The sequence below is a fragment of the Campylobacterota bacterium genome (assembly GCA_040752835.1).
In the GTDB taxonomy this organism is placed as follows: Bacteria; Campylobacterota; Campylobacteria; order Campylobacterales; family Sulfurimonadaceae; genus Sulfuricurvum.
This window is the reverse complement of sequence record JBFMGG010000011.1, coordinates 1-49206: the sequence shown is the minus strand read 5'-3', so window position 1 is coordinate 49206 and position 49206 is coordinate 1. Positions and strand designations below refer to the sequence as shown.

48 protein-coding genes are annotated in these 49206 nt (G+C 54.8%); 30 read left to right on the top strand and 18 right to left on the bottom strand.

The window, feature by feature from the left end:
- The first annotated feature begins 306 nt into the window (after positions 1–306).
- On the top strand, positions 307–1014 hold the full coding sequence (locus AB1763_11330) for a Bax inhibitor-1/YccA family protein (protein MEW5833416.1): 708 nt from the start codon (positions 307–309) through the stop codon (positions 1012–1014).
- Positions 1004–1411, top strand: coding sequence for a thiamine-phosphate pyrophosphorylase (locus AB1763_11325; protein MEW5833415.1), 408 nt, complete (start codon positions 1004–1006; stop codon positions 1409–1411). The genes AB1763_11330 and AB1763_11325 overlap by 11 nt, the downstream gene beginning before the upstream one ends.
- Here AB1763_11325 and AB1763_11320 read toward each other — a convergent pair.
- Positions 1405–1779 (bottom strand): hypothetical protein, encoded by a 375-nt coding sequence (locus tag AB1763_11320; protein ID MEW5833414.1) that lies wholly within the window; start codon positions 1777–1779, stop codon positions 1405–1407. The genes AB1763_11325 and AB1763_11320 overlap by 7 nt on opposite strands.
- Positions 1780–1952: 173 nt before the next feature.
- On the opposite strand from AB1763_11320, the gene AB1763_11315 reads away from it, so the two are divergent.
- Positions 1953–3221 carry a leucine-rich repeat-containing protein kinase family protein gene (locus AB1763_11315; GenBank protein MEW5833413.1) on the top strand — a complete coding sequence of 423 codons (1269 nt, stop codon included), beginning with the start codon at positions 1953–1955 and terminating at the stop codon, positions 3219–3221.
- Here AB1763_11315 and AB1763_11310 read toward each other — a convergent pair.
- Genes AB1763_11310 through AB1763_11295 form a run of 4 tightly spaced genes read right to left on the bottom strand, consistent with a single transcriptional unit; the run spans position 3211 to position 6411 of the window.
- Positions 3211–3894, bottom strand: a complete 684-nt coding sequence (locus AB1763_11310) for a methyltransferase domain-containing protein (GenBank protein ID MEW5833412.1) — start codon at positions 3892–3894, stop codon at positions 3211–3213. The two genes, AB1763_11315 and AB1763_11310, sit on opposite strands and share 11 nt — an antisense overlap.
- The gene (locus AB1763_11305; protein ID MEW5833411.1) at positions 3891–4688 is read right to left on the bottom strand and encodes a metal ABC transporter permease; all 798 of its coding nucleotides are present in this window, start codon (positions 4686–4688) and stop codon (positions 3891–3893) included. The genes AB1763_11310 and AB1763_11305 overlap by 4 nt, the downstream gene beginning before the upstream one ends.
- Before the next feature lie 8 nt (positions 4689–4696).
- Positions 4697–5458 (bottom strand): metal ABC transporter ATP-binding protein, encoded by a 762-nt coding sequence (locus AB1763_11300; GenBank protein MEW5833410.1) that lies wholly within the window; start codon positions 5456–5458, stop codon positions 4697–4699.
- Complete coding sequence (locus tag AB1763_11295; protein ID MEW5833409.1) at positions 5449–6411, bottom strand: zinc ABC transporter substrate-binding protein; 963 nt, start codon at positions 6409–6411, stop codon at positions 5449–5451. The genes AB1763_11300 and AB1763_11295 overlap by 10 nt, the downstream gene beginning before the upstream one ends.
- A gap of 134 nt (positions 6412–6545) precedes the next feature.
- On the opposite strand from AB1763_11295, the gene secG reads away from it, so the two are divergent.
- The 4 genes from secG to AB1763_11275 are packed head-to-tail and all read left to right on the top strand — an operon-like array spanning position 6546 to position 8370.
- The gene (gene secG / locus AB1763_11290; GenBank protein ID MEW5833408.1) at positions 6546–6863 is read left to right on the top strand and encodes a preprotein translocase subunit SecG; all 318 of its coding nucleotides are present in this window, start codon (positions 6546–6548) and stop codon (positions 6861–6863) included.
- Positions 6864–6887: 24 nt separating this feature from the next.
- Complete coding sequence (frr, locus tag AB1763_11285) at positions 6888–7445, top strand: ribosome recycling factor (GenBank protein MEW5833407.1); 558 nt, start codon at positions 6888–6890, stop codon at positions 7443–7445.
- A gap of 2 nt (positions 7446–7447) precedes the next feature.
- Positions 7448–8056: an orotate phosphoribosyltransferase gene (pyrE, locus tag AB1763_11280; protein ID MEW5833406.1), complete on the top strand. Its 609-nt coding sequence runs from the start codon at positions 7448–7450 to the stop codon at positions 8054–8056.
- The gene (locus AB1763_11275) at positions 8056–8370 is read left to right on the top strand and encodes a hypothetical protein (protein MEW5833405.1); all 315 of its coding nucleotides are present in this window, start codon (positions 8056–8058) and stop codon (positions 8368–8370) included. The genes pyrE and AB1763_11275 overlap by 1 nt, the downstream gene beginning before the upstream one ends.
- A gap of 13 nt (positions 8371–8383) precedes the next feature.
- Here AB1763_11275 and AB1763_11270 read toward each other — a convergent pair whose 3' ends face one another.
- Positions 8384–10000: a cation:proton antiporter gene (locus AB1763_11270; protein MEW5833404.1), complete on the bottom strand. Its 1617-nt coding sequence runs from the start codon at positions 9998–10000 to the stop codon at positions 8384–8386.
- Between the two features lie 128 nt (positions 10001–10128).
- Here AB1763_11270 and AB1763_11265 point away from each other — a divergent pair, with 128 nt between their 5' ends.
- From AB1763_11265 to AB1763_11230, 8 genes are read left to right on the top strand one after another with little or no spacing between them, the layout of a single operon-like run.
- On the top strand, positions 10129–11757 hold the full coding sequence (locus tag AB1763_11265; protein ID MEW5833403.1) for a CTP synthase: 1629 nt from the start codon (positions 10129–10131) through the stop codon (positions 11755–11757).
- On the top strand, positions 11741–13336 hold the full coding sequence (recJ, locus tag AB1763_11260; GenBank protein ID MEW5833402.1) for a single-stranded-DNA-specific exonuclease RecJ: 1596 nt from the start codon (positions 11741–11743) through the stop codon (positions 13334–13336). The genes AB1763_11265 and recJ overlap by 17 nt, the downstream gene beginning before the upstream one ends.
- On the top strand, positions 13336–13800 hold the full coding sequence (locus AB1763_11255) for a hypothetical protein (protein ID MEW5833401.1): 465 nt from the start codon (positions 13336–13338) through the stop codon (positions 13798–13800). Before recJ ends, AB1763_11255 begins: the two co-directional genes overlap by 1 nt.
- Positions 13801–13806: 6 nt before the next feature.
- Positions 13807–14850: a tetratricopeptide repeat protein gene (locus AB1763_11250; GenBank protein ID MEW5833400.1), complete on the top strand. Its 1044-nt coding sequence runs from the start codon at positions 13807–13809 to the stop codon at positions 14848–14850.
- Entirely contained in the window at positions 14825–15259 is a 435-nt protein-coding gene (gene rnhA, locus AB1763_11245; GenBank protein MEW5833399.1) for a ribonuclease HI, read from the top strand. Before AB1763_11250 ends, rnhA begins: the two co-directional genes overlap by 26 nt.
- Positions 15259–15939 carry a ribonuclease III gene (gene rnc / locus AB1763_11240; protein MEW5833398.1) on the top strand — a complete coding sequence of 227 codons (681 nt, stop codon included), beginning with the start codon at positions 15259–15261 and terminating at the stop codon, positions 15937–15939. Before rnhA ends, rnc begins: the two co-directional genes overlap by 1 nt.
- The gene (gene aroC / locus AB1763_11235; protein MEW5833397.1) at positions 15936–17009 is read left to right on the top strand and encodes a chorismate synthase; all 1074 of its coding nucleotides are present in this window, start codon (positions 15936–15938) and stop codon (positions 17007–17009) included. Before rnc ends, aroC begins: the two co-directional genes overlap by 4 nt.
- 50 nt (positions 17010–17059) lie before the next feature.
- Positions 17060–18520 carry a PhoH family protein gene (locus AB1763_11230; GenBank protein MEW5833396.1) on the top strand — a complete coding sequence of 487 codons (1461 nt, stop codon included), beginning with the start codon at positions 17060–17062 and terminating at the stop codon, positions 18518–18520.
- A 105-nt stretch (positions 18521–18625) separates the two neighbouring features.
- On the opposite strand, the gene AB1763_11225 is transcribed toward AB1763_11230, so the two are convergent.
- The 4 genes from AB1763_11225 to folE all read right to left on the bottom strand — a co-directional run bounded on the left by AB1763_11225 (position 18626) and on the right by folE (position 22859).
- Positions 18626–19600 (bottom strand): iron-sulfur cluster assembly scaffold protein, encoded by a 975-nt coding sequence (locus AB1763_11225; protein MEW5833395.1) that lies wholly within the window; start codon positions 19598–19600, stop codon positions 18626–18628.
- A gap of 13 nt (positions 19601–19613) precedes the next feature.
- A complete protein-coding gene (locus AB1763_11220) occupies positions 19614–20828 on the bottom strand; it encodes a NifS family cysteine desulfurase (GenBank protein MEW5833394.1) in 1215 nt (404 codons plus the stop codon).
- Between the two features lie 132 nt (positions 20829–20960).
- Positions 20961–22268 (bottom strand): flagellar protein export ATPase FliI, encoded by a 1308-nt coding sequence (fliI, locus tag AB1763_11215; GenBank protein ID MEW5833393.1) that lies wholly within the window; start codon positions 22266–22268, stop codon positions 20961–20963.
- Positions 22269–22271: 3 nt separating this feature from the next.
- Positions 22272–22859: a GTP cyclohydrolase I FolE gene (gene folE / locus AB1763_11210; GenBank protein ID MEW5833392.1), complete on the bottom strand. Its 588-nt coding sequence runs from the start codon at positions 22857–22859 to the stop codon at positions 22272–22274.
- 150 nt (positions 22860–23009) lie between these two features.
- On the opposite strand from folE, the gene tig reads away from it, so the two are divergent.
- From tig to AB1763_11180, 6 genes are all read left to right on the top strand, one after another.
- A complete protein-coding gene (tig, locus tag AB1763_11205) occupies positions 23010–24311 on the top strand; it encodes a trigger factor (GenBank protein MEW5833391.1) in 1302 nt (433 codons plus the stop codon).
- Positions 24311–24907 carry an ATP-dependent Clp endopeptidase proteolytic subunit ClpP gene (gene clpP, locus AB1763_11200; protein ID MEW5833390.1) on the top strand — a complete coding sequence of 199 codons (597 nt, stop codon included), beginning with the start codon at positions 24311–24313 and terminating at the stop codon, positions 24905–24907. The genes tig and clpP overlap by 1 nt, the downstream gene beginning before the upstream one ends.
- Positions 24908–24920: 13 nt before the next feature.
- Positions 24921–25985, top strand: coding sequence for a diguanylate cyclase (locus AB1763_11195; GenBank protein ID MEW5833389.1), 1065 nt, complete (start codon positions 24921–24923; stop codon positions 25983–25985).
- A 7-nt stretch (positions 25986–25992) separates the two neighbouring features.
- Entirely contained in the window at positions 25993–26508 is a 516-nt protein-coding gene (gene def, locus AB1763_11190; GenBank protein ID MEW5833388.1) for a peptide deformylase, read from the top strand.
- Positions 26509–26608: 100 nt separating this feature from the next.
- Positions 26609–28117 carry a YifB family Mg chelatase-like AAA ATPase gene (locus AB1763_11185; protein ID MEW5833387.1) on the top strand — a complete coding sequence of 503 codons (1509 nt, stop codon included), beginning with the start codon at positions 26609–26611 and terminating at the stop codon, positions 28115–28117.
- Positions 28114–28740, top strand: coding sequence for an arylesterase (locus AB1763_11180; GenBank protein MEW5833386.1), 627 nt, complete (start codon positions 28114–28116; stop codon positions 28738–28740). The genes AB1763_11185 and AB1763_11180 overlap by 4 nt, the downstream gene beginning before the upstream one ends.
- Before the next feature lie 131 nt (positions 28741–28871).
- Here the strand turns inward: AB1763_11180 and AB1763_11175 are convergent, their stop codons facing one another.
- A complete protein-coding gene (locus AB1763_11175; protein MEW5833385.1) occupies positions 28872–29951 on the bottom strand; it encodes a YeiH family protein in 1080 nt (359 codons plus the stop codon).
- Between the two features lie 85 nt (positions 29952–30036).
- Positions 30037–33309 carry a DUF748 domain-containing protein gene (locus AB1763_11170; GenBank protein MEW5833384.1) on the bottom strand — a complete coding sequence of 1091 codons (3273 nt, stop codon included), beginning with the start codon at positions 33307–33309 and terminating at the stop codon, positions 30037–30039.
- Positions 33310–33403: 94 nt separating this feature from the next.
- On the opposite strand from AB1763_11170, the gene AB1763_11165 reads away from it, so the two are divergent.
- Genes AB1763_11165 through AB1763_11140 form a run of 6 tightly spaced genes read left to right on the top strand, consistent with a single transcriptional unit; the run spans position 33404 to position 37768 of the window.
- Entirely contained in the window at positions 33404–34423 is a 1020-nt protein-coding gene (locus tag AB1763_11165) for a ribonucleotide-diphosphate reductase subunit beta (GenBank protein MEW5833383.1), read from the top strand.
- Positions 34410–35144: a carbon-nitrogen hydrolase family protein gene (locus AB1763_11160; protein MEW5833382.1), complete on the top strand. Its 735-nt coding sequence runs from the start codon at positions 34410–34412 to the stop codon at positions 35142–35144. The genes AB1763_11165 and AB1763_11160 overlap by 14 nt, the downstream gene beginning before the upstream one ends.
- Positions 35141–35788, top strand: coding sequence for a protein-L-isoaspartate(D-aspartate) O-methyltransferase (locus AB1763_11155; GenBank protein ID MEW5833381.1), 648 nt, complete (start codon positions 35141–35143; stop codon positions 35786–35788). The genes AB1763_11160 and AB1763_11155 overlap by 4 nt, the downstream gene beginning before the upstream one ends.
- Positions 35785–36396, top strand: a complete 612-nt coding sequence (locus AB1763_11150; protein MEW5833380.1) for a class I SAM-dependent methyltransferase — start codon at positions 35785–35787, stop codon at positions 36394–36396. The genes AB1763_11155 and AB1763_11150 overlap by 4 nt, the downstream gene beginning before the upstream one ends.
- The gene (locus AB1763_11145; protein ID MEW5833379.1) at positions 36393–37331 is read left to right on the top strand and encodes an RsmB/NOP family class I SAM-dependent RNA methyltransferase; all 939 of its coding nucleotides are present in this window, start codon (positions 36393–36395) and stop codon (positions 37329–37331) included. The genes AB1763_11150 and AB1763_11145 overlap by 4 nt, the downstream gene beginning before the upstream one ends.
- Entirely contained in the window at positions 37328–37768 is a 441-nt protein-coding gene (locus AB1763_11140; GenBank protein ID MEW5833378.1) for a low molecular weight protein-tyrosine-phosphatase, read from the top strand. Before AB1763_11145 ends, AB1763_11140 begins: the two co-directional genes overlap by 4 nt.
- A gap of 3 nt (positions 37769–37771) precedes the next feature.
- On the opposite strand, the gene AB1763_11135 is transcribed toward AB1763_11140, so the two are convergent.
- From AB1763_11135 to purB, 4 genes are all read right to left on the bottom strand, one after another.
- Positions 37772–38389 (bottom strand): hypothetical protein, encoded by a 618-nt coding sequence (locus AB1763_11135; GenBank protein ID MEW5833377.1) that lies wholly within the window; start codon positions 38387–38389, stop codon positions 37772–37774.
- 4 nt (positions 38390–38393) lie between these two features.
- On the bottom strand, positions 38394–38765 hold the full coding sequence (locus tag AB1763_11130) for a hypothetical protein (protein ID MEW5833376.1): 372 nt from the start codon (positions 38763–38765) through the stop codon (positions 38394–38396).
- Entirely contained in the window at positions 38756–41122 is a 2367-nt protein-coding gene (locus AB1763_11125; GenBank protein ID MEW5833375.1) for a ribonucleoside-diphosphate reductase subunit alpha, read from the bottom strand. The genes AB1763_11130 and AB1763_11125 overlap by 10 nt, the downstream gene beginning before the upstream one ends.
- Positions 41123–41210: 88 nt before the next feature.
- The gene (gene purB / locus AB1763_11120; GenBank protein MEW5833374.1) at positions 41211–42539 is read right to left on the bottom strand and encodes an adenylosuccinate lyase; all 1329 of its coding nucleotides are present in this window, start codon (positions 42537–42539) and stop codon (positions 41211–41213) included.
- A gap of 184 nt (positions 42540–42723) precedes the next feature.
- On the opposite strand from purB, the gene AB1763_11115 reads away from it, so the two are divergent.
- Complete coding sequence (locus AB1763_11115) at positions 42724–43647, top strand: RluA family pseudouridine synthase (protein ID MEW5833373.1); 924 nt, start codon at positions 42724–42726, stop codon at positions 43645–43647.
- Here the strand turns inward: AB1763_11115 and AB1763_11110 are convergent.
- Together AB1763_11110 and ruvC are read right to left on the bottom strand one after the other, a co-directional pair.
- Positions 43631–45337, bottom strand: coding sequence for a lysophospholipid acyltransferase family protein (locus AB1763_11110; GenBank protein ID MEW5833372.1), 1707 nt, complete (start codon positions 45335–45337; stop codon positions 43631–43633). The two genes, AB1763_11115 and AB1763_11110, sit on opposite strands and share 17 nt — an antisense overlap.
- A 551-nt stretch (positions 45338–45888) precedes the next feature.
- The gene (ruvC, locus tag AB1763_11105) at positions 45889–46377 is read right to left on the bottom strand and encodes a crossover junction endodeoxyribonuclease RuvC (GenBank protein MEW5833371.1); all 489 of its coding nucleotides are present in this window, start codon (positions 46375–46377) and stop codon (positions 45889–45891) included.
- Between the two features lie 108 nt (positions 46378–46485).
- Here ruvC and dnaA point away from each other — a divergent pair, with 108 nt between their 5' ends.
- Both dnaA and dnaN read left to right on the top strand, forming a co-directional pair.
- Complete coding sequence (gene dnaA / locus AB1763_11100; GenBank protein ID MEW5833370.1) at positions 46486–47814, top strand: chromosomal replication initiator protein DnaA; 1329 nt, start codon at positions 46486–46488, stop codon at positions 47812–47814.
- A 189-nt stretch (positions 47815–48003) separates the two neighbouring features.
- The gene (gene dnaN, locus AB1763_11095) at positions 48004–49071 is read left to right on the top strand and encodes a DNA polymerase III subunit beta (protein ID MEW5833369.1); all 1068 of its coding nucleotides are present in this window, start codon (positions 48004–48006) and stop codon (positions 49069–49071) included.
- Positions 49072–49206 lie beyond the last annotated feature (135 nt).

Here is a 49206-nt window from a genome sequence, read left to right as displayed (position 1 = left end):
GCTCAACCGCCATCCCTGCTTAGTTTTCAATGATCTCAAACCCAAAACTCAAAGCCTTAACTCAAGGCCTCTCAGCGTTTGTGGACGGGAATTATAGGAAAAATACCGACGAATGTCAAGAGGTTTTTGCGCAAACATCCGAAATATGGCAAAAAAAATTTATTTTCCGCTTCACGTCCCATTTTTTGTAACCATTTTACCCATTTTCACCCCGAATCCTTCTTCTTCTCTTTTCTTTGACAAACGAACGGTTAATCAAAATTCTGTATAATCCCTTTTATAAAATACCTTATAAAGGAAAAAGCAATGGCTTTATATGATCGCGAATACGCACGTGAAGGTGCTTTTGGCTACGAGAGCGCTCACCGCAGTGAAGCGCAGATCGTTTCGTTTGTAAAAGATACCTACAAACTTTTCGCCGCTTCGATGCTGGCGGGAGGCGTAGGTGCCTACGTCGGTATCCCGTATGCGGGAATCGTCGCGGCCAACTACTGGTGGATCGCTATCCCCTGGATGCTCTTTGGGATGTTCGGACTGCAGTTCATCAAGAACAAACCCGGAGTAAACATGGTCGGGCTGTTTGCCTTTACCTTTGCCAGCGGCGTCATCATCACGCCTCTCCTCAGCCATATCCTCGGAATGGCCGGCGGGGCGACGATCGTCGGAAACGCGTTTTTCATGACGGCGGCACTGTTCGGCGGACTCAGTTTCTTTGCGATTAAAAGCACGAAAGACTTTACCAGCTGGTCCAAACCGATCATGATCGCTTTCTTTATTATATTGGCGGTTTCACTGATCAACGTCTTTTTCCTGAAAAGCCCGATCCTGTACGTGGCGATTCAGGCGATTTTTCTCCTCGTGATCAGCGTGATGGTTCTCATCGATACCCAAAACGTGATTCGCGGAGCGTATGAGACGCCGATGGACGGAGCCGTTGCGCTCTACCTCGACTTCTTCAACCTCTTCGTGACGCTGCTCCAGCTGTTCGGCATTTTCGGAAACAATGACGAATAACTCCCTCCCCCCCGAACTCCTTCGGGTGGCGGACGCCAACCTGAACCGTCTCAAAGAAGGGATCCGTGTGATTGAGGACATAGCGCGCTATGTTCACAATGACAAGGAACTCTCCACGGCTTTGAAGAATCTGCGTCATCTATGCCGGATCGAACCGCTCGAAGAGCTGCTCGCTTCGCGCGACAGCGAGAACGATGTACTGCGTCCCACAATGCCCAGTGAGATGAATCGGACCGACCTGCGTTCCATATTAATTGCGAATTACAAACGGGCACAGGAGTCGTCCCGGGTTTTGGAAGAGCTGTATAAAATCGCAGACCCCGCATCGAGCGAGCGTTTCAAGCATATCCGCTACGAACTCTACGTACTGGAAAAGAAAAACCTGTTATCTCAATGACGGCATTCGTCGCCGCTGCAATGGCGACGCTGTTCTTCGAACTCTTCGGAAACGTGCAGGTTCGAACACGACCCAAGCAAACCGTACAGTTCCATTTCCCTTCCGGTAATATGGCGGAGAATATTTCCTTCGGCATCGATAAAGGCGAACAGTTCGTTTTTGTGCTCGTTCTTTTTGATGTGCTGGGAAAAAATGACGTATTTGGCTTTTTTGAGCTCCGGAAAACGCTCACACGTCGCAATGAATTTTTCGCATTCGCGGTTAATCTCTTTAATCTCCAAAAATTCGGATTGGATCGCTTCGACGAGTACCGGGAAAAGCTTGGGGATCACCTCGTGTAGATTGTCGTATTTTTCGATCCCTTTCATCATATTCTCCTTGCACAAATCAATAGAAATTGTCATAGAATATAACCCTTTTTATCAAACAACGCGCGCGATTTTGAATTAATCCCTGATCGTAAATAAGATTTCAAATACGCCTTGGCGGCTCAAGGCGCTTTTCGCTAGAATCCGCCCATTCCTATACAGTAAAGGCAAATATGCATACACTCGCACAATTGCGCTCGGGCAGCCTCAAAGGGATAAGACGGCTGAATCTGCGCGACCGTCTCACGACGTTTCCCGAAGAGATTTTCGATCTTGCCGATACGCTCGAAATCCTCGATCTCAGTGATAACGCCCTCTCCTCCCTCCCCGACGACATGCATCGTCTGCACCACCTGAAAATCGCCTTTTTTTCAAACAACCGTTTTCGCGCGGTCCCCTCCTTCAGGGGGTGCGAGAATCTTTATATGCTGGGGTTCAAAAGCAACCTCATCGAACAATTTGACGAAGACGTGCTTCCTGACGGGATCAGCTGGCTGATCCTGACCGATAACCGCCTCACCCATCTCCCCCGCTCGATCGGAAAGCTCGCACAACTGCAAAAATGCGCCCTGGCGGGAAACCGACTCGAAAAGCTTCCCGATGAGATGGCCTCATGTCGCAATCTCGAACTCCTCCGCCTCTCGGCCAACCGCCTCGAAACGATCCCCTCGTGGCTGTGGAATCTGCCGAAACTCTCATGGCTGGCTTTTTCGGGAAATCCGTGCAGCACGAACCCGCGATTCGAATTTCAGGAAATCGGGTATGACGAACTGGAAGTTAAAGAAAAATTGGGCTCCGGCGCGTCGGGGGATATTTTCAAAGCCTATTCGACGCCGCACGAAGCAGAGGTAGCATTGAAACTCTTCAAAGGCGCCATCACAAGCGACGGGTACGCCCACGATGAGATGAACGCCTACATGAGCGTCGGGGAACATCCCCACCTCATCAAAGTCCTCTCGAAGCTCGGAGGGGACGAGCGTCTGGGACTGGTACTGGAGTATATCCCGAGCGTTTACCGCAATCTGGGGCTGCCGCCCGATTTCGAGACCTGCACCCGAGATACCTTCGAACCGGGAGCCACCTTCACCGCCGAAAGCATCCTCGAAGTAGCCCGTGCGATCGCCTCCGCCGCCGCACACCTGCACGCGCGCGGACTCATGCACGGCGACCTCTACGCCCACAATATTCTGATCAACGACGAAAATCACTGCTATCTGGGGGACTTCGGGGCGGCGAGCTTCTACGAACCGCACCGCAAAGAGTTCGAGAGAATCGAAGTGCGCGCGTTCGGGTGCCTGCTGGAGGATATGCTCTCACTGTGTCCCATCAAAGAAGGGGAAATCTACGAAAAGCTGGAACGCTTAAGGGAACGATGCATGAATGAAACGGTGGAGGAGAGGCCGCTGTTTTCGGAAATCACATTCCCGATGCTTATGACGTAATAAACACCACTTCGAATTCGAGGTAGTTCAGCGGATAATCCCGCATCAGCGCTTTGGTCTGCGCAACATCCAGGACTCTTCGCCCGCCGCTCACCCCGCTGCGCTTGATGTAGCGGAGCATATCCCGCACCGTCTCGAACTCCATCTCGTATCGGACGATCTCGAAGCGTGCGTCAAAGCGGTACCGGGCGGTGGCCATCACCTCGTCGGCGGATTTGAGGATCGGCTCCAACCCGGCCGTCTCGTAAAGACTCCGAAAAGTGCCGGAGGTGAAAATCGCCAGCGATACGGGAGCCTCCAGCGCGACGATGGAGGCAAATACGCGGTCCAGGTCATGTGCCCACTGAAGGGCCGAAGCCGAATAAATCCGATCAAACCGCTCCGTCGAAAGCCGCTCAAACAAAGCGGCATCGTTGAAATCGCCGCAAATTAGTTCAACGCACGAAGCCAAAGGGTGGTGCGAAAGCATCGATGCGGAGAAATCGACGCCGACGAACCGTTCGGGTACATAAGAGAGCGCTCCAAAAAGGGTCCCGTTCCCGCATCCCAGATCCAGAATGCGCCGCGGGATACCGGAAGTATCGGCCAAAAGCTTTCGCGCCGCTTCGGCCTGAATCACGTTGTATTTCCCGTATTCCGCGGCGAACCGGGAGAACTCCTCGCGCACCCTCATCGGCGGTTGATCGCCAGCGCGGCGACGAAAAACGCCAGCAGACACAGAACAATCGCCGCGCCGCTGGGGAGGGAGTAGAGGTACGATGCCCCCAGCCCAACGACGACCGACACGAGGGCGATCACAAGCGACAGCAGCGTCGTGGGGTAAAATCCCATTCCGAAACGGATCGCCGCTACGGGAGGAATCACCATCAGCGCACCGATCAGCAACGTCCCCACCACCCGGATGGAGAGGGCGATAATGATCGCGATCACGCTCACCAGCATGAAATTCAGCAAAGCGACACGGATTCCGCTGGCGCGGGCGACCTCTTCGTCAAACGCAATAAAATAGAGTTCCTTGAAAAAAACGAGCAACAACGCGGCCCCGACGGCTCCGAATCCCCCCATAATCCATAAATCCTGGTTGCTTACCGAGAGAATCGAACCGAACAGGTAACTGAACAGCGACGCATTGAACGATCCCGCGAGCGAAATGATGACGACGGAAAGGGCCAGTGAACCCGACAGGAAGATGGAAAGGATTGAGTCGGAATAAAGGCCGTGGGCGCTTCGGAGGTATTCGATCATCCACGAAGCGGCCAGCGCCGCCGCCACCGCCATCCATAAGGGCGCCGTCCCCAAAAGGATTCCCACCGCTACCCCGACAAGGGAGACATGCGCCAAGGTCTCGCTGAGGAGCGAATAACGGCGCAAAACGATGAACGATCCGCTCAGCGATGCGAGCAGGGCGATGATCGTCCCCGCGATCAACGCACGCTGCATAAACGGATAATCGAACATTTCGAGCATTGTCCCCCCTAGTGGTTGTGGCAGACCAGATGAGCCGGCGTTCCGTAGAGACGGCTGATTTCATCGCAGCGCAACATCTCCGCGGGGTTCTGCGCCATCAGCAGGGTCTGGTTCACGAACAACAGTTTCGTTATGTCTTCGGCGATTACGCCGACATCGTGCGTGATGAACAGGATACTCACTTTTTTCGTACGGTTCAGCTGGCGCAGCAGTTCGTAAAAACGGTGCTGCGATTCGACATCGACGCCCGTGTTGGGCTCATCGACGATCAGCACTTCGGGATTCGACGCAAGCGCCCGGGCGATCATGACCCGCTGACGCTGCCCCCCGGAGAGGTTGCCGATCAGGCGATCTTGCAGATCACCAACCCCCATCAGCTCCATCGCTTCTTCGATCGCCCGCTTGTCTTCGACCGATTCGAAACCGAAAATCCCCCGCTGGGCGTAACGCCCCATTCCGACGACTTCCCGCACGGTTGCCGGAAAAGTGCCGTCGATCAGGGCCGAACGCTGCGGCACATAGCCGATACGGCTCCACGCTTTGAATCGCTTTTGTTCGGTGCCGAAGAGGCGAATGGTGCCGGAAGTCGGCTTCTCAAGCCCGAGGAGAAGACGTACCAGGGTCGTTTTTCCCCCTCCGTTCGGGCCGATAATGGCGCAATATTCCCCCGGCAGAACCGCGAACGAGAGCTTGTTCAGGACCAAGAGGCCCTGCCGTTCGAAACAAAGGTTTTCGACCTCGAATAAGGGAGGGGAAAATTTCAACGACACTCCATCGCTTCTCTCAATTTGTGCAGATTTTGGCGCATGACCGAGAGGTAAGTTTCACGGGATTTTAACTCATCTTCGCTGATATTCTCCAACGGCTGCAGGCTGACCGCCCGTGCTCCCGTCTCACGCGAAATGGTCTGTGCGACGTTGTCGTTGATCAGCGCTTCGAAAAAGACGGTCTTGACCCCGTGCTCTTTGACGAGCGCAACGATGTCGGCGATATTTTTCGCGCTGGGCTGTTCGTCGCTGGAGAGGCCGATGACCGATACGCTTTCGAGGCTGTTGGAACGGGCAAGATAGCCGAACGCATCGTGATTCGAGACGAGAAGTCGGCTGCGGCACTCTTTCAGGCCGTTTGCGTACTCGCTTTTGAGTTTTTGCAGTTCGGCGACATAGGCCGCGGCGTTTTTATGGAAAAGGTCGGCATTTGCGGGGGAAAGTTTCGAAAACTCCGCTTCCAGTTTTCGGGTCATAAGAATCATGTTGTCGATGTCGAGCCAGTAATGGGGATCATAAGCCCCGCGATCGTGTTCGTCTTCGTGTGACTCTTCATGATGGGCGGCATGGGTCTCTTCGCTTCGGATCAGTTTCACGTGTTTACTCATGTCCAGAACCTCGACGTTCTGAGGCAAAGATGCGCGGAGCGGCTCCGCCCAGCTTTCGAATCCGGCCCCGCTGTAAACGAAAAGGGAAGAATTACCGATGCGCGCGACCTCTTTTGGGGTGGGTGAAAACATGTGCGCGTCACTTCCCAGCGGGATGATCGTACGAATTTCCAGCCCTTCCCCTGCAACCGCCCGAGCCGATTCGTAGAGCGAAAACGTGCTGACCGAAACGCTCGGAAGGCTTGAAGAAGATTCGGCTTTCGGAGCACCCGAAGGTGCGAAAAATACGACTCCCGCTACCGCGGCGGCAATGACGGCCCCGAATACCGTCTCTTTTTTGAGATCCATTTCACAACCTTTGCACCGATGAATTTGTAAACGCTATTGTAGTTCAAAGACGGTTAATCCAAGACCCGTTTCATGGAAGCTTCATCGACACTGTGTTATAATCGCGAACTTTTTCTTAACCACAAGGACAATTTATGACAGGTATTCTGCTCATCGTACAGATCGTTTTGGTCGTCATGATCACGATCGCGGTACTTCTGCAAAAGAGCTCCAGCATTGGGCTGGGAGCATACAGCGGCTCGAACGAATCGGTTTTCGGAGCCAAAGGTCCCGGCAGTTTTCTGGCGAAAGTGACGTTTTTCCTAGGATTCGTTTTCGTCGTCAACACCATCGCGCTGGGCTATTTCTACGCACAGCAGAAAAATGCGTCGGTTATCGACGCTTCGGTGGAAAAAACCGACGTCGCGGCGCCGGCGATCAACATCGCCAACGACGCGAACGTCAGCAAGTAACAAACCATTAGCCAAGGAGATTTTATGCTGAACGAAGTGTATCAATTTTGTGAAGAACAGATGCAAAAAGGGGTCGACCACATGCTCAGCGACTTCCGTACGCTGCGTACCGGAAAAGTGACGACCAAGATCCTCGACAACATCCGCGTCGAAAGTTACGGTTCAATGGTACCGCTCGAACAGGCGGCCAGCGTCCTCGCCACCGATGCAACGACCATCACGATCTCTCCGTGGGACAAATCGATGCTCAGCGTGATCGAAAAAGCGATCCAGAAAGCCGACATCGGCGTCAATCCGAACAACAACGGAACCGACGTCAAACTTTTCTTCCCTCCGATGACCGTCGAACAGCGCCAGGAATCGGCGAAAAAAGCCAAGGGGATGGCCGAAGAGGCCAAAGTTGCCGTCCGCAACGACCGCAAAAAAGCGAACGACAAAATCAAAGCGCTCGAAAAAGACAAACTGATCACCCAGGACGAATCGAAAGTCGCCCAGGAAAAAGTTCAGAAAATCACCGACAAATTCACCGCGAAAATCGACGAACTGCTCAAAAACAAAGAGCAGGAACTGTTGACGGTATGACCATGAACGTCAAACAGATCTATCTCGATGCCGACGCGATGCTCGAAGGGCATTTCAAGCTCAGTTCCGGCAACCATTCGCAGTATTATCTCCAATCGGCCAAAGTGCTCGAAGATCCCAAAACCGCCAAGCTCCTCGCCGATGCCCTCGCGGAAATCATCCGTAACGACGGCATCGCGATCGACACCGTCTGCGCCCCCGCGCTCGGCGGGCTGATCGCGGGATTCGCCCTCGCAACGGCGCTGGACAAACGTTCGATTTTCGCCGAGCGGGTAAACGGCGAGATGCAGATCCGCCGCGGGTTTGAAATCACTCCGGGTGAAAAAGTCCTCATCTGCGAAGACATCATCACGACCGGCGGTTCGGCCATGGAAGCGGCGAAAGCGATCGAAGCGCTCGGCGGAGAGGTCGTCGGATTCGCCGCACTCGCCAACCGCGGTTTTTGCAAACGCAGCGGCTCTGCACTGGAGCGCAAGAGCAACTGTTCACTTCCCGAAAACAAGCCCCTTTTCGCACTGGCCGATTTCGATTTCGAGATGTACGCGCCGGAGAACTGTCCGCTGTGTGCGGACGGTTCGGAAGCCATCAAACCGGGTTCTCGGGGGAACTGATGTCGGCCAATCCCGAAAACTTTAAAGTCGACATGGCGCATCTGCAAAAGGTGCAGCGTACGATTCGTAAAGCGGGGAACATTTTCCCCAACGAACAGCAGCTCGTCAACACCCTCGAAGATCTCATCATCAAAGCGCAGGACGATACGTCGCTCAATGCCTATTACAGCATGGCGCAGTATCTCAAACAGCGGCTCAAAGAGCTTAAGCAGCATCTCGACCAGCCTCTTGAAGCGGTCGATACGGCCCTCGAAGACCTCGACTGGTCAATCCGCTACCTGCAGTGGCTCGTGGCCGAACAGAAGGAGAGCTGAAAAGCTCGATCCTTTATTTCTCCAGTTCGCACCGCATCGCTTCGGAAACGAGGCGTGCGGCCACCTCTTTTTTCCCGTCGATCGTAATCGAGATCGGCAATCCCCGCAACGAACGCTTCTCTTCGAGGTTGACCACTTTGACCACCAGTTTGACGTTTGGCGCGTGGGCGATCACGGCTTCGCAGATCAGACGCTTTTTTTCCATGTTATCCAGGGTGACGATAACGCTGGAGGCGTCTTTGATAAAGAGCTTGTCGAGGATCGCCGTTTTCGACATATCGCCGAAATAGACCTCTTCACCGTCACGCAGCGCTTCTTCGACGTGTTTATAGCTGTTGTCGACGACGACGTAATCGACCCCGCCCGCGCGCAATTCTTTGGCTACGAATTTCCCCACGACCCCGTATCCGCAGACGATGACGTGATATCGACGCCCGGGCAGCATGCTGAAACTCTCGGTCAGACTTACCCCTTTGAAAAAATAGTCGCTGATGCGCGAGAGGTTGGAGAGGATAAAAGGGGTAACGATGATCGACATGACGACGGCAAGGACCAGAATCTGGGAAAGCTCCTGCGGAATGAGCTTGTAGTTCCCTGCCAGCGCAAAAATCGCAAATGAAAATTCCCCCACCTGTGCCAACGCGACGGCGGTTTTAAAAGCGATCTTGGCTTTCGAGTAGATCCGGACGACCCCGAAGATGACGATGGCTTTAATGGCCAGAATCGCGACGAGAATCGCGACGATCTGACCGAAATGGCTCAGGAAGAGGGCCAGATCGATTTTCATCCCGACGGTGACGAAAAAGGTCCCCAGCAGAAGATCTTTGAAAGGGGCGATGTCCGATTCGACTTTATGGTGATAGCGGGTTTCGGCGATGATCATCCCGGCGACGAACGCCCCCAGTGAATAAGTGAAGCCGAACGCGTGGGCGAGCAACGAGGCCCCGACGACGATCACAAGGACCGAACCCATGAAAAACTCGTCCACCTCGCTCGAAGAAGCGAAATGGAGCAGCCACGTCATGACCCGTTTACCGACGATAAAAAGTAGCCCGACGATCAGGACGGCACTTATCGTGGTTTGAAGCAAAACGTCGCCGATGCTGCCGCCGTCCGAACTCAGGAATCCGATCAAAAGAAGGATCGGAATCACCGCAATGTCCTGAAAAATCAGAATCCCCGTCGCTTTTTGGCCGTAGGGACGGACGATCTCTTTGGTCGTCTTGAGGTAACTGAGCACGACCGCAGTAGAGGAAAGCGACAGCGCCATCGCAGTGATCAGTGCGGCGGCGAAAGGGATATGGAGCACCCAGAACGAAAGGGCAAAAAAAATCAGTGCCGATACGACGACCTGCAGCGTACCGTTGAAAAAAACGTCGGTTTTCATCGTCGCCAGCCGCTGCAGCGACACCTCCAGCCCGATCGTAAACATCAGGAATACAACCCCGAACTCGGCGATCATCTCCAGCGTATGCGAATCGGCCATGTGGCGCAGGTCGAACACGTACGCCACCGTCACCCCCGTCATGATGTACCCGATGATCTGCGATACTCCGAGCCGTTTCAATATGAGGTTGACGACGATGGAGATACCGAGCGCTATCGTGACGTAATAGAGGGCTGATTCCATAATTATCCTTTTTATAAGCGATAAAAGTATATAATGGCTGACTTAAATTTCGGCTCCTAGACGTCGCCGTAATGGCCTTATCCGGCCTTTTTCCAGCAAATCAGACCCATAACTCGAAGGAACAACCCATGACCAAGTATATTTTTGTAACCGGCGGTGTGCTCAGTTCACTCGGTAAAGGGATCACGGCGGCCAGCATCGGCGCCCTTCTCAAACACTCCGGCAAAAATGTCGGTATGCTCAAGATCGATCCCTATATCAACGTCGACCCCGGTACGATGAGTCCCCTCGAGCACGGGGAAGTCTTCGTCACCAAAGACGGCGCCGAAACCGACCTCGACATCGGAAACTACGAACGTTTCCTCAACACCTCCTATCTGCGCACCAGCAACTTCACCACGGGTCAGGTTTACAGCAGCGTCATCGAGCGCGAGCGCAGCGGCGGGTATCTGGGTCAGACCATCCAGGTCGTCCCCCACATTGTCGGCGAAATCGTGGACCGGATCAAAAAAGCGGGCGAGGGGCATGACATTCTCGTCGTAGAGCTGGGGGGAACCGTCGGAGACATCGAAGGGTTGCCGTACATGGAAGCGATCCGGATGATGAAACACGACGAAGAGGTGGAAGGGACGTTCTTTATCCACGTCACCCTCATTCCGTTCATCAAAGCCGCAGGCGAGCACAAAAGCAAACCGACCCAGCATTCGGTCCAGGAACTTCGCCGTATCGGGATTACCCCGCAGATGATCATCGCCCGAAGCGAAGAGCCGCTTCCCAAAACTTTCAAGAAAAAACTGGCCCTTTCGTGTGACGTCAGCTCCGACAGCATTATCGAAGCAACCGACGAGCAGACGATTTATGCCGTGCCGCTGAGCTTCCTGCAGCAAAACATCCTCGCCCCGATCGCCAAGGAACTGGGACTGGGGGAACTCAAACCCGATATGGAACAGTGGGACTCGCTCGTCAAAAAAATCGTCTCCCCGAAACATCGCATCACGATCGGGTTTGTCGGGAAATACCTCGAGCTCAAAGAGTCGTACAAATCGCTCATCGAAGCGCTGATCCACTCGGGCGCCCACCTGGATACCCGCGTCGCGATCAACTGGGTCGATTCGGAAAAAATCGAAACCCAGGGAGCCGAAGCGCTCCTGCGCGACTGTGATTCGGTCCTGGTCGCCGGCGGCTTCGGAAACCGCGGCGTCGAAGGAAAAATCGAGGCGATCCGTTATGCGCGCGAAAACAAAATCCCCTATCTGGGGATCTGTCTGGGAATGCAGCTCTCCATCGTCGAATACGCCCGCAACGTTCTGGGGTACGAAGATGCCAATTCGATCGAATTCAACGCCCATACGTCTCATCCGATGATCTACCTCATCGACAACTTCATCGACCAGTCGGGCCAAAAACAGCTGCGCACCCACACCTCCCCGATGGGGGGAACACTTCGCCTGGGCGAATACCCCTGCGAAACGAAACCCGGGTCGAATCTGCGCGAAGCCTATAACGGTGAAGCGGTCATTTATGAGCGGCACCGCCACCGCTACGAAGCCAATCCGACCTACCGCGAAGCACTGGAAAAAGCGGGGATGATCGTCACGGGCGAATCAAACGGCCTGATCGAAGCGGTCGAAATACCTGAGCATCCGTGGTTCCTTGGGGTTCAGTTCCACCCCGAATTCACTTCACGCCTCCAAAGCCCGAACGCATCGATTCTCGCGTTCGTCAAAGCGACTTTTGAGCATGCGAACCTTGCCTGAGGTTCCCCTTCTTGATCATACCGCACTGAGTGATTTTCTCGCACGCCGATTCGGCGGCGCATCCGAAAAACTCTCCGACATCCCCCATCCGCAAGAGCTCAAAGACGCCCGCAAGGGGGCCGAACGTCTCGCACGAGCGATCCGGTCAAATGAGCGCATTGCCGTCGTGGGCGATTACGACGTCGACGGAGTCACCTCGACCGCCATCGTCAAACGCTTTTTCAATCTGATCGGCTATCCCCTCGAAACCGCGATTCCCAACCGGTTCAGCGACGGCTACGGAGTCTCTCCCGGGATTCTCGACCGGATTCGCGCCGATGTCGTTTTCACCGTCGACAACGGAATCAACGCTTTTGCCGCCGCGGAGGTGTGCCGCGAGCGCGGAATCGATCTCATCATCACCGACCACCATACCCCCTCGGATGCCCTCCCGGATGCTTTTGCCATCATCAACCCCAAACAGCGTGAATGCCCCTACCCTTACAAAGAGATCTGCGGCGCGCAGGTAGCCTGGTTGCTGATGGGGCTGCTCAAGCAGGAGCTGGAGCTCTCGATCGACATGCGCCAGTTTTTCCCGTTCCTGGCGCTGGCGGTCATCGCCGACGTGATGCCGCTGGTCGGGTTCAACCGCTCGATCGTCAAAACCGGGCTGGAAATGATGCAGCGTTCCCCGCTTCCGGCGTTTGTCATGATCCGCGACTACCTCAACCGTTCCGCGATCACCTCCGAAGACATCGCATTCCAGATCGCCCCCCGGATCAATTCCGCCGGACGGCTCGAAGACGCCAAAATCGCCCTCGATTTTCTACTTGCCGATACGACTGAAAAAGCGTTTGAACAATTTGAGCTGCTCAGTTCCCTTAACACGCTGCGCAAAGAGACCGAAGCCCAGACGACGGAAGAAGCGATGCTTCAGGTCCGGCCCGAAGACCGGGTGATCGTCGTAGCGGGGGAGCACTGGAACGAAGGAGTCGTCGGGATCGTCGCCTCGCGGCTGGTAAGCCGGTTCCAAAAACCCGCAATCGTCCTTAGCGTCCACGACGGAATCGCCAAAGGGTCGGGACGCAGCATCGGAAACGTCGACCTCTACGCGCTCATCAAATCCCAAGAAGCGCTGCTCGACAAATTCGGCGGGCATAAAATGGCGGCGGGGCTTTCGATGCAAAGCGACCGCGTCGAGCGGTTCCGGCGCGATATCAACCACGCCGCGGAATCGGTCGATCCGAACGACTTCATTCCCCACAGCGACATCGTCGGCGAACTCGAACACCACATGATCAATTTCGAGCTGCTCGAATTGCTCGAACGGTTCGAACCTTACGGGGAGGGGAATCCGCGCCCCCGTTTCTTGCTGCGGGACGCCGAAGTGGTCAATGTCAAACTTTTCGGGAGCGACCAATCCCACAGCCGCCTGGAACTGCGCCCCTCCAAAACCCATCCCAAGACGATCGAGCTGGTCGCGTTCCGCCAGGTCCTCGAATGTCCCGAAAGCCGGACAATGAGCTGCAGCTACACCGTGAACAAAAACGAGTGGAACGGGCGGGTTTCGCTGCAGCTGATGCTTGAGAGGATCTTTTGATGCGCGGGATGATCCTTCTGCTGGGGCTCCTCTTCTGGGGATGCGATACGCCGCACGACCCCTCGCTCCCCTATCCCATGACCCTCACCTCCGAAGGGCTCGGAACGCTACGGGCGGGCGAACGGTTCGAAGCATCCCTCATTCAGGGGCGATTCCCGGGGCTTGGCGTCGAAAAACTCTCCCAGATCGTTCCGCAGGGTGCCCAAACCCTCTTCATCCTCAAACGCCACGAGACCGCACTGGGCTACGTTTTTCCCGACAAGAGCGGCGAAGCCGTTGCCAAAATCACCGTCATCTCTCCCCTCATCCCCGACGAAACCGGGCGAAAAACGGGCGAGGTTCTCCCGGCTCTGCCCAATATACGGTGCAGCGGGGAGGAATGTACCCTTGAGCATTCCCCACTGCGCTACCGGATCGATCCTGCCAGCCGCATCATTCGCGAAATCACGCTGCAAAAGCTATAATACGGCATGGATACATTTTTCATCGAATTCCGAGACCCTCTTTTCGGCGTCATCGTCTTTTTCTTCCTCCTCTTCGTCCTTTCGTTTCTGAGCTACTGGTGGGGGCGGCACAAAACGGCCAGGGGGCACCGCGATCTTGAATCGTTCCTCGGAAAATTCGAATCGCTCGAAGACGAGAACCGGCTACGCGATCAGGTGCAGACCAACTCCCTCCCCAACGAATCGTGGCTCATGCTCGCCCACAGCTACGAAATGCAGGGAAATTTCGAAAAAAGCGTCGAAATCTATCACGCCCTCCTTTCCAAAAACCGGGAAACGACGTTCCAAAAAGAGGTGTTGCTGCTGCTGGGAAAAAATTATTTCAAAGCAGGTTTCCTCGAACGTTCGCGCCAGAGTTTTTTACAGATTCTCCAAAACCATCCCCGCTCTCCGCAGGCGCTCCATTACCTGATCCTGATCTATGAGCAGCTGCGCCAGTACGACAAGGCGCTCGAAGTGATGGAATCGCTGCAGGAGATCTCCCCCGATTCCCTGCACGAAAAGCTCTATCTCGAATGCCGGCTGCTGTTGGGAGACCATACGGTCGGAACCGATGAAAAGGGGGAGCGCCTGATCGAGCTGTACGAGCGTCACCGCCAGTTGGGGTATCTCGTTTTCGAATGGCTTTTCGCCAACCGCCCGGCGCTCGCATGGAGCCGCTTCGACCAGTCGCTCGCACCCCGGCTGAGCGACGTGTTGTGGCGCCTTAGAGACGATAATCTCGATTTGGATATAATTGCAAGCAATACGTATCTACGCGAGCTTTTCAGCGCCAAAGGCTCCGTCTCCCTCGCGGAGGGAAGCGGCGTCTTCGAACTCGACGTGCTGATCGCCCTGCGCAGATGCGGTATCGGAAAAGCGACCCTGCAGTTCGAGTACGCGTGCGGCGAGTGCAAGCAGATATCGTTTCTGCCGTTCCACCGCTGTCCCCATTGCCATGCGATCGATACGGTGGAAGTGATGATGAACCTTTCACGGGAGCGGTATGAAGAAAATAACTCTCTTCAGTGACGGCTCCGCGCTGGGCAATCCCGGACCGGGAGGATTCGGTGCGATTTTGCGCTACGGAACGAACGAAAAAGTCGTCCGCGGAGGCGAACCCCACACGACGAACAACCGAATGGAGCTGCGCGCGGTGATCGAAGGGCTCAAAGCCCTCAAAGAGCCCTGCGAGGTGACGATCGTCTCCGATTCGAGCTACGTGATCAAAGGGATCAACGAATGGCTCGAGGGGTGGGTGAAACGCAATTTCGCGAAGGTCAAAAACCCCGATCTGTGGCGCGAATACCTCGCCGTATCGGCCCCTCACGTCATACGGGGGGAGTGGGTTCGCGGCCATGACGGGCATGCCGAGAACGAAGAGTGCGACCGGATCGCCCGCGAAGAAGCGGGAAAATACAAAGAAGGATTGAACACATAATGAACGATTTAAAAGCCCTGCAGCAACAGCTCGGGTACCACTTTCAAAATCAAGAGCTCCTTATTGAAGCGCTGACGCACAAAAGCTACAAACAGCCCTACAATAATGAGCGCCTCGAATTTTTGGGCGATGCCGTCCTCGACTTGATCGTCGGGGAATACCTCTACAAAAAATTCGCCGATTTCGACGAGGGAAAACTCTCCAAAATGCGTGCCTCCCTCGTTAACGAAGGGGGCTTTACCCGCCTTGCGAACCATCTGAATCTCGGAGAATACATCTACCTCTCCAACGCGGAGGAAAACAACAGCGGGCGGACCAAGAGCTCACTGCTCTCCAACGCGTTCGAGGCGGTCATGGGGGCGCTCTATCTCGAAACGGGGCTGGAAAAAGTCCGGGAGATCACGATCCATCTCCTCGAAAACGTCCACGACGACATCTCTTTGGATTCGCTGTTCAAAGACTACAAAACCTCGTTGCAGGAGCTGACGCAGGCCCATTTCGGGATCACTCCCGAATACGACCTTATCGCCGCCCACGGCCCCGATCATAAAAAAGAGTTCGAAGTGGCCGTGAGCATCGACGGAAAACGGTACGCCGCAGCCTGCGGCAAAAGCAAAAAACAAGCCCAGCAGGAGGCGGCCAAAATCGCCCTGGAGATGCTGAACAAGGAGCTCAAATGAACCGGTTCGGGGAACGTTTTACGATCACCACCTTTGGAGAATCGCACGGCAAGGCGATCGGATGCGTTCTTGACGGCGTTCCCGCCGGTCTCGTCATCGACGAAACCTACATCCAGAGCGAGCTCGACCGCCGCCGTCCGGGACAAAACGAGTTTGCCACCGCTCGCAAAGAAGCCGACAAGGTCGAAATCCTCAGCGGCGTTTTCGAAGGTAAAAGCACCGGAACGCCGATCATGATGATGATCTACAATACCGACCAAAAAAGCGGCGACTATTCGAACGTCAAAGACATTTTCCGTCCCGGACACGCCGATTTCACCTATTTTCATAAATACGGCATCCGCGACTACCGCGGCGGCGGCCGCTCATCGGCACGCGAAACGGCCGCGCGGGTGGCCGGCGGAGCCGTGGCGAAGCTGATGCTCCGGGAACTGGGGATCGACTTTGCAAGCGGGATCAGCGCGATTGACGGGATCGAAGCGGATGCGCTCGATTTCAGCCGCGTCGCGAACAGCCCCATCTACGCCCTCGATCCCGCCGTCGAAGAGGCGCAGAAAGAAGCGATCCTGAGCGCCAAAAATGCCCACGATTCCGTCGGCGGCGTGGCAACCGTCAAAATCAGCGGCCTGCCCGTAGGACTGGGAGAAGGGCTCTATTACAAACTCGACGCGGTGCTGGCCGAAGCGATGATGGGGATCAACGCCGTCAAAGCGGTCGAAATCGGTGAAGGGGTCCGAAGCGCGCGCCTCAAAGCGAGCGAAAACAACGACCCCATCACTCCCGAGGGGTTCAAAACCAACCACGCGGGGGGAATCCTGGGCGGGATGAGCAACGGCGACGACGTCCTCGTGCGCGTCCATTTCAAACCGACCCCCTCGATTTTCATCGACCAGGAGAGCGTCGATACGCAGGGGCACAGCGTCCACGTTTCCCTCAAAGGTCGTCACGACCCCTGCGTCGCCGTCCGTGGATCGGTGGTGGCCGAATCGATGGCAGCCCTCGTATGCGCAGACATGGTACTGCTCAACATGGGGCGGACGATGCAGGGTCTCAAAGGGTATTACGGCTAATTTAAGAAAAAATACCCTACCATAGGAAATCTTTATCATAAGGTTTCCGCGTGGGCACACAAAACTGCTATCTCCTTGATACTTCCGTTATCCTCGACGATCCGACCAATATCCTCCGAATCAGCGAAGAGAACCTCAACGGCGTCGTCATTACCAACGTCGTTCTGTCCGAGCTTAACAGCAAAAAAGACGACATGCGCTCCGAAGCGGGCTTTCAGGCGCGGGAATTTTTCCGCCTCGCCGACATTGCCTGGGGGGAGCCGATCAGCTCCGTCGAACTCCCCGAATGCGTCCGAAGCCGCATCGACCATAACCTGTGTCAAAACGACCGCTACTATCGGCTCTCGCTCAACTTCGACCGTTCCTTACACGGAGGCGAAGCAAACCTGATCGACCTCTACATCGTTCATCGGGAACACTACCGCGTATCGGCCCATTTTTCCGAACCGAAAGGGCTTAATGACGCTAAAATCGCCGAAATAGCCGACGACTACGATCTTACGCTCCTCACCAACGACATGTCGTTTCGGATCGCCGCAGAAATCCGCGGCATACAGTCGCAGAGCATCCGTAACAGCAGCGTCGAAGCCCCCGAGAAAATCGATTTTTCCTACACCTACGAGTACGAGGAGACCCCAGCTCTCCCCGCCGATAAAACCCATCACAACTTCGACCAGATCACCTTCGTCCAAAAGGCGCTCAGCGCCGCTTCGGAAATGTACGAAACGGGAATCCAGCGCCATGCCCTGAGCATCAACGGCCAGATCGAATGGTGCGATTTCGACCGCCGTTTCGGAGAACACTTCGACGAAAGCCTCGTACGCCCCCTCAACCTCGAGCAAAAATTCTATTACGCGATGATGACCCATCCCCAAAACTACGTCACCGTCGTCTCGGGCTCGACCGGTTCGGGAAAAACCCTCGTCGCGCTGCAGGCGGGGCTGGAACTGGTCGAAGAGGGGATCGTCGAGGGGATCGTCTATGCCCGAAACACCGTCACTTCGAACGATCCGCAGTCCGAACTGGGATTTCGTAAAGGGGACGAAGAGCAGAAACTGGGGTATTTCATGTATCCCCTCTATGCCGCCATCAATTTTACGATCGAGCACCAGAGCAAATACTCCATCGACGCACGGGTCGAATACACGGGGAACACCAATTCGATCAAACGGGAAAATGCGACCGAAATCTTTATGAAAAAATACAACATCGAAGCGATGGACATCGCCCACATGCGGGGAACGACCATCTCCCGCAAATTCGTCATCATCGACGAGGCACAGAACATGACCAACGCCACCCTCAAACTGATCGGAACGCGGATGGGAGACGAGACGCGGCTCGTCGTGATGGGAGACCCCGGTCAGATCGACCATCCGTTCCTCTCCAAACGGCGCAACGCCCTCGTGACCCTGCTCAACAAAGCGCAACACAACGACTTTATCGCGGGAATCCAGTTGCGCCACACGATCCGCAGCCAGGTAGCCGACTGGTTTGATAAGAATTTTTGATCATTCTGGGGGGAGTAAAAAGCACGCAAACGTGCGCGGGCTTTCCGCCGAGGAAAACTAAGCGTGAGCGTAGCCGTGGGAGCTTTGCTCCAACGGCGTATAAAATCAGATCGGCAGTACGCGGATCTTCTGAGAAAGTTTCTCTTTGAGGGTCGCCTCGATGGCGTACAACGTTCCCGTCGTGGAGCTCGCGCATCCCGAACAGGCCCCGAGGTAGCGGATGTAGACGTCGATGTAGTCGGGGGAATCTTTGATGTCGATGACTTCCATGTTCCCGCCGTCCATGACGAGGAACTGACGCACGCTCTCATCGATGACGCTGTCGATCGCCTTGATCTTCTGCACGAGGGTCATCGTTTCGAAATCGCCGTGCGTTCCCGCGTCCGCGGCCGCACGCATCTTCTCTTCATCCATCTCGCGACGGACGTCGGCGAGAATATCGACCAGATAATACTCGCGCGCTTCGTGTCCGCCCGGCTTGATGCACGATTTACAAAAACCGCCCGCTTTGGTGTAGTCGGTAATCTGTTCAACGGTTTTGAGGTCGTTGAGGCGGATCACTTCGCGCAGTGTTCCGAGACTGACGCGCGCACATTCACAGACGATGATCTCGTCTTCGAAGCTCGCGGCGTCGACGCCGAGGTAAAGCCCCGCCGCTTTTTTGATGACGTCGTAAGCCATGACCGAACAGTGCATTTTCTGCGGTGGAACGGCCGGAACGTCGGGGGTATCGCGCAGGGCGAACTCGACGTCGATGTTGGTGATCTTGACCGCTTCCTGAACCGTTTTACCGATACACAGCTGGGTCATCATGTCCGAACTCGCAATCGCCGTACCGCACCCGAAGCTTTTGAACTTCGAGTTGACGATGGTGTCGGTCGCGGGATCGACTTCCCAGTACAGGCGAACCGCGTCGCCGCAGCTCTCCGCCCCGAAATCGGCAACGATGAGCTTATGTCCGGCCGCGTCGCACTCCTCTTGCGTAATCTCCCCCTGATGCTGGGGGTTGTTCATCAGCGTCGTAACTTTGTTCGAATACTGGTCCCAGAGAGACCCGCCCAAAAGATCATTTTTTGCCATAATTGTTTCCTTCTCAGTGGTGGATATTGCATTCCGCAGCCTCACCACCCGGTGTCGGCTGAACTTTTGCATAAGAACTTGAAATCGCGCGCAACCGCACGACCGCCTTTTTGAACGCGTCGATGACGTAATCGATCTCTTCGTCGGTCGTAAAGCGCGACAGGCTCAGACGGATCCCCGTATGGGCCAACTCGTGGTCGGCCCCGATGGCCAGCATGACGGTATTGGCTTCGAGGTCCTCGGAGGCACAGGCCGATCCGGTGGATGCACCGATCAGGGCGTTGTTGAGATCCCACAGCATCCCTTCCCCTTCGACCCCGCGGATCGAGATGAGGATCGTGTTGGGGGTGCGGTTGTCGCGGTTCCCGACAACCATCACGTCGTTCAGTTCGGCGAGGAGCGCGTCTTCGAGCCGGTCGCGCTTGGCACGGATCGAGGCCATTTTGGCTTCAAGGTTTTCGGTGGCCAGTTCGATCGCCTTACCCATTCCTACGATGTAGGGGACGTTGAGGGTTCCCGAACGGCGTCCCCCCATGTGCTCGCCGCCGTGCAGCAGCGGGGTCAACGCTTCGGAATTGCGGATGTAGAGGGCTCCGATCCCTTTGGGACCGTGGAATTTGTGGGCCGACATCGACAGGAAATCGACGTGGACGTCCTGGACGTCGACGGGAATTTTACCGACGGCCTGTACCGCATCGGTATGGAACAGCACCCCCCGTTCTTTACAGATTTCACCGATCTCCTTGATCGGGAAGATCATCCCCGTTTCGTTATTGGCCCACATGACCGAAACGAGGGCGGTTTTATCAGTAATGAAACTGCGCAGGGTATGCGCTTCGACGATCCCCTGATCGTTGACGGGCAGATACGTGACCTTGACCCCCTGCTCTTCGAGGAATTTACAGGTCGAAAGGACCGACGGGTGTTCCACCTCGGTCGTGACGATGTGGTTCTTGTCGCCGTTAAGGATCTTGTCCACCCATACCGATTTGAGCACCCAGTTGTTCGATTCGGTCGCACACGACGTAAAAATGATATCGTCGTTGTCGCCCGCGTTGATCGCTTTGTACATCTGGTTGATCGCTTTCGTGATCGCCGGATGCGAAGCGGTGCCGTACCGGTGAAGCGAGTTGGGGTTCCCGTAAATTTCGCTGAAAAACGGGATCATCGCCTCGACGACGGCAGGGTCGACTTTGGTCGTGGCGTTGTTGTCCAAATAGACTTGCATAGATTCTCCTCGAGAAATCGTCACTCAATAAAAGACAAATTCTCTCTTGTTTAACTTTCGGGATAATAGAGCAAAGCTCGTTATACTAACCTTAAGGGTTTTTTATGTTTAACGTGCTTTAAGGATTCCGCCTCAGTTGGCCATCATCGCGATCAGCTGATCGACCGTTTCCTGAAAATCGGTCTGGAATTTTTCCCCCTGCGAAAGGAATTTCTCCATCTGCTCCCGTTTCCCGATCGCTTCGTCCAGTTCCCGATCGGTCCCCTTGACGTAGGCGCCGATGCGGATCAGCATCTCGTTCTCTTTAAGTAAAGTATAGAGACGGCGGAACCGCCGGGCGGCGGCAAAATGTTCGGGGGAGATGATATCGTTCATCACCCGCGATGCCGAATTGAGAATATGGATGGGCGGATAGATCCCGAAATCGGTCAGTTCCCGCGAGAGGACGATGTGACCGTCGAGGATCGAACGCGACTGGTCGGCGATCGGGTCGCTCAGGTCGTCCCCTTCGACCAGAACCGTAAAAAAAGCGGTGATGGAGCCGTTGCCTTCCTCTTTGCCGGCCCGCTCCATCAACTGCGGCAACAACGTCAGCGACGAGGGGGGATACCCCTTTGAGGTCGGGGGTTCTCCGAGGGCGAGGCCGATCTCGCGCTGCGCCATGGCAAAACGGGTCACCGAATCCATCATAAACAGAACGTCCAGCCCCTTGCCTTTAAAATACTCCGCCACACTCATGGCGCTGAACGCCCCGTATTTGCGCATCAGCGGCGAATCGTCGCTGGTGGCGACGACAATGACCGTGTTTTCGAGATTGCCGCCCAGATTTTTTTCGATAAATTCGGGGACCTCGCGCCCCCGCTCCCCGATCAGGGCGACCACCTTGATCGGGGCCTGGGCGCCGCGGACGATCATCCCCATCAGGGTTGATTTGCCGACGCCGCTTCCGGCGAATATCCCCAGCTTCTGCCCTTTTCCGCAGGTGAGGAGTCCGTCGATCGTTTTGACCCCGACGCGAAAGGGCTCGTTGATCATTCCGCGCTTCATCGCCGCAATCGGAGCTTTGATGATCGGTTCAAGATGGGTCGAACCGATCGGCCCCTTCCCGTCGACCGGGTTCATGAACGGATCGACGACCCGCCCCAGCAACGCATCCCCGACCTCGATCATCATCCCCGTCTGGTTCGGATAGATCTTGTCTCCCGTCCGGAATCCCTCGACAAAACGAAACGGGGTGATAAAAAAACGGTTCCTCTCCACCTCGCTCACCATCCCCATCGCCTGGGCGCCGTTCACCTCCGAAACGATCAGTACGGTATCTCCGATGCTGACATGGAGTCCTTCGGCGACGATGACCGTCGGACTGATTTTGGTAATCGTCCCGAACAGGGTGGTGAGCTTTTCGATTCCCAGACGGCTTCGGAGGGTTTTGAGCGGCATCGTTTAGTATCGGGTTCCGGCCGGAGAGTTGATCAGGTTGAAAAACTCCATCCGCGTTTTTTCGTCCCGTTTGAACAATCCCCGCAGCGCGCTCGAGGTGGTCGTGGAACTGATTTTCTCGACTCCGCGCATCTCCATGCACATGTGACGCGCCTGCACGACCACCGCGACCCCCTTGGGGCTGATCGCGTGCATCAGCGCGTCGGCGATCTGTTCGGTCAGCTGCTCCTGGATCTGCATCCGGCGCGCGAAGACGTCGACGACGCGCGGGATCTTGGAGAGGCCGACCACTTTTCCGTCGGGGATATAGGCGACATGGGCCCGTCCGATAATCGGAAGGAGATGGTGTTCGCATGTCGAATAAAATTCGATGTCTTTGATCAGCACCATCTCGTCGTTGGAAGTTTCGAACATCGCCGAATTCAAAATCGCCTGCGGATCTTCATTGTACCCTCCGAACATGAATTCGTAGGCTTTCATCACCCGCTCGGGGGTTTTGAGGAGCCCTTCGCGGGTTTCGTCTTCGCCGACGTAGCGGATCATCGTCTTAACCGCGTCTTCGAATGCTTGCTGGGTAGTTGTTTTTGACATCGTTCTCTCGTCCAATCTTGATGGTCTTACTTTATCACGTTTTTGCTGAGGAGCAGATGAGCAAAACGGATCCTTCATGGACTTATCAGAGCATTTTGGGTATTATTGCCCCCATTTAGTCTGTCAAGACAACGACAACAAAGGGATTCAATGCAAATCACAACGAATAAAATCGACTCTGCGAACGCCAAAATCAACGCAGCCATCACCCGCAATACCATCGATGCCAACATCGAAAAAATCGCCAACCAGCTCAGCAAAGAGGCCAAAATCGCCGGTTTCCGCAAAGGAAAAGTGCCCGTCAGCGCCGTCAAAAAACAATACGGTGACCGCCTGGTACAAGACGCCGAAGCGCAAGCGCTCCGCGACCTGCTCGACGAAGGGCTCAAAGCGATGGAGATCGCGGCAAGCGCCCTGATCGGCGAACCCCAGATCACCAAATTCGATAAAAACGACAACGGCATCGACGTCGAAGTGACCCTGGCGATCCGCCCGGCGATCGAACTGGGCGATTACGCCGCCATGGTTCCCGAAGTCGCCAAGCCCGCAATCAGCGACGAAGCCGTCATGCAGCGCATCGAAGAGCTCGCAACCGCACAGGCCCCCTTCGTCAACGTCGAAGAAGACAGAGCGCTGATCAGCGGTGACGCGGCCCTGATCGATTTCGAAGGATTCGTCGACGGTGAAGCGTTCGAGGGAGGAAAAGCCGAAGGGTTCAGCCTCCGCCTCGGAAGCGGCCAGTTCATCCCCGGTTTTGAAGACCAGGTGATCGGTATGAAAAAAGGGGAAGAAAAAACGATCGACGTGACGTTCCCCGAAAACTACGGCGGAAGCAAACTCGCGGGCAAACCGGCCCAGTTCAAAGTCAAAGTCAATGCGATCCAGGCCAAAGAAGCGGTCAGCATCGACGACGAACTCGCCAAAAAAATGCTCCCCGGATATGACGACGCCAACCTCGACATGCTCAAAGAAAAAGTCAAAGAGCAGCTCGAGAGCGAAGAGATGAGCAAAATCTACAACGACGAGCTCAAACCGAAACTGATGGAAACGTTCGTCAACGCGTTTACGATCGATCTTCCCGAATTCATCGTCGAGCAGGAGATGGACATGGCGCTGAACAAAAAAGCGCGTGAAATGGCCGAAGCGGAACTCGAAGAGCTCCGCAACGACGCGGAAAAAGTCAAAGCGCTGCGTGAAACATTCCGCGATGACGCGTGCCGCGCCGTCAAAGCGACCTTCATCGTCGATGCCCTCGCCCGCGCCGAAAACGTTGCCGTCAGCGAGCAGGAACTGATGCAGACGATCTATTTCGAAGCGATGCAGATGGGCCAAGATCCCTCTGCGATCTACAAACACTACCAGGAATCGGGATACCTTCCGGCGATCCAGATGGCGATGATCGAAGATCGCGTCCTTAGCAAACTGCTCAACGACAAAATCAAAGAGGCCTAATGAGCTACATCCCTTACGTCATCGAAAAGACGGGGCGCGGAGAGCGCTCCTATGATATCTATTCGCGTCTGCTTAAAGACCGTATCGTCATGCTCAGCGGCGAAGTCAACGATGCCGTATCCTCTTCCATCGTCGCGCAGCTGCTTTTCCTGGAAGCGGAAGATCCGACCAAGGACATCTACTTCTACATCAACTCGCCCGGAGGCGTCATCACTTCGGGGATGGCGATCTACGACACGATGAACTATATCCGTCCCGACGTCTGCACGATCTGTATCGGCCAGGCGGCGTCGATGGGCGCCTTTTTGCTCAGTTCGGGGACGAAGGGCAAACGTTACGCCCTTCCCCACGCGCGGATCATGATCCACCAACCCCTCGGCGGAGCGCAGGGCCAGGCCACCGATATCGAAATTCAGGCCAAAGAGATTCTTCGGATGAAAGCCGAACTGAATGAAATTTTGGCCCGCAACTGCGGACAAAGCGTCAAAAAACTCGAAAAAGATACCGACCGTGACAATTTCATGTCCGCCGAAGAAGCGGTAAGTTATGGTATCATTGACGAAGTGCTTGTCCAAAAAGAAAAAGACGACAAATAATTAGGGATGTTTCATGGCGAGTCTCAGTGATCTCAAACGCTCACCGCGGCCTGCCGCCCAAACCAATCCTGACGGGAGCAACAGTTTTATGAGTATCAGTACCGGTTCTTTAAGTGACCCAACCAGCGATCTGGAAATTTTTGCGAAAGAGGTTCTGAGCGCACTGATCTCAGACAACCTCCCCCCGACCCCCAATAATTTTGCCCTCTACTTCGACCGCATCCTCGAAGACAAAAGCGAAAGCCTCCGCCGCCAGATCGGTTCGATCCTGGAACTTGAAGAGGATAACCATGACGACAAAAGTGTCGAACTCGAAAAAAACCTGAAGCAGGGTTTTCTCTCGATCAAAAACATCCTGCAGCTCAGTGCCACCCTCTACAAAAACATCGCGTTGATGGAAAAAATCCTCGACAAACGCAAAGAAGAGATGAAAAGCGTCCCGACCGTAGCGGGGGCCAGTGATCTGCTCTCCTCGCTGAGCAACGACGTCAACAAGCTCAGCGCAATCCTCAAAAAACAGGTCACGCACATGAAAACCGTGTACGACGAGACCGCGGGGATCGTCCGACAGGTCGAGAACGAAACGATTTTCGACAACCAGTACGGCGTCTACAACAAACGCTATCTTCTCACCAAACTCGAGCAGGAGCGCAATCTCATCGACGAATTCAAACACAAAAGCTCTCTCATCACCGTACGCCTTTCCAAAGAGACCAGCTCGATTATCCAAAGCGAGAAAGCACAGCAGCTGATGATCCGCACCGTCGCGCGGCTGCTGCTCAAAACCTCCCGCCGCAGCGATATCGTCGCCCATTACGGTGAAGGGGTGTTCGCGATGGTCCTCAAACATACCGACATCGAAAGCGCCAAACGCGCGTCCGAGCGTCTGTACGACCTGGTCGCTTCGAGCAATTTCTTTCTGGCCGAAAAAGAGATTCAGCTGCGCATCGCGATCGGGATCGCCGAAATGACGGCGGCCGAAGGGGTTGAGCAGACTCTCGTCAATACCCTCGATGCGATGAATCTGGCCGATGAGAATCCGAAACTGCGCTACATGGTCGCAACCGGCAACGAATAAGGCTTTCATGATTCTCCCGATCATCACCTACCCCAATAAGATTCTCAAAACCGTATCTTCCCCCGTCACCGAGTTCGACGAAACGCTGCACCGCTTCCTCGACGACATGTTTGACACGATGATGCTCTCCAACGGCATCGGCCTCGCCGCCATCCAGGTCGCCAATCCGATCCGCGCGCTGATACTGTGCATACCCGACGAAGAAGGGAACCAGCCGCGCGAGCGTCTGATCGAGATCATCAACCCGGTTATCCACAATCCGCGCGGCACCACGCTCTACCAGGAAGGGTGTCTGAGTGTTCCGGGGTTTTACGAGGACGTCGAACGCTACGAGACGCTGACGCTTCATTACCAGAACCGTTTCGGCGAAGCGTGCGTACTCGAAGCGGACGAACTGCTCTGCATCGCGATTCAGCATGAAATCGACCATCTCGACGGCAAACTGTTTATCGAAAAACTCTCCTACAACCGCCGAAAAAAATTTGAAAAAGAGTATAAACGGGCCCAAAAAGAGAAAAAATAGCCTCTTGCCCCTCCCTTTCCTGTTTGCATTTTGCAATATTTACCCAAAAATAACATTTTCCGGTTACAATATCCCTCAAATCCCATAACGGTACTTTGCGATGAAACAGCTACTGTGCGCCACATTCGAGGGGATCGACGCCAAACCCGTCGAAGTCCAGTTCACCGCGACCAAAGGGCTCCCCGCCTTTACCATCGTCGGAATGGCCAATACCGCCATCAACGAATCCAAAGAGCGGGTGAAATCGGCCCTGCTGGGAAACGGCTTCACCTTTCCCCCCAAACGCCTCACCGTCAATCTCGCACCCAGCGACCTGCGCAAGGAGGGGTCCCATTTCGATCTGGCCATCGCGGCGCTGATCGCCCTGGGAAGCGGTGAAGAATCGACCGAAGGATGGTATGTGTTCGGGGAGCTCGGGCTGGACGGCAGCGTAACCGAAAACGCCCTCCTCTATCCGATCATACTCTCGCTGGCCAATCAAGGCTCGATACGCCGCGCGATCGTCCCCGAGGTCAGTATTGCGAAACTCTCCAAAATCCCGGGGATCTCTTTTTACGGCGTTTCGAGTCTTACCCAAACCCTCGAGCTCCTTCGCGGCGTCGCCGCACCCGAACCCGCAGAATGTTCCTCGTTTGATTTCGAACGCCTCGATCACGAAGGAGAACCCTATTTCTATCACGAAGAGTATCCTCTCGATTTTCGCGATATCCGGGGACAGGAGCACGCCAAACGCTCTGCCCTCATCGCCGCGGCGGGGATGCACAATCTGTTGCTCGAAGGCTCTCCCGGAAGCGGGAAATCGATGATTGCCAAACGCCTCCGCCACATTCTCCCCCCGCTGCACAACCACGAAATGCTCGATTGTGCCAAACTCGAAATCCTGGAGGGAAAAGAACCCTCTTTCACCCCTCTGCGACCGTTTCGATCACCCCACCACACGAGTACCGGGGCCAGCATCTTCGGAGGCGGAACCCACAAAGCCCAAATCGGCGAGGTGGGATTGGCACACAACGGCATATTGTTTTTCGACGAACTCCCCCATTTTTCGAAAACGGTGCTTGAAGCGCTCCGTGAACCCCTCGAAGACCGTCGTATCCGCATATCCCGCGTCAACGCCAAAGTCACCTACGAAGCCGATTTTTTGTTCGTCGCGGCGATGAATCCCTGCCCCTGCGGCAATCTGTTCAGCACGACGACTCCCTGCCGCTGTTCCGACACCGAAATCGCCCGTTACCGCGCACGCCTCTCCGATCCGTTTCTGGATCGGATCGACCTGTACGTTCAGATGCATCCGATCAGCGCCGAGGACAAACCCGGCCTCCCCTCCCGGGAATTCCATGCCCGCGTGCGCGAAGCGTTCCTGCGTCAAAAACACCGGGGGCAGCACCGCCTAAACGGTGCCTTGAGCGACGAAGAAGTGGCCCGGCATTGCACCCTCGACCCCGAAGGCCATCAGGTGGTCGATCAGGCGATAGGACGCTTCGGACTCTCATTCCGGGCGGTCACGCGACTGCTCAAAGTCGCCCGCACAATTGCCGATCTCGAAGCGAGCGACGATATCCGAAAAAGCCACCTTCTCGAAGCGCTGAGCTTCCGGCGACGCTCATGAGCCGCACGCCGCTCCTCTTCGCGCTCGTTCTCGCCGCGCTGACGATTGCCTTCGCGATTAAACAAGCGGCCTCTCCCGCCGCTCCTCTCCCCCCGCTTCCGAACGTGATCCTGGCCTTCGGCGATTCGCTCACCTACGGTACGGGCGCCGCCAAAGGAGAAAGCTATCCCGACCGGCTCGCACAGCGGATCGGAAAAAACGTCATCAATGCGGGCCTTCCCGGAGAAGGTTCCAAAGAGGGGCTCAAGCGGCTAAAGACGCTCCTCGATCGGCACCGTCCGGGGCTCGTGCTGCTCTGCCACGGTGGAAATGACATCCTGAAAAAACAAGACGAAAAACAAATGCGCCGTAACCTCGAATCGATGATCCGGATCTTGCAGGGTCGGGGTATCGGCGTGGTGCTGATCGCCGTCCCGCAATTCTCCCTGATCGGCCTGGACGCTCATCCGGCATACGAAGAGATCGCCGAACGCTTCGCCGTCCCGATCGAAAAAGAGCGCCTCTCGGAGGTACTGGGCGACAATCGGACCAAAAGCGACTACGTCCACCCCAATGCGGCGGGATATGCACAAATCGCCGAAGCGGTCGAGAAGGTGTTGCGGGAACACTATCGGGTAGAGTGAATGTTGGCTGGGAAAAGAGATGAAGATTTGATGTCGGTATGCAGCACAACCGGAGGGAAGTTTCCAAGGCCGAAAATTTCAACCTTGGAAAAGCTTGCAACGAGCAGGGCGGAATATGCTCGCTCGCGCTATCAGAATGTGGCTACAACCCACATCGTGATGAAATATCCGCCGATGAGAAGCCATGCGAACATCGCTCCCGCGGTGTAGAGGGGGGCAAGCCCAAGCCCTTTGAACTTCGCAAAGCGGGTCCCCATCCCCAGCGCCGTCATCGCCATGGTCAGCAAAAACGTATCGATGATGTTGATCGCCGAAACGGCATTTTGAATCGTCGTCGCGATCGCTTCGCCCGCGTGGGCCGACCCGTACTGCGACAGCAGGGAATTGACACCGGCCATCCCGACAAAGTAGACCGCGAACCACGGGATCACGAGCTTGACTCCGCCCCCTGCCGCACCGCTTTTGCGGGCCGTGTAGGAGAGATACATCCCCAGCAGAATCAACATCGGCGCAATCATGATGACCCGGGTCATTTTGACGATCACCGCCGCGTCGGATGCCTCTTTTCCGTACGCACCGCCGACGGCGACGACCTGCGCCACTTCGTGGATTGTCCCTCCGACGAAAATACCGAATGTGCGGTCATCCATCCCGGCGAATACCCCCGCGCTGTAAAGAGCCGGATACAAGAACATTGCGATCGTTCCGAACAGTACGACCATCGAGACGGCGATCGCCGCCTTGTGCTCTTCGGCCTTGAGGACGGGCTCGGTCGCCAATACCGCCGCCGCGCCGCAAACGGAGGCTCCCGATGCTGTCAGCATCGACGTGTCGCGGTCCATTTTAAAGAGCTTCTGTCCCAGCCAGGTCCCCAGAACGAACGTCGAAGCAAGCATGATGAGCGACACCATAAATCCTTCCATCCCCACCTCGGCGATCTCCTGGAACGTGATCCTGAAACCGTAAAAGACGATCGCAAAACGGAGGATCTTTTTCCCCGAAAAGGTGATCCCCCCCTCCCAGGCGGAGGGGATGCGGTTATGCAGGGTATTCGCGTAAAAGATACCGATCACGATCCCCACGACCAGCGGCGATATCCCGAGATTTTTGATGAGACTCGTCTCGGCGATCATCGTGGCGGCCGCAGCGAAAATCGCCACGAAAAGGATGCCGCTGAGGGTGTCTTTGCGTTTTGCGGGTGAAAACGGCATGCAGGACTCCTTGAAAAAAATTACGCAATTATAGGGAGATTCGGGCGATTTTAAAAATCAGCCCGATTGAACAACATATTCATTTTTACGGAACGATGACGTTCATCCGCACGGGGACCTCTTTGGTCTGTCCAAGGGCTGCTTTCTCGCTGCCTTTGAGAACGATCCGCTTCTCCATCCCCGCCGTTTTGGCCAGATGCGCGTGAATCGCCTCGGAACGTCGCTGCGCAAGTGCCTCGAGTTCCTGAGGCTGCAACGGCTGCAGGGGAATAAGCCGCTCGATCAACGCCGCGCTGTAGTGGCGGACGTAAGCCGCCTCTTCGGGATACTTTTTCTCCAACTCACCGCGTAGCGCCCTGAGCTCTTTGCGCTCGAGCGCATCTTCGGCCATCTCCTCCAAAACATCCAGCGGAAGCGCATTGGGCGAATCGGCTTTGAGGGTTTTATCGGTTTTGAGCGCCTGGCTGAGCAGTTTTTCCCCGCGCAGGGCGTAACCGTCGGCCTCGTCGTTCCATCCGCCGTAGACTTCGAGATTCAGCTTGGGCCGTTTTTGGAGTACCGTCACGAGCTTGTCGAGCTTTTCGCGCTGCGGCGGCTGCAGCAGAGCCGATCCCCCTTCGAAATCGATCGAAGCGAGCGAATCGTCCTCGATCCCGAGCAACGATCCCAGGAGCCTGAACGGCGAGGTCACCGCCTTGGTAAAGAGGTTCGTGATCACCTGCCACACCACCTGACCGTATTTGAAATCGGGTTTGTTGACGTCCCCCACCACCGGCAAATCGATGTCGATGACCCCGTCGGAATCTTCGAGCAGGGCAACCACCAGCCGCATCGGCCACGGGCTGCCCCCCTCTTTTTCCTCTCCCAGCTCGATCTGGCGGATGACCACTTTGTTCTCCCCCTTGAGCTGCCCTTCATCGATCTTGTACCCCAGGTTCAGGAAAAGCTTCCCGCCGTCGATCCTGTATCCCAGGAACTGGAGGGAGTAGGGGGTATAACGGGGAAGATCGAGGTTGTCGAACGCCACCTTGAGGTCGGTAAAGCGTTTCGGCGCCTTCGTGTTGAGCTGCCCGTCGATTTTGGCCAGGCCGTATTGGTCGACACCCCCTCGGAGCTTGACGAAGGTGGTAACGTTTTTCGTCGTCGAAATCCCCATCACCGAGCCTTCGAGATCGTGGATGTACGTCTTGAACGGCAGCGGGAGCGAACGGTCGCTGAAGGTGGCGCTGCTGTCGCGCACGAGGAGTTTGACCACATCCAGACCGAACGGGTTGCCCGACGATCCGCCTGAAGCTTTGCCGCCCTCTTTGCGCTGCGCTTTGGCCAATGTCGAGAAATTGAGCACCTTTTTCTCGTCGATGAGAGCATTGACGTAGAGGCCGTCGATGGCAAGATGGTTGATTTTGAGCCGGTTGTCGGGATAGGCGTAGGCAAAAGGGGTGACGCCGATCGTATTCCATCCCAGCAACACCGAATCGTCGCGCGTATCGTTGAGTACCCAGTCGTTGAGCGCAAGTTTCCCTTTTACCGTCGCACGTGATCCCGTGTAGCCGTAGTTTCCGCTAACGGAGAGATCGCCGCGCCGCAGCGATGCGTACGTGGAAGGTTCAAGATAGGGATCGAACCATGCAAGATTGAGATGGCGGACGTCGAACATACCGCTGCTGTTGAGCGACGAGCGGACGAACTTCCCGTTGAATTCCAGGGTGCTCAGGGCGTTGAGCCGTCCGTTCAGCGCGAAATCGTTGGGCGTATCGGGGTTGCTCTCGAATCCTCTGAGCGTGGCGTTGAGCCGATCGATCCCGAGCACGACTTTTCGGGCGGGAACTTCGTCGACGAGCGATGCCCGGGCATCGCTCAGGGAAATCTCTCCGACCCGGTAACCCCAGCCCCCTGCGTCGTTCGTCTCTCGCGGCGATACGGCGGCGGGGTGCGCAGGGCGGTAAAGATACCCCATCAGATCGATCGATCCGTCCCTGAGCCGTTTGAGCGAAATTTCGGGAGCCGAAAGGCTCACTTTCCCCACCTCCGCAAACCGTCCTTCGCGACGGATACTCACCCCGTCGACCGCAATCGCATCGATCCCGGCGACGCTTGCCCCATCAGCGCTGCGAACCATCCGGATCGCGTCGGTTGCGAGCGAAAGCTCCAGCGGCTTTTTGGGATCGGCGGTGACTGCCCCCGTACGCAGCCGGCCGTTCGAAAGGCTCAGGGTGTAAGGGTGCTGCGGGGCGTTGTCGTTCCACACCAGACCGGTTCCCGCCAGCGAAACGCTCCCGATCCGGAAATCCCACGGGACGGAGGGGGCGGTTTTCTTCGCCGGATCGGCCGGAAACGCCTTTTGAATTTTGCCCGCGTATCGGAGCCAGTCGATCTCTCCGTCGGCCCCGCGGGTCGCACTCACGTTCAACCCTTCCAGCGCCAGCGACCCCGCCTCGAAATGCCGACGCATCGGAAGGAGCTTTCCGTCGCTCAAACGGAGTGACCCCAGGGTCAGCAGGTTACGGTTTTCCCCCTTGGGGATGATCCGCAGCCGGTTGACGTCGAAACGGAGCCGCGAGATTTCGGTGGCGTTGACGTCGCTGCCGTCAAAGCGGTAATCGAATCCGAACGCGGCACTGCCGTCGGCAACCTCGATCGGAAATTGATCCCGAAAATAGCGCCAGGGGGTATAGAGTTTCCCCGAATCGAACGCGACGCTGCCCCCGATTTTCAACGGCGAAAGCGCGTCAAGTTTCCCTTTGAGATCGACAAAACCCCCATCATTAATCGAGGCGTAAAGGCGGAGCTTCCCTTCGGCGGCCGAAAGATCGCGCAAATCGATGTTATCGAGCGAAAATCCGATCGGCCCGACCCCCAGGGTGTAGGCTTTTCCCTTTGCATAATCGCGGTAATCGAGCGCACCGTCTTTGAGAACGAATCGTTTGATCAGGAGTTTCGGCGGTTCGGAAGGGCCCTTCTCGCTCTCCTGCGACGATCCGGGCTCGGTCAGGAAGGCAAAATTGAACGCACCGTCTTTCCCACGGTGAATCGCGATTTCGGGTTCGTTCAAGACGACGTGCTTGACTACCCATCCCCCTCTCCAGAGATAATCGAGCGGATCGGCGTTGAGAGCCATTTGTTTCATGGCAAAAAGGTCTCCGCCCCGGGGAGTTTTAAATACCACCCCCTCGAGTTTCAGATGAAACGTAAACGGATTGAACGCGGCGGAGCGAACCGACAACTGCCCCCCCTTCGTCGCTTCGGAAACTTTTTGGGGAACGACGTTTTTGATAGCGTAGGGAACGGCGAAAAAGCCCACGACGCCGTAAAGGAGGAGCCCCGCCGACAGTGACTTGAAAATGAGCAATTTTTTCATCGTTTCCCCTTTTAATATTTCCTTTCATTTTAGCATAGTTAAAACTCTTTTAGGAGATAATCGATCCCTATATTCGTTTATCACGGGAGCAACCATGAACCGCAAGAAAATCTACAACCCGACTTCCAGCGAACACGTCAACGACCGGCGTATTTTCGGAGGGAACCCGACGGGGATTTTCGAGCTCAACAACATCAAGTACCAATGGGCCTACAACCTGTGGGAGATGATGCTCAACAACACGTGGTTCCCCAAAGAGGTCGACATGACCCGCGATGCGGTCGACTACAAATACCTCACCGAAATGGAAAAAACGGCGTACGATAAAGCTCTCTCTCAGCTCATCTTCATGGACTCGCTGCAAACGAACAACCTCATCGACAACGTCAACCCCTACGTGACGGCCCCCGAAATCAACCTCATCCTCGTACGCCAGTCTTTCGAAGAGGCGCTCCACTCCCAAAGCTACGCCGTCATGGTCGACTCGATCAGCCAGAACAGCGAAGAGATCTACGATCTGTGGCGCAAGGACATGATGCTCAAAACCAAAAACGACTCCATCGCGGCCCGTTACGAAGAACTCGCCAGCGATCCCAGCGAGAGCGCCTTTCTAAAAGCGTGTTTTGCGAACCAGATCCTGGAAGGGATCTACTTTTACAGCGGATTCACCTACATCTACACCCTCGCCCGTTCGGGAAAAATGCTGGGATCGGCACAAATGATCCGCTTCATCCAGCGCGACGAGGTGACGCACCTGGTGCTGTTCCAGAACATCATCAACACCCTGCGCCGCGAACGGAGCGACCTCTTCACCGAAAAACTGATCGAAGAGGTCTACGACATGTTCCGCAAGGCTGTCGAACTCGAAACCGCCTGGGGGAAATACATCACGCAGGGGCAAATCCTCGGTCTGACCAACGAGATCGTCGAGCAGTACATCCAGTACCTCGCCGACCAGCGCCTGAGCGCCGTCGGACTCAAGCCCCTCTACGGCGTCTCCCATCCGATCAAATGGGTTGATGACTTCTCCAAATTCAACGACCAGAAAACCAACTTCTTCGAAGGGACGGTCACCAACTACTCCAAAGGAAGCCTCAGTTTTGACGACTTCTAATTCCCGCAGCGTCGTCTCGCTCTGCTTTCCGACCGATCCCGATTTCGATACCAACCTTGAGCGGCTTCGCTCCCTCATTACCCAAGCCCCCGAAGACGCGATCGTGGTCGCCCCCGAAGTGTGCCTCAGCGGCTTCGCATACGACCGTTTCGACGAAGCGGCCGATTTTACGGTCCAGGCGCTCGATGCCCTCTTGGGATGCGCGGGAGAGCGTCTTGTGATCTTTACCGCCATCACCCGCACCGACAAGGGGATGTTCAACGTCGCCTACGCCCTCCACGCGGGGCGTATCGTCCATACGCAGGCCAAAGCCAAACTGTTTGCCCTCGGGGGCGAAGAGAAATATTTTCTCCCGGGAAACGACCGCGACATCGTCCCCTTCGAGTTCGAGGGGATCCGTATCGGTCTCCTGATCTGTTTCGAGCTCCGCTTCAAAACCCTGTGGCAACGGCTCGAAGGGTGCGATCTTATCGCCGTGTGCGCACAGTGGGGAAAACTGCGCAGCGAACACTTCCTTACCCTCACCAACGCGCTGGCCGTGATGAACCAGTGCTACGTGGTCGCTTCGGACGCGGCCAACGAAGATACCAGCGGCATGAGCGGCATCATCACCCCTTTTGGCGGAGAGATCCGCAACAACGGCTCCCAACTGCTGGCTTCGCGCTATGAAGCCCGTACGGTCGCTTCGATGCGCCGATACCTCGACGTAGGAATAGCATGAACATCGACCGCATCACCGCCATCAAAACAACGCGCATGGCCGAGGAAATTTCGAAAAAATTCCCTCTGCGCCCCGTCGTACGCGACGCGATCATCCACACCAACCGCGAAGCGTTCGTCCCGCTGGCGATGCGTCACAATGCCTACCGCCTCGATGCACTGCCCATCGGTGCGCAGCAATACATCTCCTCGCCGCTCACCGTTGCCAAAATGACGCAGTACCTCAGTCCCGAAGGGTGCGACAGTGTCCTTGAAATCGGATGCGGCAGCGGCTATCAGGCGGCGGTCCTCTCCAAAATCTTCCGCCGCGTCTTTACGATCGAGCGGATCGAATCGCTGCTGCTCGAAGCCAAAGAACGGTTCCGCCATCTGAAGCTGGGAAACATCCACACCCGTACCGACGACGGGCAAAACGGATGGGAGCAGTACGCCCCGTATGATCGGATTTTATTTTCGGCTTCGGCCAAAACGGTCCCCCAAAAGCTCTTCGACCAGCTCCGGGAGGGGGGAATCCTGATCGCCCCGGTCGAAAAAGGACGAGAACAGGTCATCACCCGCTTTACGAAGCAGGGGGGTAAAATCCACGAGGACGCCCTCGAAATCTGCGATTTCGTCCCCGTACTCGATGGGGTGGTGCGCAAATGAACGATCAGCGCGAATTCTGGAACGAACGGTTTTCCAAGGAGGGGTACTTTTACGGCCTTGAGCCCAACCGCTACGTCGCTTCCCATATCGACGCCTTCACCGCACCTGCCAAAATCCTTTTCCTGGGAGAAGGGGAAGGGCGCAATGCGATTTACGCCGCGCAGCGCGGCCATAACGTCACCGCGCTGGACGCAAGCGACGTAGGGCTGGCCAAATGTGCCGAACGGGCCAAATCCGCCAACCTTACTCTCGAACTGATCCATACCGATCTGGAGGTATGGGAACCGGCTGAAACGTACGATGCCGTAATGTGCTCGTTCCTCCATCTTCCCGAACCGCTCCGCAGCGACGTCTACACGAAAGTGCTCGGCATTCTCAAAAGCGGCGGTCTTTTTGCCGGAGAGTTCTTCTCGATCGCTCAGATGCCCCGTACGACGGGAGGGCCCAAAGACGAAACGCTCCTCTACACTGCCGATGCTCTGCGCTCCATCCTCGCAAACCACCCTTGCGACATTCTGGAGCTGATCGAATGCGACACCGACCTCAGCGAGGGAAGAGGGCACGTCGGTATCGCCTCGGTAGTACGGATGGCGGTACGAAAATCATGAGCCTCCCCGAAGCATTTAAAGAGCGGCTGGAAAAGATCGTTCCACGTGACCGGTTCGCCGCGATCCTCAAAACCTTCGACGCCCCCAAACAGGTGACGTTTCGGGTCAACACCCTCAAATCAACCCCTGCCGAGCTCGAAGCGGAACTCTCGCAAGCAGGTATCGCCTTTGAGCGCGTCGAATGGCTGGAGGGGGTATACCGCATTGCCCCCGAGGACAAACTGCGCCTGACCCAAACGGAGGCCTTTTACGGCGGCCGCCTCTACATCCAGAACCTCTCCTCGATGATCGCCCCCGTATTGCTCGCACCGCAGCCCGAAGAGACGGTCCTTGACCTCGCCGCCGCCCCCGGGGGCAAAACGCTCCTGCTGGCGGGGATGATGCAAAACACGGGGTGGCTCTCGGCTGTCGAACCCTCCCGCGAACGGTTCTTCCGACTCTGCGACAACCTGAAGCAGCAGGGGGTCACCAATGCCCACACCTACATGACCGACGGCCGCAGCGTCGGGAAAAAATGCCCCGAAATGTTCGACCGCATTCTTCTCGATGCCCCATGTTCCTCCGAAGCGCGGTTCAAGACGTTTGACGATAAATCGACCGCTTTCTGGAGCCTCCACAAGGTCAAGGAGACTTCCAAGCTCCAGCGCCGGTTGCTCCTCTCGGCCTTCGATGCCCTCAAACCCGGAGGGAAGCTCCTCTACAGCACCTGCTCCTTCTCCCCCGAAGAGAACGAAAGCCCCCTTCAGCACCTTTTAGAGCGCCATGGAGCGCATTTAAAGACCATACCCCTCACGTTACCCTTCGACAACGTCCAAAAGCCTCTGGAACGGTGGGGGAAAGAGGTGTATGACGAGCGTATCCAAAACGCCGTGCGGATTCTCCCCACCGATACCGTCGACGGGTTTTTTATCTGCCTGCTGGAAAAATCATCGTGAAGTCCATTTTATTTGTCTGTCTGGGGAACATCTGCCGCTCTCCCATCGCCGAGGGGGTCGCGCGCATGCTGATAGAGCAGGGGGGTCACGGGATCACCGTCGATTCGGCCGGGACGGGAAGCTGGCACGTCGGCGAAGCGCCGTGCGCACATTCCGTCACCGTCGCCCGCAACAACGGCGTCGATATTTCCCGCCTCCGCGCCCGTCAGGTGACAAAACACGATTTCAAAACGTTCGACCTGATCGTCGCGCTCGATGCGAGCAATTACCGGGATCTAAAAGCGATGGGATGCCAAAATCTCGTGAAACTCGGGGATTACGGATACGGTGGGGCGGATGTCCCGGATCCGTATTTTTTTGACGGCTTCGAGGGGTTCGAAAACGTCTATGCGATGATTCGCGAATGCGTCTCGGAGCTCCTCGCCAAACACTTCTGAAGACTAAAACCTCATTTCGAGGTAGATCATATCGTAATTCGACCCCCCTTTTCGGACGTTGTTGACAAGTCCAAAAATACCGGAGCGGTGTTTGAGGGCGTATCCCAGATAGATATCCTTGTATCTCTCGCCGCCGACCATCCGCCCCACGTCGATATCGATGCTGACGTCGAGGTAATTCAGAAACCGCGACGTCGCGCTCCCTTTGTGCAGCGCCTCGTTCTGCTCGACGGTAGGCACGCGGTTGGAATAGGAGAACCCCTCTCCCGCACCGATGCGCATCCGGTTGTTCCACCCGTTCAGATTGTAATAGGCTTTGAGGTAAAGGACCCCTTCCCAGAAATCCTTCTGATAGCCGTTTTCGTAGAAACGGTAGAGCGCCCCTTTGAGGTACAGGTCGATCGGTCTGTCCCACAGGTTTTCGGCCAGCAGGTACCCCGCATCGATCCCCAGGACGTGCGTTTTGGCGGTATCGAACTCCCCCTCGCCGCTGAGGATCTCGCCGAAATCGTTTTTGTCGGCCTTTCCCCATCCCAGCCGCAGCGAATAAGGCTCCGCCGCGCAGAGGGTGCCGGCACCCAGTACGAGGGCCAGAAGAGAGGTCCATACCGCCTTGTTCATCGCTCTACCCGCTAAAGGGGAGTTCCTCGTAACCCATCGACGATCCGGCGATGTAAAGGGGAGCCTCCTCGGCCCGCCCCTCATAGCGCCCGATCGCCAAGGCGGCGGTGTGCGGCGTTATTTCGGCCGTAATCCCCTCGCTCATATCGAGGGAGGGGAAGAGGTTGTCACCGACCAGCTTTGCGTCGGTGACCCCGTCGATCCGGAACGCTACGTCGATCCAGTCGTAACCTCGGGCTTTGTCCTGAACGCTGAAACGGATTTCAATGGAAGTAGGGGAGAATGGGGTGATGGAGCGGACCTCGCCGTGGCGGGCGTATTCGATCCGTTCCAGTAACAAAGAGAGGGAGGAGGCGTTAAGGGGCTTTACTGGCACCCTTCACACTCCATTGAGCGGTCCGCCGTATCCTGTTTCGCTTCGGGCGACTGGGAACGGAGGTAGTAAGTCGATTTGAGCCCCAGTTTCCAGGCAAGCATGTAAATATCGTTGAGGTACTTGCCGCTTGCCTTGTCGAGGGTGATAAAGATATTGAGGCTTTGCCCCTGATCGATCCATTTCTGGCGGATGGCGGCCGCTTTGACGAGGATCGTCTGATCCAGATCGTACGCCGGGGTGTAGTACCCCCACGTATCGGGGTTGAGTTTGGGGGCCACGACGGGGATAAGCCCCGAAAGGTTCTCTTCGAACCATTTGCGTTTGTAGATCGGTTCGATCGTCTGGGTGGTTCCGGTGAGGATCGAGATCGACGACGTCGGCGCGATCGCCATCAAATAGCCGTTGCGCATCCCCTGTTTTTTGATCGTTTCGCGCAATGCATCCCACTCGTAGTTGGGGGCAAAAAGGCCTCCGCGGTCGATCAGGTTCTGCACTTCCGCCGATGCGTGATCCATCGGTAGAATTCCCCGGCTCCATTTAGACCCTTCGAACTCGGGATAGGAGCCTTTTTCGACGGCGAGGTCGCTGGATGCCTTGATCGCGTTGTAGCTGACCGCTTCCATCACTTCATCGATCTTGTCAAAATGTTCCTGAGACCCCCACACGATCTTCTGTTCGGCCAGCATCTGAGCTTCACCCATGACCCCAAGACCGATCGCACGGCTGCGCATGTTGGTCCGTTTGACTTTCTCCAGCGGGTAGAAGTTCAGATCGATGACATTGTCCAGCGCACGGATCGCTACGGGAACGATACGGTCGATGTCCTCTTTTGTGTGGACGCGCGAAAGGTTGACGGAGGCGAGGTTGCACACCGCGGTCGCACCGTCAACTTTTTCCTTTTCGACGATGTAGATCGCTTTGCCGTCCAGCGAATCGAGGGCGGTGATTTTTTTCGCCGGTTTCGTGATTCCGCTGTCGACCTTCACCATCTCCTCTTCTTCAAACGTGATGAACGTCCCATCTTCGAATTTGAGCTTCACCAGGTAATGGTTGGGCTGCGTGTTCTGGAAAATCTCGGTGCAGAGGTTTGAACTGCGGATGATCCCGTAGTGGTCGTTCGGATTGGCACGGTTGGCGCTGTCTTTGAAGCACAAGAAGGGGCTTCCGGTTTCGAAATAGCTCGTGAGGATCTTTTTCCACAGGTCTTTGGCTTTGGTATGCTCTTTGATGACGGCGGGATCCTGTTCGAGTTCGAGATAGCGTTTTTCGAATTCGGCGCCGTGGAGTTCGGTCAGCTCTTTCACGTCGAAGGGATCGAACATCGTCCAGATCCCGTCTTCGACGACCCGCTTCATGAACATGTCGTTGATCCACAGGGCGGGGAAGAGATCGTGGGCGCGGCGACGTTCTTCACCCGAGTTTTTCTTGACGTCGAGGAAATCTTTCACGTCCATATGCCACGGTTCGAGATAGACCGCTATCGCCCCTTTGCGCGTGCCGAGCTGATCGACGGCAATCGCGATGTCGTTCGTGATTTTGAGGAAAGGAACCGTACCGCCTGCCGCGTTTTTGTGACCGTCGATAAACGATCCCATCGCACGCACCTGCGTCCAGTCCCAACCGATCCCGCCGCCGAATTTGGAGAGGAGGGCCATCTCTTTGTACGCGTCAAAAATCCCTTCGATGTTGTCGGGAGAGGAGCCGATGTAGCACGAACTGAGCTGGTGACGCGTCGTTCTCGCATTCGAGAGGGTAGGTGTCGCCATCATTACTTCGAATTTCGAAATCATGTCGTAGAATTTTTTCGCCCATCCCTGGCGGTCTTGCTCATTTTGCGCCAGGAACATCGCTACTGCCATAAACATGTGCTGAGGAAGCTCGATCGGGTCACCCTTGCGGTCTTTGATCAGGTAGCGGTCGTAAAGCGTTTTAATCCCGAGATAATTGAATTCGAGGTCCCGTTCGGGAACGATGTAGGCGTCCAGATCGGCCAGGTCGTATTTTTCTTTGAGGCCGAGCAAAATCCGCCCTTCGCCTTCTCCCCGCTCAAAATAGCTCTCGAGGCTTCCGTATCCCGTAAAACCGTTGACGCGGTGGTAGAGGTCGTACAAGAATAGACGTGCGGCGACGAACGTCCAATTGGGCGTATCGATATCGATCTTGTCAACGGCCGTTTTGATCAGGGTCTGCTGGATCTCGTTGCTCGTAATCCCGTCACGGAACTGGATCTGCGCGTCGACTTCCAGTTCGCTCTGCGAAACGTTCGTCAGCCCTTTCACGGCCGCGGAGGTGTATTTTTGAATTTTGGTAATATCGAGCGGCTCGCGACGGCCGTTGCGTTTAATAATCGTTAGCATCTTGCTCCCTCAGACTCATAAGTGGCTGTATTATAGTCACTCTAAATTTTATAATTTCTTATACCGATTCTACGTTTTTTTTTGTGCTTTATTTGAACACCCGGGCGAAAATTTTGTCGACATTTTTGGTGTAATAACCGTAGTCGAAACAATCGCGGATCGCCTCTTCGCTCAAACTCTGGCGCAGCTCTTCGTCATCGAGGAGATACTGCAGATAGAGGCTCTCCCCTTTCTCGTTGATCGCGCTTTTACCTTGCTGCAACCCTTCCCATACTTTCATCGCGTTGCGCTGAACGATCCGGTAGGCGTCTTCGCGGCTCACACCTTTGAGTGGAAGTTCGAGCAGCACCCGCTGAGAGAAAACCAACCCGCCGGTGAGGTTGAGGTTTTTCATCATGTTTTCGGGATAAACGACCAGATTGGCAATCACGCCGTTAAAACGGTGGAGCATGAAATCGGATGTGATGAACGCATCGGGGAGCCAGAAACGCTCGGTCGAACTGTGCGAAATGTCGCGCTCGTGCCACAGGGCGACGTTCTCCATCGCCGGAACGGCATACGCACGGATCATCCGCGCAAGCCCCGTAATGTTTTCGGTCAGGATCGGGTTGCGTTTGTGGGGCATCGCGGAAGAGCCTTTCTGCCCTTTGGAGAAAAACTCTTCGCACTCGTACACTTCGGTACGCTGCCAGTGACGAACTTGCACGGCAAATTTTTCAATCGAACTGGCTACAAGCGCCAGTGACGTCGCCAGACGGGCGTAACGGTCGCGCTGGATCACCTGGTTGGATGCGGGTGCCGGTTTGAGTCCCAGTTCCTCGCACGCGTACTCTTCGAGTTCGAGCGGAGCGTGGGCAAAGTTCCCCATGGCTCCCGAGACCTGTCCGACGGCGATCACTTCCATCGTCTCTTCGAGGTTTTTGAGATGGCGGGCCATTTCGTCATACCAGACCGCAAGAACGAGACCGAACGTGATGGGCTCACCGTGGATGCCGTGGCTGCGTCCGACCATTAAAGTCGTCTTGTGTTCGAATGCCCGTTTTTTAATCGACTCCATCACCATTTTGACGTCTTCGATAATCAGGGCAAGCGAATCTTTCATCTGCAATGCGACGGCGGTGTCGACCGTATCCGAAGAGGTCATCCCGTAATGGAACCAGCGGCTCTCATCGCCGAGCGTTTCGGAAACCGATGTCGTAAATGCGATCAGATCGTGTTTGGTCACCGCTTCGATCTCGTCGATCCGCTCAACACTGAATCCGGCATTTTTGACGATCTTTTCGGCATCTTCGTCGGGGATCAGCCCCAAACGGTTCCAAGCCTTGACTACCGCTTTTTCGACATCGAGCCATGCCTGGTATTTGGCCTGCATCGTCCATTTGCTTTTCATCTCTTCACGGGCGTAACGTTCTACCATGAGTGTTCCTTACTGTGTTAAAATTACGTATTTAGATTGTGGTCAGCCATGCAATGCCTCCCTCTTTTCGAGGTGAGCTTCAGCGCCGTTGAGGCTGGCGTCGCCGAAGAGTTTTTCATCTCTTCCGGTACTCTAATCTTTATTATATTAGTCTACCCAACCCTCCCTTATAAAGGAATATATTTTGCCTTTCGTCGTTAAAAAGCTCCATGCCCCCGTCAAACAAAAAGCGTTTCTCTTTCTGATGAAAGAACTGGGATACACCCAAAAAGAGGCGCAGCGTCTGATCGCCAAAGGAAGACTGTTTGTCAACGGTGAGGTGATGGACAATCAGGCGGGGTTCGTGGAGGGGGATTTCGAGTTCGTCTGTTTTGAACCGTTATCCAAAGGACTCACCCCGACGTTTGTCGCTAACGATTTCGCGGTCTACGACAAACCCAGCGGTCTCATCGTCCATCCCCAGAACCGTCATACCCCTTATTCGCTCAATGACGAAATCAAACACCGTTTCGGCCAGGACGCTAACATTACCCACCGTATCGACCAGGAAACGAGCGGGCTTGTTTTGGCCGCCCGTAACAAAACCAGCGAACGTGTTTTGAAGATGATGTTCGAGGAGCGTGAGATAACGAAACGCTATCTTGCGTTAGTACGCGGAAAGCTGGAGCACCCTTTGGACATACGCGAACCGTTGTTACGAAAAGAAGATCAAAGCAGCATCGTGCGGATGATCGTTCGTGTCCATCCCGAAGGAAAACCCTCGCGTACCTTTATCACTCCGTTGGAGTATTTTCCCGATATCGATGCGACCCTCGTCGAAGCTTCGCCGCTTACCGGCCGTCAGCATCAGATACGGGTTCATTTGTTTCACGTGAAACATCCGATCATCGGCGATCCCATTTACGGACAGGACGAAAACGATGCGGTGCGGTTTCTGGACAAGGAGATGAGCGAGGAAGAGCGATTTGGGAATACCGGGGCAACCCGGCTACTGTTGCATGCGCATTCGCTCGAATTCGAATACGGTGCCAACCCCTATCATATCGTATCGCGTGAAGATTTCGTCAGAGAGTGTTTCGAAGCGATGAAAGTTACTCGCCCCCTCTGATGTAACGCTGACGCTTTGCCTCTTTTATTTTTGAAACGTCAACGAGGATGTAACCGTCGATGCAATTGTTGAAATCGGTATCGATGCCGAAATCCATAAACTCTACCCCTCCCTCTTCGCACAATTCGCTGTATTGTTTGTAGAGAGTCGGAACCGACACGTCAAATGACTTGAGATAATCTTTGAGACGTTTGAAGTCCTCGGCGTAATCGTTTCCGACGAAGAAATCGGCAAACTCCTGACGGACGTAATCGGAGAGGCGGTAAGGAGAACGGGCCCTGACGCGATTGTGGAACGAACCGAAATAAAGGGTGTAAAAATAGACGAGCGCCTCCTGGGCGTGTTTGGGAAAACTCCCCGAAATGCTCACCGGCCCATACATGTATTTGATGTGGGGATTATGACTCAGATACGCCCCGATCCCCTGCCACAAATAATCGAGCGCGCGGCTTCCCCAGTATTTCGGCTGGACAAAACTGCGTCCCAGCTCGATGGCGTCTTCGAGGATCGGATCCATCGCATCGTCGATTTCGCACAGATCGTTCATGTACAGTCCTTCTTTTCCGAGCCATGAAAGGATCCATCCGGATTCGCCGATCCGATAAGCTCCGGCAATCTCCAGCGCTTCGTCGTCCCACAAAATCAGGTGGTGGTAATAACGGTCGAATTCGTCCACATCGCGTGCTTTTCCGCTCCCTTCGCCCACCTTGCGAAACGAATACTCGCGAAGACGTCCGATTTCATTGACGATGTTCGGAGCGTTTTCCTGCTCGATGAGTACGATCTGTTTTCCGTCGCTGGTCATTCCCAGCATTTCTCCGCGGCGCAATTCGCTGCGAATCTCCTGCCGCGATACGGGATGGGCGATGGAACATTCGGTCGGGTAGATCCCTTTTTTCCCTTTGGAAAGACGCAGGAGATGTTTACGAAACAAACGTGCATGCCGTTTTTCGCTGACGTGCAAATCGTTCAGTGCTTTGTGGCTGACGACTTCCCCGATCGTAAATTCGAATACGCGGTTACGCGCCGCAAACATTTCATGACTGAGCAGTAACGCGCCCAACGGCTTGTAGATCCACGACGCGGCATAAAACAGCGGAGTGTTGCGGGCTTTGATGTAAACGGGGAGGATCGGCGCGGCGTTGCGTTTGGCGAATTTCACGAATCCCCCTTTCCACGCCCCTTCCGTGATTCCGAACAAACCGGCACGCGATACTTCGCCCGAAGGGAAAAAAATCACCGCTTCTTCGGCCTGAAGTGCATGATCGATCTGACGCAGCGCGTGTTTGGAGACTTTCTCGTTGACGTTGTCCACCCCGATCAAAAACTCTTTAAGCTGGGGAATCGCCCCGAGCATTTTATTGGCGACGATTTTGACTTTTTTGTCCTGCCGAACCGAACACACCATTTGAATGAGGCACAATGCGTCCAATGCGCCCAGAGGATGGTTGGCCACGATCACCACTTTCCCCATCGAGGGAATATGTTCGATTTGGCGATGGATGGTTTTGTACGAAACGTTCAGGTGTTCCAAAGCCGCCGCGATGAACTCGATCCCTTTTTTGTCGTCGTGTTTGACCATAAAACGGTTGATCGATTTTTCGTGCAGGAGCAATCGCAAAACTCCGATCAAACTTTTCGTAACGATTCCCGGATTTTCAAACAAACGCGGGTGCGTTTTTCGTAACATCATTTCTGCATTGACCATGTCGTCCCTCTATAATATGGTAGGTTTGTACAATGCTAGATCGTGTTAATTTCGGATTGATTACGTTTTGATTACCCGATGATTACGCCCCGTTAGGGTCCAAAGCGCAAGATGTGATGTGAATAACTTTTACTAACAGCGCCTTAATAATTTTTGAAAATAGGAAAATTTCTTTCAGGCCCCTAAAATATGGAGTTTCAGGCGTTTGAAAGGTTGCCCGTTTCAGATCTTTTTCAGATAAATTTTTTCTGAAACAAGAGAGTTTTTGTATCGATTTGCGGAAGAAAAAACGATGAGTTATTCACAAGAATGTCACAGTGTGAATATTACACATTTTGAAAAATTTTAACGTTTTTGAAAAGTTTTCAGAATTGTCTCAGGTGCATAACAGGGAAAAACACACCCGACGATACTTAATCGTTTTGTGATACCGCCGGCCCGTTCAAAAATTATTAACGATCTCTAAGACTCTTTGGATACACTTCTGGATCGGCGACCTTCCTGGTGTGTCGGTCGCCTTTCCGATCCCGATTTTATTTCTGCTTGTTTTTTTCGAGCTTGACTCTCTGCGCGTGCGTAATCGCCACCGCCATCGCATCGGTAATATCGAGCGGCTTGATCTCTTTGGTAATCCCCAGTATCTGTTTCACCATGAATGCTACCTGTTCTTTGGCCGCTTTGGCTTTCCCCGTCAGCGATTTTTTGACCTGCAACGGCGTATATTCGGCAAACATTCCGTATTCCTGCAACAGTTTGAGAGTGACCGCCCCACGAAATTGGGCCAGTTTGAGAACGGTTTTGGGATTGTGGGCGTAAAAAATATCCTCCATCGCCACTTCGTCGATCGTGTGGGAAGCGAAAATCTGCTCGATCGCTTCGCATACTTGCGGTATCTGATATTGCAGCGCTTCGCTTTTCATTTTGATGAGACCCGCTTCGACCAGACGTATTTTCTGCCCCTCGATTCTTACGATCGCGTATCCGCAGTTGCGCGTTCCCGGATCGATTCCCAAAATCGTCATATTTTCTCCGTTCACAGGGGTGAATAAAAGATATTCACCCTTTCTTTGAGCCTAATTATAGGGAAAAAAAGATATTATTCACATCTCTATTCACATTCAGGGAAAACGATGAACTCTATCGGCAAACAAGTATTGAACGCGTTGAAAAATGAAATCAGCGAAATCGATTATCAGCGTTACATCCGGCAGCTTGAATTCAACGAAAACGATTCGAAAAGCAATCTGGCCGTTTTTCACGCCCCCAATCCGCTGATCGCCAACTGGATCCGCACGAAATTTGCCGATAAAATTTCCCATCTGTTTGAAATCAAAACCGGCGTCAGACCCTCCGTCTCGATCGTCGTCAAAACCTCAACTCCCGCAACCGCCCACAATCCCGTCGTAGCCGCCCCGGCGGAACGTCCCAGCGGCGGATCGCTCCTCAATCCCTCCTATACGTTTCAAAACTTCGTCATCGGGGGATCGAACCAGTTTGCCTACATCTCGGCCAAGGCGGTCAGCGAAAAACCGGGCATCGTCTACAACCCCCTTTTCATCTACGGCGGCGTCGGGCTGGGAAAAACCCACCTGATGCAATCGGTCGGAAACGTCATGCTCTCCCAGGGCAAAACCGTCATCTACACCTCGGTCGAACAGTTTCTCAACGATTTTCTCCGCCACCTAAACAACAAAACAATGGACCGTTTCAAGGACAAATACCGTAAATGCGACCTTCTTCTCATCGACGACATCCAGTTCCTGAGCGGCAAAAACCAGCTTCAGGAAGAGTTTTTCCATACGTTTGAAGCCCTTCGCAACGAGAACAAGCAGATCATCATCACCTCGGACAAACACCCCAAAAAGATCGGCGGGATCGAAGAACGGCTCATCAGCCGTTTCGAATGGGGCCTCGTGGCCGATATCCAGCCTCCCGAACTGGAGACGAAAATCGAGATCATCAAGAAAAAATGTGAAATCAACCGGGTCAAACTCGACCGCGACGTTATCAACTATGTCGCCACGATCATCGAAAACAATACCCGTGAAATCGAGGGGATCCTCTCGAAACTCAATGCCTATTCACAGCTGATGGGGGTAGACATCACCATCGAATTTGCACGAAACGTCCTCAAAGAACAAATGGCCGAAAAGCGGAGCAACATTACGATCGATCTCATCATGGACACGGTGGCCAAAGAACTCAACGTCAAACCCAGCGAAATACGCTCGAAAAGCCGTAACAGCAACATCGTCTATGCGCGCCGTATCGCCATCTATCTCTCCCGTTCCCTCACCCCCAACTCAATGCCGCAGCTGGCACAGTACTTCGGGATGAAAGATCACACCGCCGTCAGCCATACGATGAAAAAAATCCAGGAGCTGATGAAAAACGACGAGGATTTCCGCATCAAGATCGAAGAACTCTCGAACAAAGTCTCGACCGTAACCGACGAATAATTTGTGTTTGTCAACCCGTTTTAAAAAAGATATAATTCAAGATGTGAATCGATGTGAATGAAAGCGATCCTTTTGATCACATCGGTTCATTCCCGAAAACAGGAGTTTGTGGAGCGTTTTCACACATTCACACCCCCTTATTACTAACTACTAGATACTGATGTTATAAATATAAAAAAGGAGCTTTGGATGAAAATTACCGTTGACAAACCGGTGCTCGAAAACATATTGCTGCACTTGCAGCCCTTTCTCGAAAAGAAAGACACTTCCCAAATCACCTCCCATATCCTGCTGAGCACGGACGGACGGACCCTGTTTGCCAAAGCGACCGATTACGAGATCGGACTCTCCATGCAGACCAATTCACTCACCGTCGAAGAACCCGGCTCCGTAACCGCCAACGGTAAAAAACTCCTCGACATCGTCCGGATCCTCAAAGACGAGGAGATCGAACTGGAACTGGAACGTGAAACGCTTCACATCCGTCAGAAACGTTCCAACTTCAAACTCCCGACATACAAAAGCAGTGAGTTTCCCTCCTTCCCCTCGACGGAGAACAAACCCAACATCGCGATTAATTCCCAACTCCTGATCGAATCGCTCAAAAAAATCACCCCCGCAGCCGACACCAACAATCCGAAATTCGAACTCAACGGAGCCCTGATCGACATCCGCTCCAACCAGATCAATTTCGTCTCGACCGATACCCGTCGGTTGGCCCTCGTTCACATCGACGGTCAGAGCGATCACGAACTCTCGATCATCGTCCCGAAAAAAGCGATCATCGAAATCCAGAAACTCTTTTCCGAAAACATCGAGATCTACTACGACAATACCCATCTCATCATCAAATCCGAAGACTCGCTGTTCTTTACCAAACTGATCAACGGCAAATTCCCCGATTACACCCGTATCATCCCCAAAGAGTGCCAGCGGACCATTACGTTGCCCAAAAGCGCCATCGTTACCGCGATCAAGCAGATCACGACCATTTCGAACGACTTGAAACTGACTTTCCAGAAAGACGCCATTTTGTTCGAAAGTCTCAGCGACGACAACATCGAGGCCAAAACCGCCGTCGAGATTGAGAACGGCTTCGACGTCCCCTTCATCCTTGCGATCAACAGCCGCTACATCCTCGATTTCCTTGGGCAGATCAATACCCCCGATTTTATCCTCGAAGCCAACGAATCGAACCAGCCTTTCGTTTTGCGCGAAAACAACTTCAAAACGATCGTGATGCCGATCGTCATCTAAAAAATCTTGGGTCTCTTTAAAAAGTGGTTGATTTCCATTTTTGACCCTCTGAAACTTAAACGTCAAATCTCATCTGTCCAGACTCTAGCATCTGAGCCAGCTTATCGATTGACACACCATAATTGATAACCTCAT

Excerpts from the sequence above, each read along its gene's own strand:
- AB1763_11325 (MEW5833415.1), top strand. The coding sequence starts at position 1,004 with ATGACGAATAACTCCCTCCCCCCCGAACTCCTTCGGGTGGCGGACGCC.
- rnc (MEW5833398.1), top strand. The coding sequence starts at position 15,259 with ATGAACGATTTAAAAGCCCTGCAGCAACAGCTCGGGTACCACTTTCAA.
- AB1763_11220 (MEW5833394.1), bottom strand. The coding sequence starts at position 20,828 with ATGCAAGTCTATTTGGACAACAACGCCACGACCAAAGTCGACCCTGCC.
- secG (MEW5833408.1), top strand. The coding sequence starts at position 6,546 with ATGACAGGTATTCTGCTCATCGTACAGATCGTTTTGGTCGTCATGATC.
- pyrE (MEW5833406.1), top strand. The coding sequence starts at position 7,448 with ATGAACGTCAAACAGATCTATCTCGATGCCGACGCGATGCTCGAAGGG.
- AB1763_11110 (MEW5833372.1), bottom strand. The coding sequence starts at position 45,337 with ATGTTACGAAAAACGCACCCGCGTTTGTTTGAAAATCCGGGAATCGTT.
- AB1763_11125 (MEW5833375.1), bottom strand. The coding sequence starts at position 41,122 with ATGCTAACGATTATTAAACGCAACGGCCGTCGCGAGCCGCTCGATATT.
- AB1763_11320 (MEW5833414.1), bottom strand. The coding sequence starts at position 1,779 with ATGAAAGGGATCGAAAAATACGACAATCTACACGAGGTGATCCCCAAG.
- AB1763_11255 (MEW5833401.1), top strand. The coding sequence starts at position 13,336 with ATGCGCGGGATGATCCTTCTGCTGGGGCTCCTCTTCTGGGGATGCGAT.
- AB1763_11250 (MEW5833400.1), top strand. The coding sequence starts at position 13,807 with ATGGATACATTTTTCATCGAATTCCGAGACCCTCTTTTCGGCGTCATC.
- AB1763_11170 (MEW5833384.1), bottom strand. The coding sequence starts at position 33,309 with ATGAAAAAATTGCTCATTTTCAAGTCACTGTCGGCGGGGCTCCTCCTT.
- rnhA (MEW5833399.1), top strand. The coding sequence starts at position 14,825 with ATGAAGAAAATAACTCTCTTCAGTGACGGCTCCGCGCTGGGCAATCCC.
- folE (MEW5833392.1), bottom strand. The coding sequence starts at position 22,859 with ATGTCAAAAACAACTACCCAGCAAGCATTCGAAGACGCGGTTAAGACG.
- AB1763_11135 (MEW5833377.1), bottom strand. The coding sequence starts at position 38,389 with ATGAACAAGGCGGTATGGACCTCTCTTCTGGCCCTCGTACTGGGTGCC.
- AB1763_11305 (MEW5833411.1), bottom strand. The coding sequence starts at position 4,688 with ATGCTCGAAATGTTCGATTATCCGTTTATGCAGCGTGCGTTGATCGCG.
- AB1763_11275 (MEW5833405.1), top strand. The coding sequence starts at position 8,056 with ATGTCGGCCAATCCCGAAAACTTTAAAGTCGACATGGCGCATCTGCAA.
- AB1763_11145 (MEW5833379.1), top strand. The coding sequence starts at position 36,393 with ATGAGCCTCCCCGAAGCATTTAAAGAGCGGCTGGAAAAGATCGTTCCA.
- AB1763_11225 (MEW5833395.1), bottom strand. The coding sequence starts at position 19,600 with ATGGCAAAAAATGATCTTTTGGGCGGGTCTCTCTGGGACCAGTATTCG.
- aroC (MEW5833397.1), top strand. The coding sequence starts at position 15,936 with ATGAACCGGTTCGGGGAACGTTTTACGATCACCACCTTTGGAGAATCG.
- AB1763_11195 (MEW5833389.1), top strand. The coding sequence starts at position 24,921 with ATGGCGAGTCTCAGTGATCTCAAACGCTCACCGCGGCCTGCCGCCCAA.
- ruvC (MEW5833371.1), bottom strand. The coding sequence starts at position 46,377 with ATGACGATTTTGGGAATCGATCCGGGAACGCGCAACTGCGGATACGCG.
- AB1763_11270 (MEW5833404.1), bottom strand. The coding sequence starts at position 10,000 with ATGGAATCAGCCCTCTATTACGTCACGATAGCGCTCGGTATCTCCATC.
- recJ (MEW5833402.1), top strand. The coding sequence starts at position 11,741 with ATGCGAACCTTGCCTGAGGTTCCCCTTCTTGATCATACCGCACTGAGT.
- AB1763_11165 (MEW5833383.1), top strand. The coding sequence starts at position 33,404 with ATGAACCGCAAGAAAATCTACAACCCGACTTCCAGCGAACACGTCAAC.
- AB1763_11175 (MEW5833385.1), bottom strand. The coding sequence starts at position 29,951 with ATGCCGTTTTCACCCGCAAAACGCAAAGACACCCTCAGCGGCATCCTT.
- purB (MEW5833374.1), bottom strand. The coding sequence starts at position 42,539 with ATGGTAGAACGTTACGCCCGTGAAGAGATGAAAAGCAAATGGACGATG.
- AB1763_11315 (MEW5833413.1), top strand. The coding sequence starts at position 1,953 with ATGCATACACTCGCACAATTGCGCTCGGGCAGCCTCAAAGGGATAAGA.
- AB1763_11310 (MEW5833412.1), bottom strand. The coding sequence starts at position 3,894 with ATGAGGGTGCGCGAGGAGTTCTCCCGGTTCGCCGCGGAATACGGGAAA.
- dnaA (MEW5833370.1), top strand. The coding sequence starts at position 46,486 with ATGAACTCTATCGGCAAACAAGTATTGAACGCGTTGAAAAATGAAATC.
- tig (MEW5833391.1), top strand. The coding sequence starts at position 23,010 with ATGCAAATCACAACGAATAAAATCGACTCTGCGAACGCCAAAATCAAC.
- AB1763_11155 (MEW5833381.1), top strand. The coding sequence starts at position 35,141 with ATGAACATCGACCGCATCACCGCCATCAAAACAACGCGCATGGCCGAG.
- AB1763_11330 (MEW5833416.1), top strand. The coding sequence starts at position 307 with ATGGCTTTATATGATCGCGAATACGCACGTGAAGGTGCTTTTGGCTAC.
- AB1763_11180 (MEW5833386.1), top strand. The coding sequence starts at position 28,114 with ATGAGCCGCACGCCGCTCCTCTTCGCGCTCGTTCTCGCCGCGCTGACG.
- AB1763_11185 (MEW5833387.1), top strand. The coding sequence starts at position 26,609 with ATGAAACAGCTACTGTGCGCCACATTCGAGGGGATCGACGCCAAACCC.
- def (MEW5833388.1), top strand. The coding sequence starts at position 25,993 with ATGATTCTCCCGATCATCACCTACCCCAATAAGATTCTCAAAACCGTA.
- dnaN (MEW5833369.1), top strand. The coding sequence starts at position 48,004 with ATGAAAATTACCGTTGACAAACCGGTGCTCGAAAACATATTGCTGCAC.
- fliI (MEW5833393.1), bottom strand. The coding sequence starts at position 22,268 with ATGCCGCTCAAAACCCTCCGAAGCCGTCTGGGAATCGAAAAGCTCACC.
- AB1763_11150 (MEW5833380.1), top strand. The coding sequence starts at position 35,785 with ATGAACGATCAGCGCGAATTCTGGAACGAACGGTTTTCCAAGGAGGGG.
- AB1763_11265 (MEW5833403.1), top strand. The coding sequence starts at position 10,129 with ATGACCAAGTATATTTTTGTAACCGGCGGTGTGCTCAGTTCACTCGGT.
- clpP (MEW5833390.1), top strand. The coding sequence starts at position 24,311 with ATGAGCTACATCCCTTACGTCATCGAAAAGACGGGGCGCGGAGAGCGC.
- AB1763_11295 (MEW5833409.1), bottom strand. The coding sequence starts at position 6,411 with ATGGATCTCAAAAAAGAGACGGTATTCGGGGCCGTCATTGCCGCCGCG.
- frr (MEW5833407.1), top strand. The coding sequence starts at position 6,888 with ATGCTGAACGAAGTGTATCAATTTTGTGAAGAACAGATGCAAAAAGGG.